Raw genomic sequence first — 57,671 nt, 5'->3', positions numbered from 1 at the left:
AGAAGCCGTCGAAGCAGCCCAGAAGCTCGGCGGCCCCGTGTGGGTCGTGAAGGCCCAGATCCACGCCGGTGGCCGTGGCAAGGGCGGCGGCGTGAAGGTTGCCAAGACCATTGACGACGTGAAGGCACGCGCCAGCGAAATCCTGGGCATGCAGCTGGTCACGCACCAGACCGGCCCAGAAGGCCAGAAGGTCCGCCGCCTGTACATCGAAGACGGCGCCGACATCAAGAACGAGCTGTATGTGTCGCTGGTCACCGACCGCGCCACGCAGAAGGTCGCCCTGATCGCTTCGAGCGAAGGCGGCATGGACATCGAGGAAGTGGCCCACTCCACGCCCGAGAAGATCGTTACCGAAATGATCGATCCACTGGTCGGCATCACCGAAGCGCAAAGCCGCAAGGTGGCGGCAGCCATCGGCCTGACCGGCGCTTCCATCGACCAGGCCGTAGACATCTTCGCCAAGATCTACAAGTGCTACATGGATACCGACGCGTCGCTGGTGGAAATCAACCCGCTGAACTGCGACTCCAAGGGCAACCTGATGGCCCTGGACGCGAAGTTCAACTTTGACGCCAACGCCCTGTTCCGCCACCCCGAAATCGTCGCCTTCCGCGATCTGGACGAAGAAGATCCCGCCGAAGTGGAAGCTTCCAAGTTCGACCTGGCTTACATCAGCCTGGACGGCAACATCGGCTGCCTGGTGAACGGCGCTGGCCTGGCCATGGCCACCATGGACACCATCAAGCTGTTCGGCGGCGAGCCCGCCAACTTCCTGGACGTGGGCGGCGGCGCCACCCCCGAGAAGGTGACCGAAGCCTTCAAGATCATGCTCAAGAACCCCAAGGTCAAGGGCATTCTGGTCAACATCTTCGGCGGCATCATGAAGTGCGACACCATCGCCACCGGCGTGATCACCGCCTGCAAGGCCGTGAACCTGAACGTGCCGCTGGTCGTGCGCATGAAGGGCACGAACGAAGAGCTGGGCAAGAAGATGCTGGCCGAGTCCGGCCTGCCCATCATCGCTGCAGACACCATGGCCGAAGCTGCGACCAAGATCGTTGCTGCCGTCAAGTAAGCCCGGAGAACACACATGTCGATCTACATCAACAAAGACACCAAGGTCATCACCCAGGGCATCACGGGCAAGACGGGCCAGTTCCACACCGAGAAGTGCCAGGAATACGCGAACGGCAAGAATGCCTTCGTGGCAGGCGTGAACCCCAAGAAGGCTGGCGAGTCCATCTTCAACATCCCGATCTATGCCTCCGTCAAGGAAGCTGCCCAGCAGACCGGCGCTACCGTGTCAGTGATCTATGTGCCTCCAGCAGGTGCTGCGGACGCCATCTGGGAAGCCGTGGAAGCCGACCTGGACTTGGCCATCTGCATCACTGAAGGCATTCCGGTCAAGGACATGCTGATGGTGCGCAACAAGATGAAGGCCAAGGAAGCTGCTGGCGGCAAGAAGACCCTGCTGCTGGGCCCCAACTGCCCCGGCCTGATCACGCCTGACGAAATCAAGATCGGCATCATGCCCGGCCACATCCACCGCAAGGGCCGCATCGGTGTGGTGTCCCGTTCGGGCACGCTGACGTACGAAGCCGTGGCCATGCTGACCGAAGTCGGCCTGGGCCAGTCGAGCGCCGTGGGCATTGGTGGCGACCCCATCAACGGCCTCAAGCACATCGACGTGATGAAGGCCTTCAATGACGATCCAGACACCGATGCCGTGATCATGATTGGCGAAATCGGTGGCCCAGACGAAGCCGAAGCCGCCCAATGGTGCAAGGCCAACATGAAGAAGCCCGTGGTGGGCTTCATCGCTGGCGTGACCGCTCCTCCCGGCAAGCGCATGGGCCACGCAGGCGCCCTGATTTCTGGCGGCGCCGACACGGCCGACGCCAAGCTGGCCATCATGGAAGAGTCCGGTTTCGTGATCACACGGAACCCATCGGAACTGGGCAAGCTGCTGAAGGCCCAGCTGAAGTAAGTCACGCTTCGCCCACGGCAACGGCCATGCGCTCTGCATGGCCGCCGCCAAAGGGGCGAATGCGCAGTGGCTCCAGGCGCCCGGAACCTCGGTTTCGGGCGCTTTTTTTTGCCCTTTTGCGCCCAAGCCAACGTGGCGGCAGGTTCTCCCACGCCGGGAGCAAGCATCATTCAATGTGACAAAAATGGCATCTCCGCCAAACATCAAGCCACAGACGCGACAAGAACGGCACAGGCAGCATTCCCACAGCGTTGTTCGTTACAAAAATTCGCAAAATTTCAGCCCCAAGACCTGGGCGCAGTTATTGCTTAAATGACGGCTCAATACCTGAGTGGAACAAGAGCAAGTGGGCAGAAAATCCTCGGCACGGCGACTGAATGTGTGGCGTACCGATGGCTTCTGGAGCGCATTGGCGGGGCTGGCGGCAGTAGCCCTGTGCGTGGTCACGGGCCTTGCCCAGCGGCTCGATCTTGCGCTGTATGACGCGGCCATCCGCACCACCACCCCCGCGCCCCTCCCTGAGATCGCCATTGTCAACATTGACGACACGAGCCTGGCCGCGCTGGGCCCCTGGCCCTGGTCCCGTGACATCCATGCGCGACTGATCGATCAGCTCGCAGCCAGCGGCGCCAAGACCATCGTCCACACCGCCTACTTCACAGAGCCCCAGAGTGAGCGGGCCCTGGGCCATGTGCGCAAGATCCGTGAATTGCTCGCCGCTTCCGGCGACACCGGCCCATTGGCCACTGAACTCAGCCGCATTGCTGCCGACGCCGATCAGGTGCTCGACACGGATGCCCGCTTGGCCAGCGCCATCCAGCGTGCAGGCAATGTGCTGTTGGCATCGCGCTATGCCTCCGCGGGCACGCCCACAGCACTTCCGTCCCAGGTGCGCCGCAGCACGCTGCCGGACCCCGGCACCTTCGCCAAGCCTGTCCAGTCAGCGCAGCACCCCGTTGGAAGCCTGGGGACCTCTGCCGCTGCCGTAGGCCACCTGTATCCAGAGGCAGACGAGGATGGAAAAATCCGCCGGGTACCCCTGCTTTTGCGCTACGACAACGCCGGGATTCCTGCGCTCGCGCTGCTGGCGGCCCAGCACAGCCTTCATCTGGGTGCGAGTGATCTGCACATCCAGGATACCCCCCCCGGGTTGCGCCTGGGAGGGCTGCACATTGCAACAGATGCCGCCGCCGTGATGCACCCCCGTGTGCAAACGGTGCCGGGAGACAGCCCGGCATTCCCCACGCACTCCTTCAGCAGCGTGCTCGACGGCAAAACGCCTGCGAGCACCTTCAAGGGCAAGATTGTGCTGGTGGGCAGCACCAGCGAGTCACTGGCGCCGCAGGGGGGGCAGGGCACGCTGTACCCCGTTGAGACGCTGGCGCGCACCGTGTCGTCCATCCGGCTGGGCCTCGGCGTGCAGGAACCCGCCTGGGGCCCCTGGGCATCGGGACTGGCAGCGGCAGGCGCGCTGTTGTACGTGGCATTGCTGGCCCACCGGGTGCGGGCGGCTGTGGCGCTGGGTGCTGGTGCGGCGCTGGTGCTGGCACTCGCAGCCGCCGGGTGGGGACTGCTGCACTACGCGGGCCTGTGGGTTGCGCTGGCGCTGCCTGCCACCGGGCTCGCGGCGGGGATCGTCGCGAGCCTGCTGCTCGGATGGAAAAACGGCCGGGGCCGCGCACCGTCGGCGGAAGCCGCAGAAGCAGACCGGATGATGGGGTTGGCCCTGCACGGGCAAGGTCAGCTGGACATGGCGTTCGAGCGCCTGCGCAAAGTGCCCGCCAGCGACGCCTTGCTGGACAACCTGTACCACCTGGCCGAAGACTTTGAACGCAAACGCAACTTTGCCAAGGCCAAGGCGGTGTACGAGCACATCCTGCGGCACAACCGGCAGTACAAAGACACGCGCAGCCGCTACAAGCGGGCACGCGCCAAGGCCGACAGCGGCGGCCCCAACAGCCAGCCTGCGTCCGTTCCCCCACAGGGCACCACTGCCAGCCCACGGCTCCCCGGCGACGCCACGCTGGGCGTGCCCATGCTGGGGCGCTACCAGATCGACCGGGAAATTGGCAAAGGGGCCATGGGCGTCGTCTACCTGGGGCGCGACCCCAAGATCGGGCGTGTCGTCGCCATCAAGACCCTGGCCCTGGGCCAGGAGTTCGAGGGCGATGCGCTGATCGATGCGCGGGCCAGGTTCTTCCGCGAAGCCGAGACGGCCGGGCGCCTGCAGCACCCCCACATCGTGACCATCTTCGATGCGGGCGAAGAGCATGACCTGGCCTATATCGCGATGGAGTTCCTCAAAGGCCGGGACTTGGCACATGCCTGCGCAAAGGACCATTTGCTGCCCGTGCCCACCGTGCTGTCCATTGCCGCGTGTGTGGCCGATGCGCTGGACTACGCCCATGCCCACAACGTGGTACACCGCGACATCAAGCCTGCCAACATCATGTTTGACAGCGCCACCCACGCGGTGAAGGTGACGGACTTTGGCATTGCGCGCATTACCGACTCCAGCAAGACCCGCACGGGGCTGGTGCTGGGCACCCCCAGTTTCATGTCGCCGGAGCAGCTCGCCGGGAAGAAGGTGGACGGACGGTCGGACCTGTATTCGCTGGGCATCTCACTGTTCCAGTTGCTGACTGGCACCCTTCCGCTGCGGGGCGCCTCCATGACCGAGCTGATGCACAAGATCGCCAGTGTGGACGCACCAGATATCCGCGAGTTGCGCCCCGACCTCTCTCCCACCGTCGCCCGGGTGGTGGCACTGGCCCTGCAAAAAAGCCCGGAGGCCCGCTACCAGACAGGCCGCCAGTTTGCCGCCGATCTGCGGCAGGCTGCCGCTGGAGCAGCCGGCGCCGAGAGCCCGCCCGCGCCCGAAACAGTGGTCTATGATGCGGACCGCGATGCAACAGGGCATGAGATGACGGATTTTCAGGAAACCGTGATGGATCCCCCCGCCGTGCGGGGAGCGTCAGCCCCGCCCGTTTCAGGCGCCCAATGACGCTCGCCCACACACCCATGACCTACGAATTTTTCGCGCGGACCGACAAGGGCCGGGTGCGCACCAACAACGAAGATGCGGTGGCGGTCGATCGCGAAGCGCAAGTCGCCATACTCGCAGACGGCATGGGTGGCTACAACGCCGGGGAGGTCGCCAGCGGCATGGCCACCACCTTCATACGCACCGAAATGGCCCGCTGGCTGGCCCAGGCGGGCACCACGCCCCAATCCACCGATGTGCGGCGTGCGCTCGAAATCTGCGTGGAGAATGCCAACCACGCCATCCTGGGTGCATCGCTGTCGAACCCCCAATATGCCGGCATGGGAACCACGCTGGTCGTCGCCGTGTTCCATGGCAGCCGCCTCATCCTTGGGCACATTGGCGATTCGCGCTGCTACCGGCTGAGAGATGGCGCATTGCAGCAAATCACGCGGGACCACTCGTGGTTGCAGGAGCAGATCGATGCCGGCCTGCTGACGGCCCAGCAGGCGGCGCTGTCGTCCAACCGCAATTTGGTGACCCGTGCCCTGGGCGTGGAGCCCAACGTCATGATGGAAGTCAACGAGTTCCAGGTGGCTGCGAATGATCTCTTTCTGCTGTGCTCGGATGGCCTCACGGACATGGTGCCCGACCCCGACCTGGCGGAGATGGTGCGCGCGCCACTCCCACTGGAAGAAAAAGCCACATTGCTCATCGACACCGCCAACGCGAACGGCGGGCGTGATAACGTGAGCGTGCTGCTGGTGCAGGCCGCTGCGGGAGGCAAGAAGCGCGGCCTTATGTCCCGATTGCTAGGGGCCGTCTGAATGGCCCAAACCACAACAATTCATCACATCAGGAGTGGATCATGCCGAGAATGATCGTTTCAATCGACGGGGTCGTCATCAAGGAAGTGCAACTGACCAAGGAGCGGACCACGCTCGGCCGACGCCCGTACAACGACATCGTGATCGACAACCTCGCCGTGAGCGGGGAACACGCCGTGATCCACATGGCAGAACACGAGGTCGAGATCGAAGACCTGGGCAGCACCAACGGCACCTATGTGAATGCCAAAGCCGTCAAGCGCCAGGATTTGCGCAATGGCGACACGATTGAAGTGGGCAAGTACAAGATTCGTTTTTTGCAGGAAGCCGAAGGCCAGAACTTCGAAAAGACCATGATCTTCAAGCCGGGCATGGTGCCCCCTGTGGGCGCGGCGGCACGGCCTGCCCCGGCAGCGCCCGCTCCGGCGCCCATCGCCGCCTTGATCCGCGTCATGTCAGGTGCAGCAGCAGGGCGTGAAGTGTCTCTGCAAAAGGTCGTCACAACCATTGGCAAACCCGGCGTGGCCGTTGCGTCTATTACCAAGCGCCATCATGGCTTTGTGCTGGCCCATGTGGAGGGCCCAGAAATGCCGCTGCTCAACGGCGCCTCCATCGGCACGTCTCCTGTGCCGCTCAAGCATGGAGACCGGCTGGAACTGGCCGGCACCGAGATGCAGTTCGAACAAGGTTGACGGTCTGCGCATGGTGCGGCGCCCTGTCGGCGGTTGCACCAGCGCCGCCATCTCCCATTGACACCCCCATGCGGCCAGGTCCATGCGACAGCAGCTCTCGCACCTGTTTCTGCGCCGCTGGCGGCGCATCGCCGTCACCCTGATACCGCTGGTTTTTGCGCTGCTGCACATTTCGGATGTACTTCACCTCCAGGTGTTGGAGCGGCTGGACAACATCATCTATGACACACGCTTGCGGGTCACCATGCCCCGCACGCTGGACGAGCGCATCGTCATCATCGACATCGATGAAAAAAGCCTGGGCCAGGTTGGACACTGGCCGTGGAGGCGCGACAAACTGGCAGCCTTGGCACGCGAACTGTTCGAGCGGCAGCAGGTATCCGTGCTGGGGTTCGATGTCGTGTTCGCCGAGGCGGACGAAAGCTCGGGCCTGTCCACATTGCGTGGGCTGGCCCAGGGGCCGTTGCGCAATCAACCCGGGCTTCAGGAGCAGCTGGAACGCCTCGCCCCCTCGCTGAACTACGACGCACTGTTTGCACAATCACTGCAAGGCCGTCCAGTGGTTCTGGGTTACTACCTATCCGGCGATGACCGCGACGGCATTACCAAGGGGGCCCTCCCCGCACCCGCGCTGCCGCTGGACCGCCTGCGTGGCCTGCCGCTGATCGCAACATCGTGGAAAGGCTACAGCAGCAACATCGAAAGTCTGGCCGCCGCCGCACCCACCGCCGGGTTCTTCAATTCGATCACCGATGAAGATGGCGTGGTGCGCTCCCTCCCGCTGCTGGCCGAGTACCAGGGGCAGTATTACGAATCCCTGGCCCTGGCCATGTTCCGCGCCGTCGTTGGTTCGCCAGACATCCACCCGGGCTTCGCCAACCCGGTCCCCAATGGTTCGCATGACGCCCTGCAGAGTATTGTGCTGCGCGCCGATGGGCGTTCTTTGGCCCTGCCGGTGGACGATCAACTGGCCACCCTCATCCCCTACCGGGGCCCAGGCGACGCCCGGGGCGGCTCCTTCCGGTACATCTCGGCTTCGGATGTTCTGGAAGGCAAGCTTGCCCCCGGCCAGCTCAAAGACCAGCTGGTGCTGGTGGGCTCCACCGCCCCGGGCCTGCTGGACCTGCGGGTGACCCCGGTCGGCAGAACCTATCCGGGCGTCGAGGCGCACGCCAATGTGCTCTCGGCCTTTCTGGACGGCAAGAACATCGTGCGACCCGACTACGCCGTCGGATTCGATGCCTTGCAACTGCTGTGTGCGGGATTGCTGCTGGCCGTGGCATTGCCCCTGCTGTCAGCCTCCGCAGCGGTGCTGCTCAGCGGCGGCGTCGTGGCATCACTGGTGGGCCTCAACCTCTGGCTCTATCTCGCCCACGGGCTGGCTTTGCCACTCGCCACTGCCGTGGTGATGGCGCTGCTGGCGTTTGCACTCAACATGGCTTACGGCTACTTTGTGGAAAGCCGCTCCAAACGCGAATTGGCCACACTGTTCAGCGCCTATGTGCCGCCCGAGCTGGTGGCCGAGATGGTCAAGCAGCCAGAGCACTACAGCATGCAGGCCACGAGCCGCGAGCTGACAGTGATGTTCTGCGACATGCGCGGCTTCACCGCCATGTCGGAGCGCATGGAACCGCTGCAGTTGCAGGCGCTGCTCAATGAGGTGTTCAGCAAACTCACCCACATCATCCGCAGCCATCGGGGCACGATCGACAAGTACATGGGCGATTGCGTCATGGCCTTCTGGGGCGCACCCGTTGCTACTCCGGACCACGCACACCTGGCCGTATCGGCCGCGATGGAGATGGCCCAGGCCATAGGGCAGATCAATGCCGACCACCGGCAGCGTGGCTTGCCCGAAATCGGGGTAGGCATCGGGCTCAACACCGGTGTCATGTGCGTGGGCGACATGGGCTCGGACATCCGGCGCGCCTACACCGTCATCGGCGACGCCGTGAACCTGGGCTCACGGCTGGAAGGCCTGTCCAAACATTACGGCACCGCCATTGTGGTGAGTGAAAGCGCCAAATCACTCGCCCCCCAATTCGCCTGGCAACAGATGGACCGTGTCCGCGTCAAAGGCAAGGCCCAGGCGGTGCCCATCTACCAGCCGTTGGCAAAACTGGGCCAGCTAGCACCTCGACAAGCCGAAGAGCTCGAACTATGGGGCCAATTTCTGGCCGCCTACGCCGCACAGGAATGGGCACAATGTGATGCACTGCTGGCACGCTTGAAAGAATTCAAACTCCATTCCGTGCTGCACGCGCTGTACGCCGAGCGCGTGGCCAGTCTTCGGTTGTTGCCTTACAACCCAGACTGGGACAGCGCCACCAACTTCGATACCAAGTAGACGAGCGAGCAAAAGCGGGAAGGCTTCACATGCAGATTCGTGTGCTGGGCTGCTCCGGCGCCATCGCCAAGGACTGTCGCACGACATCGTTCTTGGTTGGAGACCGCATCCTGATCGATGCGGGCACCGGCGTGGGCGACCTGACCCTCGAGGAAATGGGCCGTATCGACCATGTGCTTCTCACCCATTCGCACCTCGACCACATTGCGGCCCTGCCGCTGATGCTGGACGCCGTCTCGTCCCTGCGCCGCAGCCCTGTGCAGGTTCATGCGCTGCCCGCCACCATCGAGGCGCTTCAGGCACATGTGTTCAACAACATCATCTGGCCAGACTTCAGCGCCATTCCATCGCAAGCATCGCCATTTCTGCAGTACCAAACGTTCTCGACTGGCGAGTTGCTGGCGATAGACGGGTTCGAAATCGAAGTTCTTCCCGCACGCCACACCGTTCCCGCCGTCGGCTTCGCCGTGAAAGGACACACGGGCTGGTGGGTCTTCAGCGGTGACACCGAACGCAACCAGTCGTTCTGGCAGCGGGTCAACGCGATGCAAGTGAGCTACCTCGTCATAGAAACTGCCTTCAGCAACCGCGAACGCGATCTTGCCCGCCGCAGCCTGCACCTGTCACCCGCCACCCTGGCCCAGGAGTTGGCGCATATCGATCCAGCGAACCGCTATCCCATCTACATCACCCATACCAAGCCATCGGAGACCGAGCTCATCATGGAAGAAATCCGGCAGTTGGATGGCACTACGGGCTCCCTGGCCCCGCATGACATCCGGTGGTTGGATGCGGGGCAAGTGCTGGAAGTATGAAGTACGAGCTTGACAATACTGGCTGACAAAAATGTAAAGCAAAAGAGTTTGAAGGGGCTTTTTTGACGCGTAGCAGATAGCTCAAGCACCGACCTCCTGGGATGCTTGTGAACAATGTTGAAGAACACGCTTCTTTGCCGAGATTTGTTCGTCAAAAGCTTGACCTTGCCGATTCGCCCCCTCTTACAAGGGCGCAAGTTGCCCGTTGCGAGGCTGGGCGCCGCAATCCAACAGCTGCCCGATGCAAGCGGGCACGCGGATTGCATATCAAGTGCGCATTTGCAATTTTTCCTAGGAGTTTTTATGAAGCGCTTTATGCAAAAGGGTTTTACCCTGATCGAATTGATGATCGTTGTAGCGATCATCGGTATCTTGGCTGCTGTGGCGTTGCCTGCCTACCAAGACTACACTGTACGTGCCCGTGTATCTGAAGGGCTGGTTGCAGCATCTGCGGCAAAGGTGAATGTGCAAGACGTGCTGGCCGGTGGCAATCCTTCGGCAATCGCCTCTGGCTATGCAACCGGTTACACTGCGCCGAATGCAACTCGCAACATTACCAGTCTTGCCATTACCCCTGCCACCGGCGTGATCACGGTGACGACTACGGCTGCGGCTGGCGGCGGCATTCTGACGCTGACTCCCAATGCTCCAGTTGGCACCATTCTACCCGTTGGTACGGCTGCGTTCACCCCCCCTTCGCAGCCTGTGGCTTGGCGTTGCCAAGCTGTGGGTGCAGCTGCGGCATCGTTTGCAGGCACTCCAGCCACGCAGACTTTGGCAGCGCGCTACGCACCGTCTGAGTGCAAGTAATTTTCAACAGCTGTTGAAAAAGGGAGCGCATTGCGCTCCCTTTTCATTTGTCAGGAAAAATATATCACTGAATCCATGCCGAAAGAAAAGCCGAAATATACATCGCTAATGGCTGCATGCATCCATCTGGGGGTGAGCATGTTGATTGCAGCCGTGGTGGCATGGCTTGTGTTCTATCGTTGGTTTCCTGCACCCTATCACGAGATAACAAAAGGAACTGCGGTATTTTTTCTGCTGATTGGTGTCGATGTCGTTTGTGGCCCTTTTCTCACATGGATTCTCTATCGTCCGGAAAAACCAAGCTACCAGTGGCGCATTGACTTGGCCATCATTGTTTTCATCCAATGTGGAGCGCTGGCCTACGGATTGCACCAGTTGAGTACCGTTCGCCCCGTCTGGATTGCCTTCGAGATCGACAGAATTCGTGTTGTCCAGTGGCTTGATATCGGTCCTCCATTTGAAAAGAGACCTTCTGCTATTTCTTTGAATGCACCTCAATGGATTGGTGTTAAACAATTTGAACCCGATGACCCACGCTTTCTTCAAAGCGTAAAAATGTCTCTGGCAGGCAACCACCCCGCTTTTCAGCCAGAGCGATGGGTTGACTACAATTCGCAGAAGGATCTTATTCGTGGTGCCTTGCGACCAATTGAGAATATATACACAAAAAACAAAACTTACCAGTCATTGATTGATGCCGTTTTGCGAAAAAATGAACTCAAAGTCAATCAAATCGGATATATGCCACTTGTCTGTGATTCTGTGACTGATTGGATTGTTCTTATTCGAAAGGACACCTTGGAGCCAATGAAAGCACTGCATATTGACGGATGGTGAAAACATGAAAGTACCAAAGGCACCAGCTCCATGACCATCGGCACATTTTGGCTACCCGATGAAAGACCGCGTTGGAACGAAAATGTGGCGATTGCTCTGGGGGCACTCATCTGGCTGTGGCCTGTAACGCATGGGCCGTTGCCCCAGTTCTGGCCTAATTGGGTGGCCTGGGTTTGCGCAGTCGCAATAGTCTTCGTATTGAAGGAAAGTCCATGTCGAACCCCAAGCGTGATTGCCGGATGGCTGGTGGCAGCGGCCGTCAGCGCCGTGCTAGCGGTGCTCCAGTATCTTGATCTGGGCCACTGGCTGTCTTCGGTGATGGCAGCGGCTGATCCCGGTCACGGTTATGCCAATACCCGGCAGTCCAATCACCTCGCCAGTCTTCTAGCTGTAGGCATGGCAGTTTTGGTGTGGTGCCGCCAGACCGGGCGACTGGTGCCCCATTCTTGGTGGCTGGGTTTATTGCTTGCAACAGGCTTGGCCACCACTGCTTCACGGGGGGGCGCCTTGCAAATGCTTGTGGTTTGCGGCTTGGGCTTGTACTGGAGCCGCAATGCTCCGCGAAAGATTGTCGGCTGGCTTGCTAGCTTGGTAGTTACCTACATCGCCGCTACGTCAGCCTTGCCATGGTTGCTGCAAACATTTCATGGCCTGGAGGGAGAGCGCAATTTTCTTGATCGATGGGCCGTCGAAAACACCTGCAGTAGCAGGAAAATCTTGTGGAGCAACGTTCTGGATATCATCCAACGCAAGCCTTGGACAGGGTGGGGATGGGGTAATCTTGGATTCGCAAGCTACGATACGTTGCACGATGGCATGCGTTTCTGCACCTATTTTACGAATGCACACAATCTCCCACTGCATCTGGCGGCTGAGTTTGGTATACCGATCGCTATTTTATTCTCTGTTTCACTGTGCACGTACGCCCTCTACCTACGCCCGTGGAACTTGACAGAACCAACTCCACAACTCGCAACCGGTATTCTGATGGTTCTGGGATTGCATAGCCTTCTTGAGTTTCCTCTCTGGTTTGGCAACTTCCAGAGTATGCTTGGGTTTTTAATATGGATATGCTGGAGTGGTCGACATGCCATCAAAAATTTGCCTCCAGGCCCCATCAGTCTTTCAACTCGGAATCGCAATATCATTGGATTTTTTCTATCACTCTATCTTATAGTCTTGGCCTGGGATTACACCAGAATATCCCAGCTTTATCTTCCATATGCCGAGCGACTGGGAGCTTATAAAAATGACACTGTGGAAAAAGTCAAATCCTCCATTTTCCACAAAGATCAGGTTATTTTCGCCTTGGTCGTTGCTACCGATCCAGATAGCTCGAACGCGGAAGTACTTCTAAATGGCGCGTTGCAAGCATTGCATATATCTCCCGAACCAAGAATCATTGAACGCGTGATAGTGAGTGCGAGTATTTTGGGGCGCCAGGATCTGGTTGATTACCACACTCTACGCTATCAGGCAAACTGGCCAACGGAGTACAGAAAATGGCTTTCCAGTCAGAAAGGGGAGTGGTAATCGGATTTACCCCCTGATTTCTTCAAGAGCCGTATCGCATGGAAAATCATGCCACGATCCACGGCCTTGCACATATCATAAATTGTGAGAAGTGCGATTTGCACGGCGGTAAGCGCTTCCATCTCCACGCCCGTGACCCCCACAGTTTCTACGGTCGCCGTGCATCGCACCATAGAGTTTTCTGGGAGCAAATCAAACTCCACCGATATTCGGGTAAGTGCCAGCGGATGGCACAGCGGAATCAAATCGCTGGTTTTTTTCGCAGCCATAATGCCTGCGATGCGGGCAATGCCCAGCACGTCCCCCTTCTTGGCCGTGCCGCTTTCGATGATGGCCAGGGTTGCTGGTTGCATCTCGATGCGGCCAGTTGCTACAGCGATACGGTGGGTGGCGGGTTTAGCGCCTACGTCCACCATGTGGGCTTGGCCTTGGGCGTCGAAGTGGGTGAGGGAAGACATGGCAGTGGGTCGGCAAATGGTTGTTGTTACGAAACAATCGGTGGCTCAGGGCATCATACGGGCATGCGGAATCGCTTTTGGCCCCGAGGGCTCGCCGCCCCGTTGCGGCCCCATCCCCTCGCTATTCTTAGCAAAAAATCGCCTTTCTGGCGCGCTAGTCAAGCCTTTATTGCTATCAATATTGCAGCAATTTGCTTAACTTTCCCAGCTCATGCCCAGTCGCAGCTGCCCACCCTCGGCGAAAGCGGCGACCTCACCACCAGCGCCGAGCGCCGCCTGGGCGACCGCATCATTCGCGAACTGTACCGGGATCCCGACTACATCGACGACCCGGTCATCGCGGACTATGTGCAGGGCATCTGGCAGCCGCTGATGGAGGCCGCCCGTGCGCGCGGAGAACTTTCTGCCGAGCTGGACGAGCGCTTCGCCTGGGAGATTCTGCTGGGACGGGACCGTACGGTGAACGCGTTTGCCTTGCCCGGTGGCTACCTGGGCGTGCACCTGGGCCTGGTGGGGGTGGTGGCAACGCGTGACGAACTCGCATCGGTGCTGGCGCACGAACTTAGCCATGTGACCCAGCGCCACATCTCGCGCCTGATCACGCAGCAGAGCAAGCAGACCCCGCTGCTGCTAGGGGCGCTGGTGCTGGGCGCCCTGGCGGCGAGCAAGAACCCCGGCGCCACGCAGGCCCTGGTGGTGGGCGGCCAGGCCCTTGCCATGCAGAACCAGCTGAATTTCTCGCGCGACATGGAGCGGGAGGCGGACCGCATCGGCTACGGATTGATGGCACCCGCCGGGTTCTCACCTCTGGGTTTTGTGAGCATGTTTGACAAGCTGCAGCAGGCCAATCGGCTCAATGACAATGGCTCGTGGCCCTATCTGCGCAGCCATCCGCTGACCAGCGAGCGCATGGCGGACATGCAATCGCGCCACCCCCCCGGCGCCAACCTTGGCCAGGCCGTGACCACCTCGCTGGAGCACGCCATGGTGGCGGCCCGCGCCCGGGTGCTCTCCAACCCCGGGGTGGACACCTTGCGCCAATGGGTTCAGGAGCCCCAAGGCATCGGGTTCGCGGCACAGCCGCCGCAACGGCGTGCGGCGGCACTGTATGCCGCCGCCCTGGGGGCGCAGCAGCTGCGGGACATGGCGGGCGCACGGTCGGCAGTGCAAAAGCTCGAAGCGCTGGCGCAGGCGGACGCTGCCGCGCTGCGGCTTGTGCGCCTGCTGCGTGCGGAGATCGAACTGGCCGCCGGTGATGTCTTGGCAGCGCAGACGGCACTGCCAGAAGCAAAAGTCATCGGCACCAGCACACGCAGACCGGAGCTGTTGCTGCGCACCCGGATCCTGCTCCAGGCGGGCCAGGCCAGTGCGGCGGCGAGTTCATTGCAAACCTGGGTGGCCAACCACCCCAAGGATGCCAGCGCATGGCAGCTGCTGGCGGCCGTGTGGCAGGCTCAGGGCCAGGGGCTGCGCGCCGTCCGCGCGGAGGCCGAGGCCCATGCCGCGCGGTATGACTATGCGGCGGCGGTGGACCGGTTCAAAGCGGGTCAGGATCTGGCCCGCCGAGGTGGCGCCGCAGCGGACCACATCGAGGCGTCGATCATCGACACCCGGCTGCGTGCCACGGAGTCACTTCTTCGCGAACAGGCCGCCGAGCGCTGACTCAATCACCACGCCCAGCACCGAATAAATCAGCGAGCCCAGCAGGGCTGCGCCAAAACCCGCGACATGGAAGCCATCGAGCACGCTGGCGGCGGCCCAGAACATGAGCGCGTTGATCACAAACAGGAACAGCCCCACCGTGACGATAGTGACTGGCAGCGTCAGCACCACCAGCACCGGCCGCAGCACCACATTGAACAGCCCGATCACAAAGGCCGCGATCAATGCCGAGGGAAAGCTTTTCACCTCGACACCGCTGTAGATGTACGCCACGAACAACAGCGCGGCTGCGCTGAGCAGCCATTTGAGAAGAAGTTTCATGGCCAAAGAATAGCACCGGCCAGTGATCCGCAAAAAAGGGCCTTGCAGGCCCTTTTTGTCACAGCACCTGCTCCGATCAGCGGACAGGCCCTTTGGCGTCTTTCGACGCGCCCCAGTCACTCCAGCGCCAGAACCCACAGGGTGCCAAAACCCGTGAGCAGGCTGCCCATGAGGGTGCCAGGCCGGGGCGTTGGCCAGCGGCGGCCCGCCTTCTGGCCTTTCTCCGCATCCTCCGGGGCATCGGATTTGGGGCGGCGGGCATCCACCACCTGGGCCGCAGAGGGCTGGGCCGCCTGCAGCTGCTCCGTCAGCTCTACCAACGGACCCTTGGCCACCACCGTGGTCACGCTGTTGGCGGGGGCCCGCAGGCCGGGGAGTATCTGGGCAAACAGTTTGTCCGCCCACTTGGTACGCCAGTTCTCGCGGGCGCTGTGGCTCACCCATTTGCTGATGCGGTGGGTCATCCGCGGGGCGCAGGCCACCAGCACCCACTGGGTCGGTGCCGCTGCCTCACGGGCAAACAGGGGCGCAAGCACCTGCTGGGCATACGCTGCGTCGTCCACGTACACGATGACTCTATCCATACCGCCTCCTGTGAAAGCCCCAAGGCCCCGGGGCGTGAAGCACTCCCCCGGGCCACCGATCAGATCAATGCTGTTGTTCGGCAGGCGCTGCAGCGGCGCGGCGCGCGAGAATGATTTTCCCGGCCAGCAGCACCAACAGTGCACCCGCCACGCTGGCACCGTACTTGACCGTGTCGAGCACGTCGCCCGAAGCGTCCAGAGGCATCTTCAGCATCCACTGCCACTTGTCGGGGTTGGCCAGTGCGGGGTCGGTGACCAGCATGCCACCTGCGATCCAGCCCAGCAGCATGCCGCCCAGCGTGATGATCATCGGGAAGCGCTCCATGAGCTTGATGACCAGCTGGCTGCCCCAGACGATGATCGGGATGGAGATCAACAGGCCCAGCACGACCAGCAGGAACTGGTGTTCGCCGGCGTTCTGTGCTGCACCAGCAATGGCGATCACGTTGTCCACGCTCATCACCAGGTCGGCCACGATGATGGTCTTGATGGCGGCCAGCAGCTTGTCGCTGCCCTGCACGTCGCCATGGCCTTCTTCATCGGGGGCCAGCAGCTTGACACCAATCCACACCAGCAGGATGGCACCCACGAACTTGAGGAACGGCAAGGCCAGCAGGGTCATCGCAAAGGCGATCAGGATCACCCGCAGGACGATGGCGCCCGCAGTGCCCCAGATGATGCCCTTGGTGCGCTGTGCAGGGGGCAACTTGCGGCAAGCCAGCGCAATGACCACAGCGTTGTCGCCACCCAGCAGGATGTCGATGATGATGATCTGGCCCAGTGCGAGCCAGAATTCGGGCGATGCCAAAAAGTCCATAAATTCCTCAGTATCAAGAGCGCGAAGGGAGGACCGCGCCGCCACTGTAGCGCCGAGTCCTTCCCAGGGATAGAGGGCCTGCGGTCGGAGGATCAGGGACTTGCCACCGCGCTGCGGGGGCGCGGCACGCGAAGAGGCAGCCTTGATCAGCCCACAGTGGGCCCATCAAAGGTCTTGCTCGGCTCTGCACATGGAGCATGTGCGTGGAGCCCGGAACGCCGGAAGCGATGCTTCGTATTGACGACGAATCCGATGCCTTGCACTGCGACCATCAGGGCCGGGCCCCGCTGCAATACAAGTCGGGAGCTACTCCCCTTCGAGCCCTCGATTGGAACATCGCCAGCGCGGCCGCGCAAGGGTCGGCATGTTGTGGTTACTGCGTATGAACGTTCCTGCGCGATAAGCCTTTTGTGGATAACACCACCGCCAGCATCCCCCGGGCGGGCGGCTATGATCCAGCCCCCTTGTGTCTCGCCCATCCATGGCCGCCATCCACATCACCGACATCGAAGCCGCCATCAACCACTGGCGCCACCGCGCGCCCTCGCCGGATGGCGTGGCGCTGGCGCCCGAGATCGAGGCCCTGGGAGAGGCCTATGCGCTGATGGTGTACCACCGCCAGACCACCATCGGCGAAGGCGACCTGCCTGCACGCGCGCTGGCCGCATGGCATGCCTGGTACGACACGACCCCCGACACCCCCTGCATCGCCATCTGCTCCACCAGCCAAGGGGACGACCTTTGCAAAGGCTGCGGGCGCACCTTCGATGAAGTGCAGCACTGGCCGGCCATGAGCCCTGTGGAAAAGCGTGTGGTGTGGCGCCGCATCACCCTGGAGCACTCTGCGTGGCGCTTCAACCGCTACGCCGAACGTGCGGCCGAGGGTGCCTCGACACCCCCATCACCCGCGCCCTGAGGCCGACAAAGGCAGGGGCTGTACGCCAACCCCGGCAGCGGCTATGGTGGAGCCATGCTGCGCCTGACCCAAGCCCCGAACATCGCCATCGCCACGCTGTGGGCCGACCTCCTGTGCGAGGCGGGCATGACGGCGTCGGTGCAGCGCCAGTACCTGGGTGCCGCCGCCGGGCACCTGCCGCCCGACCAATGCCTGCCCGAGATCTGGCTGGACCACGAGGAACACGCGACCCGCGCTCGCACGCTGCTGCAAGAGTTGCAGGCCCTGCCGCAGCGCCACTGGGCCTGCCGCTGCGGCGAAATTGTGGAGGGTGGCTTCGAGCAGTGCTGGCAATGTGGTGCACTCATGCCACGGGACTGAAACTGAAACGCCTGTCCACGCATGCAGGCAACTGGGCATGCAGACATGCCACCAATGCTATTAATTCAGTAGCTAAAAGGGTATGACTATTGCGCGGAGAAGGCCTTTTCGGCCTGAACAATCTACTTCCAGCGCACGGGCTCCACGTGCACGCTGCCCAAGGTGCTGCTCAGGGTGATGGCCCCTTCCTGCACCGTGGCCTGCAGCTGCATGCTGCGCTCGGCCAACTGTGCCAGTGCCTGCGATGCATCGGTGGGAATGCGCCAGACCTGCAGCTTGTCCAGCCGCGACAGCTTGCTTTCGATGCCCTTCCACCAGATTTCCGAGGCGTGGTTGAAGCAGTAGACGATCACGGAATCGGCCTTGCTGCAGGCCTTGGTCAGCGGCTTGTCCTCGGGCTGACCCACTTCGATCCACACGCGCTTGCGGCCCGTGAAGTCGGTGAGGGACGCGTCCGGATCATCCGGGTCCGACAGGCCCGCGCCAAACGCCAGGGTGGCGTCGCCATTGCACAGGTCGTTGAGCTGGTGCGCCTGGATGGCCAGGGCGGCCAGACGGACCATCATGCGCTCGTCGGTCTCGCTCGGGTGGCGGGCCAGGGTCAGGGCGTGGTCGGCGTAGTAGCCGTGGTCGATATCGGCGATCTGGACGTTCGCCTTGAAGATGGTGGATTTGATGGCCATGCAGCCTCACTACTAAATAGATAGCTGCCAGCGCTTAATGGAAAAGCGCTGGAGGCCAAAATGGCTTGGAATGACCGCTGTCAGGCTCGGCGTGCGAGTTCGGCCGCCTTGCCGACGTAGCTGCCAGGCGTCATGGCCAGCAGGCGGTCTTTTTCGGCCTGCGGGATTTCCAGCGAGTTGATCAGGCCGTGCAGCGCTTCGGCCGTCACGGTCTTGCCGCGGGTCACTTCCTTGAGCTTTTCGTAGGCGCCTTGCACACCAAAGCGGCGCATCACCGTCTGGATGGGTTCGGCCAGCACTTCCCAGGCGGCGTCCAGGTCTTCGGCCAGGGCCTCTTCGTTGATTTCCAGCTTGTTCAGGCCCGTAAGCAGCGAGGCATAGGCCAGCGTGGCGTAACCCAGGGCCACGCCCATGTTGCGCAGCACGGTGCTGTCGGTCAGGTCGCGCTGCCAGCGGCTGATAGGCAGCTTTTCGGACAGGTGCTTGAGCAGCGCGTTGGCCAGGCCCAGGTTGCCTTCGGCGTTCTCGAAGTCGATGGGGTTGACCTTGTGCGGCATGGTGCTGGAACCAATCTCGCCCGCCTTCAGGCGCTGCTTGAAGTAGCCCAGGCTCACATAGCCCCAGATGTCGCGCGAGAGGTCGATCAGGATGGTGTTGGCGCGCGCCACGGCGTCGAAAAGCTCGGCCATGTAGTCGTGCGGTTCGATCTGGATGCTGTAGGGCTGGAAGGTCAGGCCCAGGCCCAGGGGCTCGGGCGTTTCGATGACCTTCTTGCTGAAGGCTTCCCAGTCAAACTCGGGCCAGGCGGACAGGTGGGCGTTGTAGTTGCCCACGGCGCCGTTCATCTTGCCCATGATCTTGACGGCAGCGATCTTCTCGCAGGCCGTCTGCAGGCGCATCACCACGTTGGCCATTTCCTTGCCCACGGTGGTGGGGCTGGCGGTCTGGCCGTGGGTGCGGCTGAGCATGGGCACGTCGGCAAAGGCGTGGGCCATTTCGCGCAGCTTGAGCACGATGCGGTCCAGGCCCGGCAGGATGACCTGGTCGCGGCCCGAGCGCAGCTGCAGCGCATGGCTGGTGTTGTTGATGTCTTCGCTGGTGCAGGCAAAGTGCACAAATTCAGAGGCCTTTTCCAGCTCGGGACGGGCTTCGAACTTGCTCTTGATCCAGTATTCGACCGCCTTGACGTCGTGGTTGGTGGTCTTTTCGATCTCCTTGATGGCGGCCGCGTCGGCCTCGGAGAAGTTCTTGACCAAGCCCAGCAAGTAAGCACGCGCTCCGGTGGTGAGCGGCTTGAATTCAGCGAAACCTGCATCCGACAGCGCGATGAACCAGGCCACTTCCACCTGCACGCGACGGTGCATGTAGCCGTGCTCGCTCATGATCGGGCGCAGGGCGGCAAGTTTGGTGGCGTAACGGCCGTCAAGCGGCGACAGGGCGGTGATGGTGGACAGGCTCATGGCGCGCAATTGTAGGCGGGGTGTGTAGGCGCCACGCATCAGTCAGGCTCACGCCGGGTCGCTGTCGATAGAATCAAACCCGAATTGTTCAGCATCCCCGCGCACTGGAAGACACACCATGAAATTGATCGGAGCCACCGCCAGCCCCTACGTGCGCAAGGTACGTATCGTGATGGCTGAGAAAAAGCTCGACTACCAGTTCGTGCAGGAAAACGTCTGGGCTGACGACACCCACATCGCCACATCCAACCCTCTGGGCAAGGTGCCCTGCCTGGTGATGGAAGGCGGCGAAGCGGTGTTTGACTCCCGTGTGATCGTCGAGTATCTGGATACCCTGTCGCCCGTGGGCAAGCTGATCCCGTCGCAGGGCCGCGAGCGTGCCGAAGTCAAGACCTGGGAGGCCCTGGCCGACGGCGTGATGGACGCCGCCATCCTGGCCCGCCTGGAAGCCACCTGGGCCCACCGCAAGGACAGCGAACGCAGCCAGGCCTGGATCGACCGCCAGCTGATCAAGGTCAACGACGGCCTCAAGTCCATGAGCCAGGGTCTGGGCGACAAGCCGTATTGCAGCGGCATTCACCTCAGTCTGTCTGACATCGCCGTGGGCTGCGCCCTGGGCTGGCTGGAGTTCCGCTTCCCCGACATCGCCTGGCGCAACGAGTACCCCAACCTGGGCAAGCTGCTTGACAAGCTGATGCTGCGCCCGAGCTTTGCAGACACCAAGCCGTCCTGAGCGGCGGGCGCAGGCAGCCCGGGTTTGGTAAAGACCCCGCGCCGGGCTTGCCGTATGCTTGGGCGCTTATGAACGAAATGGTTCAAAAACCTTCGAAACCCGGCGATGAACGCGCCACCCGCCAGCGCGCGGCGCGCGAGGCCGCCACCACGCCCGGGGCGGACCGGGTCCGCGTCAACGACCCCGACCGCACGATGGCCAACATCCTGCAGGTGGCCACGGCAGAGTTTGCGGACAAGGGCCTGGCTGGTGCGCGCATTGACGAGATCGCGGCGCTGACCAGCACCAGCAAGCGCATGATCTACTACTACTTCGGTAGCAAGGAAGGTCTGTACGTCGCGGTGCTGGAGGAGGCCTACCGGCGCATCCGGCGCATCGAATCGGAGTTGCACCTGGAAGACCTGGCACCCGAGCAGGCCCTGCGCACGCTGGTGGGGTTCACGGTGGACTACCAGCTTGCCAACCCCGACTTCATCCGCCTGGTGATGAACGAGAACATGCACCGGGGCGAGTTCATCAGCAAGTCGGCCACGATCCAGGAACTGAACATCCCCGTCATCCATGCCGTGCGCGATGTCTACCAGCGTGGCGTGGCGGCGGGCGCGTTCCGCCCCGATGTAGACCCGGTGGACCTGCACATGTCCATCTCGGCGCTGTGCTTCTTCAACGAGGCCAACCGCCACACCTTTGGCGCGATCTTCAAGCGCTCGCTCGACACCCCTGCCGCCACGGCGCAACGCCGTGAATCGATCATCGAGATGATCGTGCGCTTTCTGCGGCCCTGACCCTCCCGGCCCGGGCGCACCCCGGTCCCGCGCCAAAAAGCTCCTCATTGGCACCCTGGGCGCGCGCCGTGCATGGCTGCGTCCTGCCATGACAAACCATGCAGGGTTTGCACCTAGATCAAATACTAACCAGTTCGTACAAAATTCTTTCAGCGTTTCAATACAACGACTGGAGACACCATGTTTGCACTGGCCGACCGCGTGCTGCGGGGATACACCCGCGTGCTGGATGTACTGTCCGGCCTGTGTCTGGCGGTAATGGTGGTGCTGGTGTTTGGCAATGTGGTGCTGCGCTACACCCTGAACTCCGGCATCACGGTGTCGGAAGAACTCTCGCGCTGGCTGTTTGTGTGGCTGACCTTCATGGGCGCCGTGGTGGCGCTGCGCGAACACGGCCACCTGGGCACGGATGCGCTGGTGTCGCGCCTGCCCGCCGTGGGCAAGAAGGCCTGCCTGGTGCTGGCGCAGATCGCCATGCTGTATGTGTCGTGGTTGCTGCTGAGCGGCAGCTGGGCCCAGATGCTCATCAACTGGGAAACCGAAGCGCCCGTGACCGGCGCCTCGGTGGGCATCTTCTACGCCAGCGGCGTGCTGATGGGCGGGTCGGGCATGGCCATTCTGCTGCACGACCTGCTGCGCACCCTGTTCGTTCCGCTGGCGGAGCATGAGCTGGTCATGGTGCAGGAAAGCGAAGAACTGTCGGCCCTGGCGCACCGCCCCGCGGGCGCCGAAACATCCCACGAAGCGCCCAACAGCCGCCGCCCCTGACCCCTCCGCACAGGCACTCCACCATGACCGTCACCATCTTCCTCGGCTCCTTGCTGCTCGCCATGGCGATCGGCATTCCCATCGCGTTTGCGCTGCTCATCAGCGGCGTGGCGCTGATGTGGCATCTGGACCTGTTCGACGCGCAGATCCTGGCGCAGAACGTGATCAACGGCGCCGACAGCTTTCCGCTGCTGGCCGTGCCCTTCTTCATGCTGGCGGGCGAGATCATGAATGTGGGCGGCCTGTCCAAGCGCATCGTGAAGCTGGCGCTCACGCTGGTCGGCCATGTGCCCGGCGGCCTCGGCTATGTGGCCATCATGGCGGCGGTGATCCTGGCCGCCGTGTCGGGCTCGGCCGTGGCCGATGCGGCAGCGCTGGCCTCTTTGTTGCTGCCCATGATGGTGGCTGCGGGCCACAACAAGGAACGCTCGGCCGGGCTCATTGCGTCGGCCGGCATCATTGCCCCGGTGATTCCACCGTCCATCGGTTTCGTGATCTTTGGCGTGGCGGCCAACGTGTCCATCAGCAAGCTGTTTCTGGCGGGCATCGTGCCCGGCATCCTGCTGGGGGTTGCGCTGGCGGCCACCTGGTGGTGGCTGGTGCGGCGCGAAGATGTGGCGCCCCCCAAGCGGGCCACCCGTGCCGAACTGGCCGTGGCCCTGCGCGAGGCCGTGTGGGCGCTGGGCCTGCCCATCATCATCCTGGTGGGGCTGCGCATGGGTGTCTTCACCCCCACCGAAGCCGCCGTGGTGGCCGCCGTGTATGCGCTGTTCGTGTCCATGGTGGTCTACCGCGAGCTGAGCTGGCACCAACTGGCCGACATCTTCCGCGCCTCGGCCCGCACCAGCGCGGTGGTGATGTTCCTGGTGGCTGCCGCCATGGTGTCCGCCTGGCTGATCACCGTGGCCGACCTGCCCTCCAAGGTCATCGGCATGCTGGAGCCCTTCATGGGCAACCCAACGCTGCTGCTGATCGCCATCATGCTGCTGGTCATGGTGGTGGGCACGGCCATGGACATGACGCCCACCATCCTCATCCTCACGCCCGTGCTGATGCCGGTGGTCAAGGCCGCAGGCATCGACCCGGTGTACTTCGGCGTGCTCTTCATCATCAACAACGCCATCGGGCTCATCACCCCGCCCGTGGGCACGGTGCTCAACGTGGTGGCGGGTGTCGGCCGCATCTCGATGTCGCAGGTCACCCGCGGTGTCATGCCCTTCATGCTGGCCCAGCTGGCCGTGATGTTCCTGCTGGTGCTGTTCCCTTCCATCGTCACCGTGCCGCTGCGCTGGCTGGGTGGCTGAACCGCACCCAAGGTTTCTCGCCCCTTTTTTTGTCCGCCCCAAAAACCCAAGGAGACATTTCCATGAAGCTGCTCAAAACCTTGCTCGCCACGGCCCTGGTGGCCGCGTCACTGCTGCCCGCTGCACACGCCCAGGAACGCACCATCAAGTTCGCCTTCCAGAACCAGAAAGACCACCCGCAGGCCCAGGGTGCACAGAAGTTCGCCGACCTGGTGGCGGCCAAGACCAACGGCCGCATTGCCGTCAAGCTCTTCCCCGGCGGCACGCTGGGCGGCGACCTGCAGACCGTGTCGGCCCTGCAGGGCGGCACCGTGGAGATGACCGTGCTGAACGCGGGGATCCTGGCCGCGCAGTCCAAAGAGTTCGGCATCTACGACTTCCCGTTCCTGTTCGCCACGCCGCAAGAGGCCGACGCCGTGACCGACGGCCCCTTCGGCAAGAAGCTGCTCGACAAGCTGCAGGCCAAGAACCTCGTGGGCCTGGGCTACTGGGAGCTGGGTTTTCGCAACCTCACCAACAGCAAGAAACCCATCACCAAGGCCGAGGACATTGCGGGCCTGAAGATCCGCGTGATCCAGTCGCCGATCTACATCGACCTGTTCAACGCGCTGGGCGCCAATGCCGTGCCCATGCCGTTCCCCGAGCTGTACACCGCCATGGAGCAAAAGGCCGTGGACGGCCAGGAGAACCCTTTCTCCACCATCCTGTCGTCCAAGTTTGCCGAGGTGCAGAAGTACCTCACTGTGACGCGCCACATGTACAACCCCCAGGCCGTCATCGTGAGCAAGAAGTTCTGGGACAGCCTCAAACCCGCCGACCAGAAGGCGTTGAACGACGCCATGGCCGAGGCCACCACCTTCCAGCGTGGTGTGTCGCGCGTGCAGGCCAACGTGGCGCTGGAAGACCTCAAGAAGGCAGGCATGCAGGTGTCCGAGTTCTCGCCCGCCGAGCTGGACAAGCTGCGCGCCAAGGTCAAGCCCGTGGTTGAAAAACACAGCGACAAGGTCGGCGCCGAGACCGTGCAAGAGGTCTATTCCACGCTGGCCAAACTGCGCGGCGGCAAGTAAGCCACCGCCGCCACCCCTGTGCTGCCGTGCGGTGAAGACACCACCAGCCCGGCAGCGCGCCCACCCTGCATTCCGCCCGCCCCATGAGCCTCCAGCTCCTCGATCCCCCGGTCATCCCCACCACCTCCACCATGTCTTCCACTAGCCCCCGCAAGGTGCTGATCGGGCTGATCGGTGCCGGCATCCAGAAGTCGCTGTCGCCTGCCCTGCACGAAGAAGAAGCACGCCACCACGGCATGCGCCTGCACTACCAGCTCATCGACCTGGACCGCTCTGCTTCGTCGGCAGAGCATCTGCCCACGCTGCTGTCGGCGGCGCGCATCATGGGCTATGCAGGTTGCAATGTGACCTACCCCTGCAAGCAGGCGGTGATCCCGCACCTCGACAGCCTGTCGGAAGAAGCGCGCGCCATGGGCGCCGTGAACACCGTGGTCATCCAGGGCGGAAAACTGGTAGGTCACAACACCGACGGATCGGGCTGGGCCTGGGGCTTCACCCGCGCGCTGCCCGGTGCCGACCTCAGCCGCGTGGTGCTGCTGGGCGCGGGCGGTGCAGGCGCCGCCATTGCGCATGCCGTGCTGCGCCTGGGGGCACAGCACCTGAGCATCGTGGATGCACAACCCGAACGCGCCGCACAACTGGCGGCCGACGTGAATGCGCTTTATGGCGCGCGCGCCGAGGCCGGTGAAATCCGCTCGGCCATGGCCCACGCCACCGGCCTGATCCACGCCACGCCCACGGGCATGGACAAGCTGCCCGGCCTGCCGCTGGATGTGGGCCTGCTGCGGCCCGCGATGTGGGTGTCCGAAGTCGTGTATTTCCCGCTCGACACCGCCCTGGTCCAGGCCGCGCGCGCGCTGGGCTGCCGGGTGTCGGACGGCGGTGGCATGGCCGTGGGCCAGGCCGTGGGCGCGTTTGAGCTGTTCACCGGCGAAGCCCCTGACGCCGCCCGCATGGACGCGCATTTTCGCCGCCTGGTCAGCAGCGCCCGCTGACCCCTTCCGTGCACGACAACACAAGGAGCTGAACCCATGAGCACCCCGATGGTGGCCACCCGCGAAGCACTGGGCGACATGCCCAACCCCCTGGGCCTGCAGGGCATCGAGTTCATCGAATACGCCACCAGCCGCCCGCAGGCGCTGGGCCAGGCGCTGGAGCGCATGGGCTTTCAGCCCGTGGCGCGCCACCGCTCGCGCGAGGTGCTGCTGTACCGCCAGGGTGACATGAACATCATCGTCAACGCGCATCAGGACACCGAACGCACCGGCGTACATGCGCCGCCCGCACTCACCGAAACACCGGTGCTGGCCGCCATCGCCTTCCGCGTGGGCAATGCGGCCGCAGCATTTCGCCGCGTGCTGGAATTGGGCGCGTGGGCCGTGCACACCGAGGTCGAGGTGATGGAGCTGAACATCCCCGCCATCCACGGCGTGGGCGCGAGCCGCATCTATTTTGTGGACCGCTGGAAGGAGTTTTCCATCTACGACGTGGACTTTGTGCCCATCCCCACCGTCAACCCCCGCCCGCCCGCGCTGCAGGGCCTGCACCTGTTTGGCGTGGTGCAGTACATCGGCCTGGGCCGCGCAGCGGACTGGATCCATTTCTACAGCGAGCTGTTCGGCTTTGCCGAGCTGGCGCCCGACCAGTCGTTTGGCGTGCTCACGCATGGCCGCATCCTGGCCAGCCCCTGTGGCACGCTGCACTGGCAGCTGATCGAGCCGCTGGTCGATGCGCTGGATGCCGACCCCGAGGAGCTGCTGCAGCGCGTGGCCTTTGGCACACCCGATGTGCTGGCAACGGTGCAGGCGCTGCGTGCGCGCGGTGTGGAGTTTGTCGAATCGCCCACGGGCGTACACACCGGCACGCGCGGCGCGTTGACGCGTGCCGATGCGGCCTCGCCCAGCTTCGAGCTGGTGCGCAGCGCCCGCTGAGCCAGGAGACCGCCCATGCGCCAATCCACCATGCAACGCAACGTCGCCGATTTCGGCATGGACACCATCAGCCTGGCGGGCCCACTGGAGGCCAAGCTGGCCGCCGTGAAAGCCGCCGGCTTCGGCCAGATCATGCTGGCCGCGCGCGACATCGTGGGCCACCCTGAGGGCATCGAAGCCGCTGTGCACGCGGTGCGCAACAGTGGCCTGCGCGTCACGGGCTTTCAGGTGCTGCGCGATTTTGAAGGCCTGTCGGGCCACCTGCACAGCTACAAGGTGGACATTGCCAAGCAGATGATCCTGATGGCGCGCGACCTGGGCGCGCCCGTGCTGCTGGCCTGCAGCTCCACGTCATCGCACGCCACGGCCGATGCCGAGGCGATTGCGCGCGACCTGCGCAAGCTGGCCCTGCTGGCGCTGCCCCATGGCATCCGTGTGGCGTTTGAAGGCCTCTCGTGGGGCCGCCACATCAACGAGGTGCACCAGGCCTGGGCCGCCGTAGAGCAGGCCGATTGCCCCAACCTCGGTCTGGCGATCGACTCGTACCACCAGTTCGCCACCAGCACGCCGCTCTCGGCCCTGGAAGATGTAGACCCCGAGAAGATCTACCTCGTGCAGCTGTCAGACTTCATGTGGCAGGAGACCCGCACGGTGCAGGAGCGCATCGAGACCGCGCGGCACTTTCGCGTGTTCCCCGGTGAGGGCGTGCACAGCCAGGCGCTGGCCGAGCTGGTGCGCACGCTGGACGGCATGGGCTACCAGGGCGACTACAGCTTTGAGGTCTTCAACGACGACTACCAGCAGCTGCCCCTGCCCTACGTGGCGCAGCGGGCCTGGAACAGTGCGCTATGGCTGGCCGAAGGGGTGCTGCAGCGCGCGGTGCCACTGCCGGGGCATCCGCGCATCAAAGCCCTGGCGTGATCCACCATCCGCCAACGATCAACTGTTGGCGCGTTTCTTGAGCCAGCGCATCAGCGCCCCCACCACGGGCAGCTTTTCATACAACTCTTCGGCCGCATCCCAGTAGTCGCGGTGCAAGGTCACGAGGCCCTGGGCATCCAGCACCAGGTGCGAGGCGCCGCGCACGGTCTGCGTCACGCCCTTGTGGAAGTCCTTGAAGGCGAACAGGAAGTCCCAGGTCAAAAAGCACTGCTGCCCCTGCACCACGCGGCCCGTGACCACAAAACGCGGCTGCTCCAGTGCCTCGAACATGTGGGCAAAGATGCCCTGGATGGCGGGCACGCCCACCACCTCGTTGAACGGGTCCTTGAAGCGCGCCTGGGGCGCGTAGAACCGGCCGATGGTCGCCACGTCGGCGGGCGACAGGTTTTCAAAGAACGCAATGATGCGTGTGACGGTGTCTTCGGTGGAGGGTGCGGTATCGGGGGTCTGCATGGCAAAAGTCAGAGGCCGGTGAAGCGGCGAACCGCCGGAAAGTACCACCGATACGGCAGCAGCCGCAGCAGCTTCATCACGCGCGTGAAGCGCTTGGGGAAGTGGATGTCGAACTGCCCCTGCGCCCAGCCCTGCAGGATGGCGTCGGCTGCCGCTTCGGGGGAGATGAGCGCAGGCATGGTGAAGTCGTTGCCCGCCGTGAGCGGCGTGGCCACAAAGCCGGGGTTGATCACGCTCACGCCCATGCCCAGGTCGTGCAGGTCCAGGTACAGCGCCTCGGCCAGGTTGATGAGCGCAGCCTTGGTGGGGCCGTAGGCCAAGCTCTTGGGCAGACCCCGGAACCCCGCCACGCTGCTGATCAGGCTCACATGGCCCGGGCGCCCCGCCTGGGCGGCAGTGAGCATGGCGGGCAACACACCAGCCAGCACATGCAGTACGCCGTTGTAGTTGATCTGCTCATGCCTCAGCATCACGGCCAGATCGAAGTCGGTGGCGCGCATGTCGCGGTAGTAGCCCGCGCAATAGCACACCATGTCGGGCACACCACCCGCCAGCACCTGCGCGGCGGCGGCTTGCACCTGGGCCGGTTCGGCGGTGTCAAAAGCCAGCGCCGTGCTGCCGGGGTGCTGCACAACAAAGGCGTTCAGTGCATCGCTGCTCCGGGCCGAGACGACGACCTGCGCGCCGCGCGCATGCAGCGCTGCCGCCGTGGCACGGCCAATGCCGCTGCTGGCCCCGATGAGCCAGGCCCGGCGGCCCTGCCAGTCGCGCAAGGGAGGGTTGAGTTTCATGGTGCGCGCTTGGTGAAGGACAGGGTGATCTCGCCCAGCCGCACGCCGAACTTGCTCATGGTCGCGCGGTTGAGCATCACGCGGTCGTCGATGAGGTACATCCAGTCGTCCAGGTCCACGTGGTAGACCTTGCCGTCCACGGGCAGGGCCAGCGTGTAGTTCCAGCGGAAGGCGTTGCCGCGCGTCTGGCCGCCCGCAGTGCCCACCACATCGTCGGCGGTGCCGGTGTAGCGGCCGTCGGCATGTTTCGTCAGGCGCCAGATGCGGCGCTGTGTGGTGCCGTCGGAATAGGTGAAGGCTTCGTCCAGCACGCCCTCGTTGCCCTTCCAGCTGCAGTCCATCACCACGGTGAAGCGTTTGACGATCTGGCCGCTGCGGTCCTGGAAGATGCCGTAGGCGTCGATCTTGCCGTTGAAATACTGGGCCAGGTCCAGCACCGGTTTTTCGCTGGCGTAGCCGTCAATGCTCTGGCTGGCGCAGCCAGACAGAGCCACGGGTGTGGCCACGGCGGCGGAGAGAAGAAGGCGTCTTTGCATGTTGGGCATCCCTTGAAAAATCAGGCGCTGGCCAGGCCGCGTGCAGGCCGGAGCACCAGCCCATACAGCGCCCCTGCTGCCAGCAGCTTGAGCACGCAGGGCAGCACGGCATAGGCCCAGTTCAGGGTCTGCAGGCCTTCTTCGCTGCGTGTGCCGGGGGTGTAGCCCCACCAGCCCAGCAGGGGCAGCGCGAGGCCTGCGGCCAAAGCCAGGTTGAGCTTGGTGGCAAAGTTCCACCAGCCAAAGTAGGCGCCTTCGTGCTGGCCGCTGTCGCCCTCGGCGGCGATCACGCCCGCCAGCAGGGCGCTGGGCAGGGCCAGGTCGGTGCCCAGGGCCACGCCCGACAGCGTGCAGACGACAAGGAACGGCACCACATCACCCGCGCCCAGAAACGCGGTCCACACAAACACGGCAATCGCCAGCAGCATGCCCGCCAGCCAGGTGCGCGCCAGGCCCCAGCGCGCCACGGCGCGCAGCCACAGCGGAATGGACAGCGCAGCGCACACGAAATAGGCCGCGAGGAGCATCGGCTCCTGCGCGGGCGGGGCCTGCAGCCGGTCCTGGATGAAGAACAGCACCAGCGTGGCCGGGATGGCGCTGGCAATGCCGTTGAGCACGAACACGGCCAGCAGGCGGCGAAAGGCCGGACGCCCCCAGGGCCGCCACAGGCTGGTGCGTTGCGGCGGCCGGTACACACCGGCTTCCTGCAGCACCGGGCGCGGAGCCAACGCCCAGCACCACCAGCCCAGCAGCAGGGCGACAGCAAACACACTGAGCATCACCGGCAGGCCCAGCAACGCAGGCAGCACCGAGGCCAGCACCACGCCCACCAGTGCGGCACCTTCGCGCCAGGCCACGATGCGGCCGCGCTGCAATTCATCGCCTCCCAGGCGCGCACCCCAGGACTGGTGCGCAATGCTGAGCTGGCTATAGGCGACGTAGGTGATGAGCAGCGCCACCAGCGCCCAGGCAAAGAGCGCATCGGCACCGCGCACCAGCGGAAAGAACAGGCTGGTCAGCCCCAGTGCCAGCACCGCCGCCGACACCGCGCCCACCGCCAGCACGGCGCGCACCGAGCGGCCAAACAGGTGGTCGGCCAGGCGGCCCAGCAGCGGGTCGGTGAACGCATCGAACAGCCGCGCGGCCAGCAGCACAGCGCCCAGCGTGGCCAGCGGCATGCCAAATTCGCGCGCGTAGTGGTTGGGCAGCAGCACATACAGCGGCAGCGCCACAAACGCCAGCGGCAGGCCCAGCAGCCCATAGGCCAGACCGTGGCCGGCGCGCATGGGCGTGGTGGTGGTCATGGCTGCCCTTGGCCTGCGGTGCGGGTGGCCGCAATCAGCTCTTGCCGCAGCCCGGGCTCGGAGGTCTGGGGCGACAGCCAGATGCCAAAGAACAGGCGCGAGAACTCGGCGTCGGGCACCTCGCCCACCACGCGGCCGCCCATCTTGAAGACGGCGCCGGCGCCGGGCTGGTACAGGCCCAGCAGGCGGTCCCCGGGTTTCACATCCGGCAAGGCCGCCTGCAGCGCCTGCTGCCAACGGGTGGCCTGCTGCGGCGTGAAGCTGCCCACGCGGCGCATCTCTTCGATGGAGCGTTTGGCAATCGCATCGGCCGTGAAGTTGCGCTGGTAGGTCAGCTCCAGCGCCAGCGGGTGGGCGCTGTACTGGTCGGCATCAAAACCGGGCTGGGCCCATAGGCGCGCGCGGTACACCTCGAACCCCAGGAAGCGCATGGTGCCCTGGCCCACCAGGCGCGCGCCCGCCAGCGGTGTGCTGGCGGCTGGCGACGCGCTCACCGCCCCTTCTGCCCCTTGCGCCATAGCAAAATTTGAGCAAAAAACGGCCCCTGCGCCCACTAGCAGAGCGCTGATAGCTATCTTTTTTATAGCATTCATGCTTTCACCAGCGTGTACTGCACCAAGTCGATGTTGCGCATCGCAAACGCGGCCTCGCAGTAGGCGAGGTAGAACTCCCAGATGTGCATGAAACGCTCGTCAAACCCCAGCTGCAGGATCTGCGCGCGCTGCGCCAGAAAACGCTCGCGCCAGCGTTTGAGGGTTTCGGCGTAGTCCTGGCCAAACGCAAATTCATCCACCACGCGCAGGCCCGCCGCTTCGGCCTCGCGGCGGAACTCGCGCGGGCAGGGCAGGCATCCGCCGGGGAAGATGTATTGCTGGATGAAGTCGGTAGAGCTGATGTAGCGCTCGAACAGGCTGTCGTCGATGACGATGCTCTGGATGCAGGCCTTGCCACCGGGCTTGAGCAGGCGGTTCACCGACTGGAAGTAGGTGGGCCAGTATTCGCGGCCCACGGCCTCGACCATCTCGATGGAGCAGATGGCGTCGTACGGGCCGTCCTGGATGTCGCGGTAGTCCTGCAGGCGCAGGTCGGCATGCTCGGCCACCCCCTGCTGTGCCATGCGCTTTTGCGCGAATGCGAGCTGCTCGGTGGAGAGCGTCACCCCCGTCAGATTCGCGCCAAATTCGACCGTCGCCATCTCGGCCAGCGCACCCCAGCCGCAGCCGATCTCCAGCACCCGCGAGCCTGGTTCCACCCCCGCCATGCGCAGCGCGCGGCGCACCTTGGCGTGCTGCGCGGCGCGCATGTCACCGCCCGCATTGCCCTCGAACCAAGCGGACGAATAGTTCATCGTGTCGTCCAGCCAGAGTTCATAGAACGCGTTGCCCAGGTCGTAGTGGGCGTGGATGTTTTTCTGGCTGTTGGCGCGGGTGTTGCGGTTGAGCAAGTGCTTGATGCGGTACAGCAGCCGGCCCGCCCAAGTGCCATAGATCACGCCTTCCACCTGCTGGCGGTTGGCGATGAAGAGCTTGAGCAAGTCGGTAAGGTGCGGCGTGGTCCAGTCGCCTGCGATGTAGCTCTCAGCAAAGCCGATGTCGCCGGACTTGAGCGCGGCGCTGCACACGTTCCAGTTCTTGAGCGTGATCGCGGCCGAGGGGCCCTCACCATGGCCGAAATGCTGCAAGGTGCCGTCGGGCAGCTGTACCGTGAGGTGGCCGTGCTGCAGGCGCTGCAGCAGCTTGAGCGCCGTGCGGGCGGCAGCCGGTGTGCCTGCAGGCAAGGCCAGAGCGGTACGGGGGGCGGTGGTGGAGTTCATGGCGGCGTTCTCGTTCGTCATGGAATTCAGCGGGTCACGATGGATGCAGGCGCCTCGGGCTTGCGGTGGAAACGCACGCGCTTGAGCCACAGCTGCAGCGCGTGCCAGTGGATGCGGGCAATGATGGCGAGCGTCATCGCGGGGTAGCCCCAGAGTGCCTGGCGCAGGGTCTGGGGCGTGATGGCCTGCAGGGCGCCGCTCACGCTGGTCTGGATGAGTGGGCCGGTGTCGTCGTCGTGGTCGATGCGCACCACGGTGCGGCCCGCGTCCTGTGCCCCCGCCTCGGTGCGCATGAAGCGGAACCGGTAGCCCCCGTTCACCGCACAGAACGGCGAGACGTGGAACACCTTGCGCGCCTGCTGCTCCACGCCGTACTGCGGCGCATCGAGCAGGTAGCAGTGGCGCTCGCCGAAGGTGTTGTTCACCTCGACCACGATTGCGCGCAGGTGGCCGTCGGCGTGGTGGCAGTACCAGAAGCTCACGGGCTTGAAGGTGTAGCCCAGCACACGCGGATAGCAGTGCAGCCAGACCTCGCCCGTGGCGTCGGTGATGCCTTCGGTGCGCAGCAGCTCGTCCAGCCAGGCCAGCGCACCACCCTGCGCGGCGCTGCGGCCGTCACCGTGGTCCACGTCATGGAAGCTGATGGCGCCGCTGCGGTTCACCGCCAGCGACGTGTGTGTGCTGGTGTGTGTGCCGCTCAGGCTGCGCATGGGCAGCATCAGAAAAAACGTGGGATAGGCAAATGCATGCCGCCGGGGCCGCAGCCGCGTATGGCGCACCTGGCCGAAGCCGATGAGGGGCGCTGCGGTGGGGGCCGGGGCGTGGCTCACGCGGCCTCCGCCAGGGGAGCGGGCAGGGCCGCCCGCAATTGCTCGGCCACCGCCAACCCGGATTTCAGGCCATCCTCATGGAAGCCGTAGCCCGTCCAGGCGCCGCAGAACCAGGTGTGCTGCTGCCCTTGCAGCTTGCCCACCTGCTGCTGGGCACGGATGGCGGCCATGTCGAACACCGGGTGGGCGTATTCGTAGCTGCCGATCACGTGTTCGGGCGCAATGTCGCGCACCGGGTTCAGCGACACCACCACAGGCTGCGCAAACGGCACGGGCTGCAACTGGTTGATGAGGTAGTGCAGGCACACGCGGGCCGACTCGCGGCTGCGCTGCGGGGCACGTTCGTAGTTCCACGCGGCCCAGGCGGCGCGGCGCTCGGGCAGTACGGACGTGTCGGTGTGCAGCACGGCGCGGTTGGCCTGGTAGCGAATAGAACCCAGCACCGCGCGCTCGTGCGGCGTGGGCTGGGCCAGCAGGGCGAGCGACTGGTCCGAATGGGTGGCCAGCACCACCTTGTCAAAGTGCTCGGTGTGGCCGGTCGTCACCACGCGCACACCGGCGGCATCACGCTCGATGCGGCGCACGGGGGTGTTCAGGCGCTTGTCGGCGATGCCCGCCACGATCTTGTCCACGTAGTGGCGAGCACCGCCAGACACCGTCCACCACTGCGGGCGGTTGCTCACCTGGATGAGGCCGTGGTTGTGGCAGAACCGGATCATGGTGGCCACGGGGAATTTCAGCATCTGGTCGGTGGGACAGCTCCAGATGCAACCCAGCATGGGCAAGAAGTACCAGTCGCGGAACGCGTCGCCAAAGCGGTGCTCGCGCAGGAAGTCTCCCAGGGGCTGCATGAGCGCGGCCTCGGCCTGCTTTTCGGCAATGTGCGTGCAGAGCTTGTTGAAGCGCAGCAGGTCACGCAGCATGCCCAGAAAGCGCGGGTTGACCAGGTTGGAGCGCTGGGCAAACACGGTGCTGAGGTTGGTGCCACTCCACTCCAGCGCGCGGCCATCGCCGAGGGCTGCAGGCACCTGCACCGAAAACGACATGTCGGATTTGGCCGTCTCCACGCCCAGCTCGGCCAGCAGGCGGATGAGATGAGGGTAGGTGCGCTCGTTGAACACAAGAAACCCGGTGTCCACGCCGTGGGTGACGGGGGTGCCCGAGGCATCCGGCAGCGTTACATCCACCGTGTGGGTGTGGCCGCCGAAGTAGTCGCCCGCCTCAAAGAGTGTGATGTCCGCCTGGCCGCGCAACTGGTGCGCGACCGACAGCCCGGAGATGCCGGAGCCGATGATGGCGATTTTCATGGCCGGCCCCCTCTGGCCGGCGCCTGGAATAAAAAGGTTGCGAAGCGTCCCGAAACGAATAAGAGAGGGAGGGAGGAGAAGCGCTCCAGGAGGTCAGTCGGAACCCAGGGGCCCGAAAGGCTTCGCAACGTTAAAACTGTACGCCGCGCAATCGTCTTGCGCAATGGATAGAGTGGTGCCATTTCCGCGAAGTTCCAGGGCCCGCCCGGATTTTTTTTAAAGAAACGTAAAGAAACCACGGCGCTCACCGGGGGACGGGCCGGGCCAGTTGTTGTTCGATGGCCCGCACCAGGCCCTTGTTGTCGGGGCTGGTCAAGCTGGAATAGTTGTCCACCACTTGGCCGTCACGCCCCAGCAGGTACTTGTGAAAGTTCCAGCGTGGCGCGGTGCCCGACAGCTGCGCCAGCTGCTGGAACAGCGGCGAAGCCTCGGGGCCCTTCACGCTGCTCTTGGCGAACATGGGGAACTTCACCCCGAAGGTGTTTTCGCAGAAGTCCGCGATTTCCTTGTTGCTGCCTTTTTCCTGGGCAAAGTCGTTGGATGGGAAGCCCAGCACCACCAGGCCCTTGTCCTTGTAGCGCGCATACAGCTCCTCCAGCCCCTTGTACTGGCCGGTAAAGCCACAGAAGCTGGCCGTGTTGACCACCAGCACCACTTTTCCGCTGTACTGGCACAGCGACTGGGGCTTTTCGTCCTGCAGGCGCGGAAAGCTGTGCTGCAGCGTGGCCGGGCAGTTGGCGGGCGCATCGGCCGCCTGGGCGGCGGGCAACAGCAACAGCCCCGCCGCCATCAGGGCGGCCAGAGGGAAACAGCGAGACAGTGTGTTCATGGTGTGTGCGGCGGCAAGCGGGCGATGGAGGCAATTTAACCGCTTCATTATTTTTTGTCCACATGAGTTTTTATTTGTACTGAACGGTATACGCAATATCCCAGCGTTTGGATTCAGATTTCCGACATGGCGGCATGGGCGGGCCTACCCGCCGAGCTGCCCGCAGCCAGGCAGGCACACGCAGGCCATGCCCGCAGGGCGCACAGGGCCGGCAGGCAGGGCAGAGAAAAAAGGGGAAGGAGGGGAGAAACGGCTGGCCACACCCGGCACACCCGGGGCATGGCCAGGGGTCAGACCATCTGCAGCAGGCGGTCCAGCGACAGCTTGACGCGCACATCCTTGAAAGCCACCACGCCGGTGACCTTCCAGGGCGGCATGCCCGTGTCGCGCGGGATGGGCTCGCCGGTGGGCATGCCGTCGCGGTTGGTCACCACGGCCACCTTGGGCGTGGTGGCGGTGGTGCCCCGGCGGATGACCACGCCCACCTCGCGGCTCGCCAGCCGCACAAAGGCGCCCGGCGGGTACACCCCCAGGGTCTTGACCAGTGCTGCACCGGCTTCGTCGGCCTGCTGCTCTTCGTCGTAGTAGCTGGCCTGCATGGCCGCCGTGACGGGCATGGGCCAGCGGGCAGCGCGGGGCGCCAGGCGGGCGCCGAAGATGTCGGCACGCTGCACCAGGCGCGCCATCTGCTGGGCCTCGGTTTTCTTGTCCAGCGGGCCGGGCGTGCGGTGGTGGTGGCAGCGCACGGCCTCCAGCCACACAGGGTCGGCCACGCCCAGGTGGCGCAGCAGCGCCTCGGAGCGCGCGGCATGGTCTTCCACTGCCGCAATCTGGGCGGCGGTCAGCGGGTGGGTTTGCTGGGCCAGCTGGTCCTGCAGCTCGGTCATGGCGATGTTCATGCTGAGGGCCGCATGCCCCACCTGCTGCACCCGGCCTGCGGGCCAGCGCAGCATCTCACGCGCCACCACCATGCACACGCAGCTCACCAGCATCGAATGCGTGGCGCTGTACATGCGGGTTTCCTGCGCCGACAGGTAGATCAGCGCCAGCAGAGTGGCATCGGGTGTCTGCTCGCAGTGGCGCACCAGTTCGTCGTGCAGCGCCTGGAAACGCCCGCCAAAGTCGCTGGGCGAGGGCGAGCGCAGCAGCTGCGTGGCGCGCAGTTGCAGTTCGGGCCAGTCCGCCTGGGCCCGGGCTGCCGCGGCGCGGGCCCGGCTCGCGGTCTCCTCGGCGGCCTTCATCTTCATCGATGCGATCTCGCCCAGGTTGGTGTCGGCGATCAGCATGCGCTGCAGCTGGGCCAGGTAAGCGCGGTGGCTTTCGCCCGACTCGTCGGTGTCCACACACAGCTGGCGCCCCCGGGCCACCATCTTGGCCAGTTCCTCGCGGGTGCGGATCACGTAGCCTTTTTGGGCCAGCAGGACACCGTCGGAGCCCCGCAGCACAAAAGGCAGCGGGTGGCCGAGCTGGATGGATTCGATGTTGAGGCTGACGAGGTTCATGGTGCTCGTTACATTATCTAACGCCCTGCCCCCGCCAAACCCTTTGCCTGCCGGGTGATTTCCCGGCTTTTCAGCCGACGAAACCCCCAGCTCGCCGCCAGGCCCTCACGGCCTGGCAGGTGGTCAATGCGCTGCAGGTGGCGTGGACGGCAGGGCTTCGGCTGGCGCACGCACCGGGTGCAGCCCCCGCAACCGGCGCAGCATGCGCCCGAACCACTGGCCCAGGTCGTCCACGCTGGTGAATACCGGCGGAATCACCAGCAGGCTCAGCAGCGTGGAGGTGATGAGCCCCCCGATCACCGCCACCGCCATGGGCGAGCGGAAGCTCGCATCCGCCGCGCCAAAACCGATGGCGATGGGCAGCATGCCCGCGCCCATGGCCAGCGTGGTCATGATGATGGGTCGCGCGCGCTTGTGGCAGGCGTCGATGAGCGCCTCGAAGCGCGTCATGCCGTGCTCGCGCCGCGCCAGGATGGCGTACTCCACCAGCAGGATGGAGTTCTTGGTGGCAATGCCCATGAGCATGATGAGCCCGATGAGCGAGGGCATCGAGAAGCTCTTTTGCGCCACCAGCAGGCCCACAAACGCGCCCCCCAGCGACAGCGGCAGCGCCGCCAGGATGGTGACCGGGTGCAGGAAGTCCTTGAACAGCAGCACCAGCACGATGTAGATGCAGAGCACGCCGGTGAGCATGGCCAGGCCGAAGCTCGCAAACAGCTCGCCCATCATCTCCGCATCGCCAATCGTGATCTGGCGCACGCCCGGCGGCAGGTTCTGGATGGAGGGCAGGGCCGCGACGGCCTTGGTCACATCGCCCAGGGGCTGGCCCGAGAGTTCGATCTCGAAGTTCACGTTGCGCGCACGGTCGTAGCGGTCCACCACGGCCGGGCCGCCGCTGAACTCCAGCGTGGCCACCTGGCCCAGCATGACCGGGCCCTTGCTGCCCTGCACCGGCAGGCGCTCCAGCAGCGCGAGGTCCTTGCGCGCGTCGTCCCGCAGCTTGACCACGATGGGCACCTGGCGCGAGGCGAGGTTGAGCTTGGGCAGCGACACGTCGTAGTCACCCACGGTGGCGATGCGCAGCGTCTCGGCAATCGCGCTGCTGGTCACGCCCAGGTCGGCGGCGCGCGCGAAGTCGGGGCGCACGGCGATCTCGGAGCGCACCAGGCTGGCGGTGGACGACACGCTGCCCAGGCCGGGAATGGTGCGCAGGTCCTTCTCGACCGCGAGCGCGGCCGTGGTCAGCGCCTGCGGGTCGTCGCCGGTGAGCACCAGCACGTACTTCTCGCCCGAGCCGCCCAGGCCCACCTTGCTGCGCACACCGGGCAAGGTTTCCAGCGCAGCGCGGATCTGGTTCTCGATGCCCTGCTTGCGCGGGCGGTCGCCGCGCTCGGCCAGCAGGATGGTGAGCGTGGCCTTGCGCGTCTCGGCGTTGGCACTGCCCATGAACGGGTCGCCCCCGGCCGTGCCACCGCCAATGGTGGTGTAGACGCTCTTCACGTGGTCCACCTTGGCGATGCGCTCACGCGCATCCTCGGCCGCAGCGCGGGTCTGCGCCAGCGTGGCGCCGGGTGGCAGCTCCAGGTACACCTGGGTCTGCGAGTTGTCGTCCGGCGGGATGAAGCCCGTGGGCAGCAGCGGGATCAGCGCCAGCGAGCCGATGAAGAACGCCGCCGTGCCCAGGAAGGTGATCCAGCGGTGCTTGATGCACCAGGCCGCCCAGCGCAGATAGGTCGTCATCCAGCGCGGGTCCTTGTGGTCGCCCACGATGGGCTTGAGGATGTAGGCCGCCATCATGGGCGTGAGCAGGCGCGCCACCACCAGGCTGGCAAACACCGCGAGCGACGCCGTCCAGCCAAACTGCTTGAAGAACTTGCCCGCAATGCCGCTCATGAACGCGGTGGGCAAAAACACCGCAATCAGCGTGAAGGTGGTGGCCACCACGGCCAGGCCAATTTCGTCGGCGGCTTCCATGGCCGCCTGGTAGGGCGTCTTGCCCATGCGCAGGTGGCGCACGATGTTCTCGACCTCCACGATGGCGTCGTCCACCAGGATGCCCACCACCAGCGACATCGCCAGCAGCGTGATCACGTTGATGGAAAAACCCAGCAGGTGCATGCCAATGAACGCCGGTATCACCGACAGCGGCAGCGCCACGGCCGAGACAAAGGTCGCGCGCCAGTCGCGCAGAAAGAGCCACACCACCAGCACGGCCAGCAGCGCGCCTTCGTACAGCAGGTGCATGGAGCCGTCGTATTCCTCCTGCACCGGCAACACGAAGTTGAAGGCCTCGGTGATCTCCAGATCGGGGTGCTGCGCGCGCATCTCCTGCAGCGCCACCTGCACGGCGGCGCCCACCTCGACCTCGCTCGCGCCCTTGCTGCGCGCCACCTCAAAGCCCACCACCGGCTTGCCGTTGAGCAGCGCCAGCGCACGCGGCTCGGCAATGGTGTCGGACACCGTGGCGACCTGGTCCAGACGGATATGCCGCCCGTCGGACAAGGCCAGCGTGAGGCCCGCCAATTCTTGCGCCGACTGCACGGTGGCCAGCGTGCGCACGGGCTGCTCGCTGCCGCCCAGGTCGGTGCGGCCGCCAGCGCTTTCGGTCTGCACCTGGCGCAGCTGGCGCGACACATCAGCGGCCGTGGCGCCCAGGGCCTGCAGCTTGACCGGGTCGAGCGCCACATGCACCTCGCGCTGCACACCGCCCACGCGGTTGACCGCGCCCACGCCGCGCACCGTGAGCAACTTCTTGGCCACGGCATCGTCCACAAACCAGGACAGCGCCTCGTCGTCCATGCGCGTCGAGGCGATGGTGAACGCCAGCACGGGCTGCGCGGCCAGATCCATCTTGGTCACGATGGGGTCGCGCACATCGCCGGGCAGCTCGCCACGCACACGCGCCACGGCCGAGCGCACATCGTCCAGCGCCTCCTGCGTGGGCTTCTCCAGGCGGAACTCGGCGGTGATGGTGGCCCCGCCATCCTGCACCTTGGTGTAGATGTGCTTGAGGCCCTGCAGCGTGGCGATGCTGTTCTCGATCTTGCGCGCCACGTCGTTTTCGAGCTGCGCGGGCGATGCGCCGGGCAGCGCCACGGTCACCGAGATCGTGGGCAGGTCGATGTCCGGGAAGTTCTGCACCTTCATGGCATTGAAGGACAGCAGGCCGCCGAAGGTCAGCAGCACAAACAGCATCAGCGCCGGTATCGGGTTCTTGATGGACCAGGTGGATAGATTCATCCTGATACTCCTCAATTGATAGCATTCAGCGCTTTACCATCGCGCGGTGAAGGCTGTTTTTGCTTTAAATCTCCCACGGCGGACGCCTGCAGGGGCGCACCGGGGGTTGCAGGGGCTGCGGCCACGCGCACCAGATCGCCGTCGTTGAGGAAACCCGCCCCGCGCACGGCCACTGAGGCATTGGCGTCCAGGCCCGTGAGCACTTCCACGCGGTCGGCCACGCGGCGGCCTGCCTGCACCTTGCGCTGCTGCACGCGCTGTTCGGGGCCCACCACAAACACGTACGAGAAGCCATCGCGCACGACCAGCGCCTCTTGCGGCACGGTGAGGGCATCGCTGTTGCCCAGCGCAAATTCGCCGCGCGCAAACATGCCCGCACGGAAGTCGGCGTTGGCGGGCAGATCGACGTAGACCAAGGCGTTGCGCGTCTGCGGGTCCACCGTGGGCGCGACCATGCGCACCGTGCCTTCGGCCGTTGCGCCGCTGGCCGCCGTCACGCTGACCTTGGCACCGGGCGCAATGCGGCGCAGCTCGGTGGAGGTGACTTCGGCGCGCCACTCCAGGCGGCCCTTGCGCACCATGCGGAACAGCTCGGTGCCCGCCCCCACCACCGCGCCCACCGTGGCCGTGCGCGCCGAGATCACGCCGCTGTCGGGCGCCACGACCTGGGTGTACTTCAGCCGCAGCTGCTGTGCGTTGAGGGTGGCCTGGGCCGCCTCCACCCGCGCCTGGGCCGTCTTCTCGGCCGTGGTGAACTGCTGGATCTGCTGCTGGCTCAATGCGCCCGTGGCCTGCAGCGCGCGGGCCCGGTCGGCGTTGGCGGCAGCCTCGGCTGCGTTGGCCTGGGCTTCGAGCAGGCTGGCGCGCACCTGCGCCACATCGGCCTGCACCGTCTCGGCCGAGAAGGTGGCCAGCACCTGGCCGGCCTTGACCACGTCGCCCACGTTCACACGCACATCGGTCAGGCGCAGGCCATTGCTCTCGGCGCCGATGCTGGCCTCCTGCCACGCGGCCACATTGCCGTTGGCGGCCAGACGCACGGGCACGGCGGTGCGCTGCGGCTGGGCCGTGCTCACAGTCAGCGCGGGGCGGGGCTGGCCCGCCTTGGGTTCGTCGGCTGCGCGCGATGCGCCGGAGTACACCAGGGCGCCCCCCGTGGCCAGCACACAGGCGGTGATCACGGCGAAGGTGGTGGGAGAGAACTTGAAGGCAGAGAAATTTTGCATTTTCTTTCGTCCTGAAGGATTCATTTCAGCTTTCCATGGCGCTACGTACCACCCGCGGGGGATGAAACTGGCGCGGCCCAGGCCAGCGCCCCCGTGCAAGGGCCGCCCCGCCGCACTGGGGGCGTCCCCCTCCCGGCTCGCGCAGCGAGTCGAGAGAGGGGGAAGGCGCGAAGCGACTCAGGGGGTGTTTCACACTTTCCAGCCTCCGCCCGCAGCGCGGTACAGCGCAATCCAGGCGGCCTGGCGCTCGTGCTGCAAAGCAACCAGGGCATTCTCGGCAGCGAGCGCAGTGCGCCGCGCGTCCTCCAGCTCCACCAGGCTGGCCAGCCCACCGCGCCAGCGCGCCTCGGTCGCGTCGAACGAGGCGCGGTAGCCCTCGGCCGCCGTGCGCGCGCTCGCGTTGCGCTCGGCCGTGCTCTGCAGCCGCACCAGTGCCTGCTCCACCTCGCTCACGGCCTGGCGCACCTTGGCGCGGTACAGCGTGGCGGCCTCGTCGTAGCGGGCCTGCGCGGCATCGGTCAGCGCGGCACGGCGGCCGCCGTCAAACAGGGGCACGCTCAGCGCCAGCGGGCCGATGGTCCAGGTGTTCAGGTCGGTCGTCACGCCGTTGGCGCGCACCCAGGCACTGCCTACCGAGCCACTCAGCGACAGGCGTGGGTAGCGCTGCGCCTGCGCGCTGCCCACCTCGGCACTGGCGGCGGCCACTTCGCGCTCGGCGTTGTACACGTCGGGGCGCTGGGCCAGCACCTGGGCGGGCAATGCGGCAATCGCAAACAGCGTGTCGGGCGCTGCCGCCACGGGCGCGGCCAGGCGGGTGCGCAGGGTGGGTTCCTCCCAGCCCGTGAGCGCCACCAGGGTCTTCACGTCCACATCGCACAGCATGCGCTGCTGCGACGCGCGGGCCTGGGCCTCGGCCGCACTGGCGCGGGCCAGGGCCGCCGTGGCAGGCGCTGTGAAACCCGCACGCTCGCTCAGATCGGAGAGGCGCGCGGTCTCGCCGCGCGACTGCGCATCGCGCTCGGCCACCTGCAGCTGCGCCAGGCAGGTGCGCAGGCTGCTGGTCTGCAGCGCCACCTCGGCCGCCACGCTCACGCGGGCTTCGTGCCACAGCGCCTGCGCGCCCGCCAGCCGCTCCTCGGCGGCGGTCCTGGTGGCCCGGTTCGCTCCAAACAGATCGATCTCCCAGCTCGCCTGCAGCCCGACCTGCGCCGTGGTGGCTACGCGTGCCAGTTGCTCATTCAAGCCCCGGCTCGCGCTCGCCTGCGCATCCAGCGACGGCAGCAGCGCGGCGCGGCTGCTGACCTGCGTGGCGCGGGCCTGCGCCAGGCGTGCCTGGGCCTGGGCGATGCCGGGGCTCACGGCCTGGGCGGCGTCGATCAGCTCGACCAGCAGCGGGTCGCCCAGCTGGGTCCACCACCGGGCCATGTCGCCCAGCGAGCCCTGGTGTGGCAGCGGGGCCTGCCAGCCCGCCGGAGGTGCTGCAGGCACCTGGGCAGGCGGCGCGGTGGTTGCGCAGGCGCCCAGGGCCAGGGGCAGCCAGACGGCCCAGGCCGCCCACGCCCATTGGCGGGTGCGCAAGGTCGTGCTCAATGTCATGCGTTGGATTCCTTTTTGTGCGAAGTCCTGGAAGCGTGGCGCGCAGGCCCTTGTGTGGCCTTCCGCCGCGTGATTTCCCCGTGCACCATGCTCAATGCGTAGCCGGTGAGCCGCTCCACCCACTGGTCCACCGCCGCCGCTGTCGCCAGCTGGGGGGCAATGGCCTGCAAGGGGTCGCGCTGTGTCCACAGCTGCATGATCAGACCCGCCAGAGAGAAGGCGAGGCGGTGCATATCGTCGTCCACCACCGAGACACCCATGTGTCGGCACAGGACCTGGATGAGTGCCATGTGGGGGGCACGGCACTCGCGTTCGATGAGTTCGGGCCAGACATGGGTGGGGTCCAGCAACTCGCGCACATGCAGGCGCAGCGACTGGGTCACCAGGTCATCGTGCTTGAGCGGCTCCAAAAAGCCTGCGAAGTACTGGCGCAGCGCACCCGCCAGATCCAGCGCCGGGTCGGCAAACACCGGGATCAGGTCACTGCCGCTGCCAAAGGGCTCGTAGAACGTGGCGGTGTAGAGCTGCGCCTTGTCGCCAAAGTGGTAGGCAATGGCCGCCACATTGGTGCCCGCCGCCTGGGCGATGGCACGCACGGAAGTCTGGGCAAACCCCTTTTCAGAAAAGAGCTGCAGCGCAGCCTGCAGCAGGCGCGCGCGCGTGTCTTCGCCGTCACTGCGGGCCGTGCGCTGGGAGGCAGGAATGATGGAAGGGAGGGCACCGGAACTCATGGCCCCGGATTAAACCACCAGAATTCAAACAGTTGTTTGAATTAATGAATTTTTCATGAAGCGGTGCCGCACCAAGATGCAACCATTTGTCACCGTCGCCCCCGAAGGCCCTACGCCTCCGCGCCAAACACCGCCCGCCATAGCGCCAGCACCGCATCGCGCTCGGCCTGCAAGGCGGGAGGGGTCACCTGGGTCGGGGCTTCGTCCAGACGCGCCACGTGCTGCACGCGGCGCAGCTCGCGGTAGGCATCGGCGGCCGCCACGCCCACACCGGAGGGCAGCAGGCCCACCTGCTCGGCGCGCTGCAGCAGCGCAATGTTGCCCAGGTTGCCGCGCAGCTCGGGGTGCGCCGCTGACTGCGACAGCACCAGGTACTGCACGGCGAATTCGGCATCCACCATGCCGCCTGGGCTGTGCTTCACATCGAAGCGCCCGGCGGGCGTGGGGTGGGCCGAGCGCACCCGCTCGCGCATGGTCACGATCTCGTCTTTCAACGCCAGCGGGTCGCGGGCGGAGGTGATCACGGCCTCGCGCACGGCGTCGAAGCGCTCGCGCAAGGCCTCGCTGCCCATCACAAACCGCGCACGTGTCATGGCCTGGTGTTCCCAGGTCCAGGCGGTGTTGCTGCCACGCTGCTGCTGGTAGTTGGCATAGGCCTCGAAGCTGGTCACCAGCAGGCCGGAGTTGCCGTTGGGCCGCAGTGCGGTGTCGATCTCGTACAGGTCGCCTTCGCCGGTCTTGACGGTGAGCCAGTTGATGAGCTTGCGCACAAAGGCCGCATAGACCTCGGGCGCGCGGTCATCATCGTCGTCGAACACAAACACGATGTCGAGGTCGCTGCCATAGCCCAGCTCCTTGCCGCCCAGCTTGCCATAGCCAATGATGGCGAACTGGGGTTCGTCGCGGTGGCGGTTCTTGAGGCGGCTCCAGCACCACTGGCTGGTGATGCGCAGCACGCTGTCGGCCAGGGCGCTGAGGTCGTCGGCCACCTGTTCGACGGTGATGCGGCGTTCCACATCGCGCGCCAGGGTGCGGAAGGTTTCGGCGTGCTGCGCGCGGCGCAGCAGGTTGAGCAGGGTTTCGTCGTCGTCCTCGCCGGTGGACCGCAGCGAGGCCAGGCGCATGCCCAGCTCGCGCTCGAAGTCGGCCACCACAAAACGCTCGGACAGCAGGTGGTCACCCACCAGTTCGTCGATCACGCCCGGGTGTTGCAGCAAATAGCGCGCGGGCCATTTGGCGGCGCCCAGCAGGTGCAACAGCTGTTCGTGCACCGAGGGGCGCTCCAGCAGCAACGCCAGGTAGCTCTCGCGGCGCAGCAGGGGCTCCAGCCAGTTGGCCAGGCGCACAGCGGCCTCTTCGGTCACGCGGCCTTCTTTCAGCCACTGCGCGGTGCGCTGCACCAGGCGGAACAGCCGCGCGCGCGCCTCGTCGCGCAAACCCTCCACGCGCGGGTGGCTGCGCCATTCGGCCACGCGTTCGCGGAAGCCACCGGGCAGTTGCTCCAGCAGGGCCTCCAGCTCGGGCGGTGGGGGCGCGGCGGCGCGGGGGCCACCACAGCCGCCACCGTTGCACTGTTTTTTGCCCGCCCCACCCAGCAGGGTGTCGAACTCTTGCGCCACCAGCTCGCGGTGGGCGTCCAGCTCATGCAAGAACGCGCAGCAGTCCTTGAAGCCCAGGGTCTGGGCGATCCAGGCCAGGTCGTCGTCGCGGGTGGGCAGCACATGGGTCTGCTGATCGTCCAGGTACTGGATGCGGTGCTCCACCCGGCGCAAAAACACATAGGCCTGGGCCAGCGCGTCGGCCGTTGCCTGCGGCATGAGGCCTGCGTGGGCGAGCCGCTGCAGGGCGTCGAGCGTGGGGCGGCGGCGCAGCTCGGGGAACTGCCCGCCACGCACCACCTGCAGCAGCTGCACGGTGAACTCGATCTCGCGGATGCCGCCGCGCGAGAGCTTCACGTCGTTGGCGCGCTCGGGGTGCCCGGCGCTGCGTTTGGACGCATGGTCGCGGATCTGGCTGTGCAGGGAGCGCAGCGCATCGAACACGCTGTAGTCCAGGTAGCGGCGGAACACAAAGGGCAGCACCACCCCGCGCAGCGCCTGCACCTCGGGGCGGCCAATGCAGTCGCGCGGGGCCACCACCCGGCTCTTGAGCCAGGCAAACCGCTCCCACTCCCGACCCTGGATCTGCAGGTATTCCTCCAGCGCGGCCAGCGAGACCGAGGCCGGGCCCGAATTGCCGTTGGGCCGCAGCGCCAGGTCCACACGGAACACAAACCCGTGCTCGGTCGTGTCGCCCACCAGGCTGTAGATGGCCTTGACGGCGCGCGCAAAGTATTCGTGGTTGGAGATGCGGCCCCGGCCACCCTCCACGCCCGCCGTTTCGCCGTCGTGCTCGTACACGTAGATCAGATCGATGTCGCTGGACACGTTCAGCTCGCGGGCGCCCAGCTTGCCCATGCCGATGATCCAGAGCTGCACGGGCTGGCCCTGCGGCCCGCAGGGCGCGCCATGGCGTTCGTCGAGTTCGCGGCGCGCCTGGGCGCAGGCGCGGTCCAGGGCCAGCTCGGCCAGTTCGGTCACGGCACGGGTGATGTCGGCCAGCGGGGCCTGTGCCTCGCAATCGAGCCGGATGAGCCGTTCCATGACCAGCTGGCGCAACATGCGCAGGGCGGTGCCGGTGTCGCAGCCCCGGGCGCACAGCGCATCGTAGGCCTGCTCCATGGTGGCCAACACCGGAAAACCGGGCGGCAGCAAAGTCAGGTCGTTCGCGTAGCGGCGGTGCAGGCGCTGGTAGAAGCGCGAGTGTTCAGCCAGCGGCCCCTCGGGGAAGGGCTGGTTGCAGCGGGGGTCAGAGGACGGTGCGGTCATGGTGGACAAGGCGCGGGAAGCCCGAGGCTGCGTACTGAGTTTGTAGTGAACCCACGCGAGGCACGCGGGTCATAATTCCTGCCACATTCAATCCCACCATGATCGATCCCACCACGCACCCCTCACGCCTGCTCAAAATCGTGGCAGGTTTTGCGCGGTGGTCACTGGGGTTGCTGCTGGCCTTCTGGCTGCTGCTGGCCATCGCGTGGGGGGCCCTTCATGGCTGGATTGTGCCGCGAATCGGGGACTTCCGCCCACAGCTGGAGGCGCATGCCGCACGGGCTCTGGGGGTTCCCGTCCAGATCGGCGCCATCGCGGCCCGCACCGAGGGGCTGGTGCCGTCGATTGAACTGACAGATGTGGCGCTGCTGGACGCATCGGGCCGCGCCGCCCTGCAACTGCCCCGGGTGGTGGTGGCGCTGTCGCCCCGCTCGCTGCTCAAGGGCGGGTTCGAGCAGCTCTATGTGCAGGGGCCCGAGCTGGACGTGCGCCGCGCCACCGACGGCCGCATCTACGTGGCGGGGCTGGAGTTTGCCCAGAACCAGGGAGACAACAACGACGCGGCCGACTGGCTTTTTTCGCAGGGCGAAGTGTTCATCCAGGACGGCACCGTGCGCTGGACCGACGAGCAGCGCGGCGCCCCCGCGCTGGCGCTGGAGAAGGTCAACCTGGTGCTGCGCAACGGCAACTGGCACCACCACATGCGCCTGGATGCCACCCCGCCGCCGGCCTGGGGCGACCGCTTCACGGTGGTGGGCCTGTTCCGCGCGCCGCTGCTGCGCGCTGGCGACGGCAACTGGAAACACTGGAACGGCCAGGTTTTTGCCGATTTCGCACGGGTCGATGTCTCGCAACTGCGCCACCACGCCGACCTGGGCATTCAAGTAGCACAGGGCCGAGGCGCGCTGCGTGCCTGGGCCGATGTACGGGGCGGGCAGATTGTGGGTGGCACCGCCGACCTGGCGCTGGCCGATGTGAACACCACCCTCAGCCCCGACCTGCAGGCGCTGGTGCTGCCCTCCGTCCAGGGGCGCCTGGGAGGGCGGCGGCTGAGCGGCGGGTTCGAGTTCTCCACCCAGGGCCTGCAGTTCCAGACCGACGACGGCCTGACCTGGCCCGGCGGCAACCTGCGACTCATTCACACGGCGGCCACGGGCAAGGCCCCGGAGCAGGGCGAGTTCCGTGCCGACCGCCTGGACCTGGCCGCGCTGGCACAGATCGCCAGCCGCCTGCCCCTGGGGCCCACGGCGCACGATGCCGTGCGCACCTACACCCCCGAGGGCCTGGTCGATGAAATCCAGGCCACCTGGAAGGGCCCGCTCGATGCTCTGCAGCAGTACCAGGTCAAGGGCCGCATCCGGGGCCTGGCCCTGGCCGGAGCCCCCACAGGGACGGCACCCACCCACCTGGGCCTGCGCGGCGCCACGGTGGACATCGACATGACCCAGGCGGGCGGTAAGGCCGCGCTCACGATGGCCTCGGGGGCGCTGGTGCTGCCGGGCGTGTTCGAAGACCCGCTGCTGCCGCTGGACCGGCTCAGCGCCGACCTGCGCTGGCAGATCGAAGGCAGCCGCATCGCCGTGCAGGCCAACGACGTGCAGTTTGCCAACGCCGATGCGCAGGGCGAGGCCCGCGCCACCTGGCACACCAGCGATGCCAGCAAGGCGCCCCACAAATCGCGCTTCCCCGGGGTGCTGGACCTCACCGGCACGCTCAACCGTGCCGACGGCACGCGCGTGCACCGCTACCTGCCTCTGTCCATCCCTGCCGAGTCGCGCCACTATGTGCGCGATGCGGTGGTGGCAGGCAGCGCCAGCAACGTGCAGTTCCGCGTCAAGGGCGATCTGCACGACCTGCCCTTCAACGACCCCAAGCTGGGCGAATTCCGCATCGCCGCGCGGGTCAAGGATGTGACCTACGCCTATGTGCCCTCTTCGCTCCAGCCAGCGGGCACCCTGCCCTGGCCCGCGCTCACGGAACTGGGCGGCGAGCTGATCTTTGAGCGCTCCTCGATGATGGTGCGCGGCGCCAGCGGCAGCTTTGCGGGCAGCAAGGGCCTGCGGCTGTCCAAGGTGGACGCCAAGATCCCCGACCTGGAACACACCGTGGTGGCCGTGAACGCCGACGCGCGTGGCCCGCTGGCCGAGCTGCTCGCGCTCATGACCACCTCGCCCCTGGGGGGCATGACCGGCCACGCGCTCGACCAGGCCAGCGGTACCGGCAATGCCGACTTCCAGCTGCGCTTCGCCCTGCCCATCAGCGACATCAACAAATCCAAGGTGCAGGGTACCGTCACGCTGGCGGGCAACGAGCTGCGCATCACCCCCGACACGCCCGCGCTGAGCCGGGTGCGGGGTGCCGTGCAGTTCAGCGAAACCGGGTTCTCGCTGACCAACGTGCAGGCCCAGGCGCTGGGCGGCAACGTGCGGCTGGAAGGCGGCATGCGGGCGCTGGCGCCCAATGCGCCCGCCACCGAATCGGCCGTGCAGCTGCGCGCCCAGGGCACGGCCACCGCCGAAGGCCTGCAGCAGACGCCGCAGCTGGGCACGCTGGCGCAGCTGGCGCGCCGCGCCACCGGCAGCACGCCCTACACCCTGGCCCTGGCGTTCCGCCGGGGTGTGCCCGAACTGCAGGTAAGCACCACGCTGCAGGGCCTGGCGCTGGCGCTGCCGCCGCCGCTGGGCAAACCCGCCGACAGCATCCTGCCCCTGCGCTTCGAGACCCAGGTGGCGCGCGAATCCCTCACCGGCCTGGCCGCCAACGGCAATGGCAATGGCAACAACGCGCCCCCACTGCGCGACCAGATCACCCTGGACCTGGGCGCCCTGGGCTCGGCCACCTACCTGCGTGACCTGAGCGGCCCCCAGCCCCGCGTGCTGCGCGGCGCCATTGGTCTGGGGCTGAGCGGCGGTGAATCTGCGCCAGTGCCTGTGCAGGGCGTGGCCGCCAACATCAGCCAGGGCAAGGTGGATGTGGACGCCTGGGAGGACGTGTTGACGCAGGCCACCACGGCCGAGCCGCCCGCCCGCACGGCCCCAGCCGCTAGCGCCACGCCCGGCCCCTCCGGCCCGGCCATGGCGCAGGACTACCTGCCCACCACCCTGGCACTGCGCGCGCGCGAGCTGACGCTGCAGGGCCGCACCCTGCACAACGTGGTGGCGGGGGCCCTGCGCGACGGTACGACCTGGCGCGCCAACCTGGACGCCACCGAACTCAATGGCTATCTGGAGTACCGCCAGCCGGGCAGCGCCGACCATCCGAACGGGCGCCTGTTTGCACGGCTCTCGCGCGTGAACATGCCACAAAGCGACGTGACCCAGGTCGAGGCGCTGCTGGACGAACAGCCCGGCACCTTGCCCGCGCTCGACATCGTGGTGGACGACTTCGAGCTGCGCGGCAAACGCCTGGGCCGGGTCGAGATGGAGGCCCAGAACCGGGGCGGCGAGGGCGCCCAGCGCGAGTGGCGCCTCGCCAAGTTCAACATCACCGCACCCGAAGCCAGCCTCACGGCCAACGGCAACTGGGCCGTGCTCAATGCGGCAGGGGCCACCCCGCGCGCGGCAGAGCGGCGCACGGTGCTGAACTTCAAGCTTGATATCCGCGACTCGGGCGACCTGCTGGGCCGCATGGGCATGGCCAATGTGGTGCGGCGCGGCAAGGGCCGCATGGAGGGGCAGGTGGCCTGGATCGGCGCGCCTTTCAGCCCCGACTACCGCAGCATGACCGGGCAGATCAACCTCAACATCGAGTCCGGCCAGTTCCTCAAGGCCGACCCGGGCCTGGCCAAGCTGCTGGGCGTGCTGAGCCTGCAGTCGCTGCCACGCCGCCTCACGCTCGACTTCCGCGACGTGTTCAGCGAAGGTTTTGCGTTCGACTTCGTGCGCGGCGACCTGCGCATCGAGCAGGGCGTAGCCACCACCAACAACCTGCAGATGAAGGGCGTGAACGCCGCCGTGCTGATGGAAGGCCACGCCAACATCGACCAGGAAACCCAGGACCTGCGCGTGGTGGTGGTGCCCGAGATCAATGCCATGACGGCCTCGCTGGTGGCCACGGCCATCAACCCTGTGATCGGGCTGGGCAGCTTCCTGGCCCAGGTGTTCCTGCGCGGCCCGCTCATCGAGGCCGCCACGCAGGAGTTCCGCGTGGACGGCACCTGGGCCGACCCGCGCGTGGTGCGCGTGGCGCGCCGGGGCCGCGAAGCCAACCCCACCACCGACGCCCCGCCCCGCAGCAGCCCCCCCAAGACCGGAGAGCCCTCATGAAAGTAGCCGCCATCCAGATGGTGTCCGGCACCCTGCGCGACGACAACCTGCGCGCGGCGCGTGCACTGCTGGAAGAAGCCGCGCAGGGCGGCGCCGAGCTGGCAGTGCTGCCCGAATACTTCTGCGTGATGGGCCACAAGGACACCGACAAGCTCGCGCTGCGCGAGGCCAACGGTGACGGGGTGATCCAGCGCTTTCTGGCCGACACGGCGCGTGCGCTGCAGATGTGGATCGTGGGCGGCACCCTGCCGCTGCAGACCACCGCCCCGGATCGCGTGCGCAACACCACGCTGGTCTTCAACCCCACCGGCGCCTGCGTGGCGCGCTACGACAAGATCCACCTGTTCCACTTCAACAACGGGCGCGAGCTGTACGACGAAGGCCGCGTGATCGAGGCGGGCAACACCCCGGTGCAGTTTGACCTGCAGGCACGCAACGGCCAGCGCTGGCGCGTGGGCCTGTCGGTGTGCTACGACCTGCGCTTTCCCGAGCTGTACCGCGCCCATGCCCGCGCGGGGGCCGACCTGCTGCTGGTGCCCAGCGCCTTCACGCACACCACGGGGCAGGCCCACTGGGAGGTGCTGCTGCGCGCCCGCGCCATCGAAAACCTGGCCTATGTGCTGGCCCCCGCCCAGGGCGGCGTGCACGAGAACGGACGCCACACCTGGGGCCACAGCATGCTGGTGGACCCCTGGGGCACCGTGCTGGCGCAGCAGGACCAGGGCCCCGGCACCGTGGCCGGCGTGCTCGACGCCGAGCGGCTGCGCGCTGTGCGCGCCCAGCTGCCCGCGCTCACGCACCGCGTGCTGCCGTGACCGACCCGCGCGCCCCACGTCCCCCCCGCACCCTGCTGCAGCGCTGGCGCGGCGCCTGGCGCCGCTGGTCGCTGTGGACGGCGCTGGTGCTGCTCGTGGTGTCGATGCTGGCCACCATGGTGTGGCTGGCAGGGCGCTACGAGGCCAGCCAGGTGCAGACGCGCCTGGAGCGCGACGCGGCCGATGCGGTGTCCGACATCCGCACCGCCCTCACGCACAACCTGCAGAGCCTGCAGGCCCTGCCCGCCGATGCGCCGGGGCAGCTTGCCTGGGAGGTCGAAGCCTCGGAGCTGCTGCGCATCCGCCGCGAACTGGTGCGCATCGAGTGGCGCGACGCCCACCTGAAGCTGCGCACCCATGTGCAATCCCCCTACCGCCCCGTGGCCTGGGACATGCGGCTGCGCGACAGCAGCCAGTCCGACCTGACCATCGCCTGCACCAACGCCCGGCGCCTGGGCAGCCCCGCCTATTCCACCAGCTACTTCCAGCCGCACGGTGACGGCCTGGGCTCCGAGATGATGGAGCTGTGCGTGCCCCTGACCGCTGGCGGGCGCACCACCGGCTTCCTGGTGGCCACCTACGGGCTGCAGGACATCCTGCTGAACCTGGTGGCGCACAACCTCACGCGCAGCCAGGAGGCCTCGTTCACCGAACCCGACGGCACACGCCTGGCCGTGATGGGCGCGGCCCGCCGGGGCTCGCGCATGTTCACCGCCCAGCACCTGCTGGACCTGCCCGGCGCCACCCTGGTGCTGCGCATGGACGGCTGGCACACCGCGCCCAGCGTGTTCCCCAACGTGCTCACGGCACTGGTCACGGCCATGTCGATTGCGCTGGTGACGGTGATGGTGGTGCTGGTGCGCGACAACCGCCGCCGCCTGCGCGCCGAACGTGACCTGGCCGACGCGCTGGCGTTTCGCAAGGCCATGGAGGACTCGCTCGTCACCGGCCTGCGCGCACGCGACCTGCAGGGCCGCATCACCTATGTGAACCCGGCCTTTTGCGAGATGGTGGGCTTCAGCCCGCAGGAACTGCTGGGCCTGAGCATGTCGGCGCCGTACTGGCCGCCCGAACGCGTGGAGGAGTACCAGCAGCGCCAGGCCATCCGTTTTGCGGGCTATATGCCGCCGCGCGAGGGCTTCGAGTCTGAATTTATGCGCAAGGACGGCACGCGCTTCCCGGTGCTCATCATCGAGGCGCCGCTGATCAACGCCCAGGGCCAGCACACCGGCTGGATGAGCGCCTTCCTGGACATCAGCGAGCAGCGCCGCGTCGAGGAACTCTCGCGCGCCTCACAGGAGCGGCTGCAGGCCACGGCCCGGCTGGCCACAGTGGGCGAGATGGCATCGCTGCTCAGCCACGAACTGAACCAGCCGCTGGCCGCCATCTCCAGCTACGCCAACGGCTCGCTGAACCTGCTGGAGCAGCAGGCCACGCCCGCCCTGGCATCTGCGTCTGCCTCCTCGGGGACCGCCGCCGCGCCCACCCCCGATGCGCTCGATGACGTGCGCATGGCCATGCGGCAGATTGCGCGCCAGGCCGAACGCGCGGGCCGCGTGATCAAGAGCGTGCACGACTTTGTGCGCCGCCGCGACCAGGCGCGCGAGGCGGTGCACGCGCAGCAGCTGCTCGACGCCATCCTGCCGCTGGTGAGCCTGCAGGCGCGCAAGCTGGGCGTGCGCGTGCACACCACCGTGGAGCCCGGCCTGCCCCCCACGCTGTGCGACCGCACCATGGTCGAGCAGGTGCTGCTGAACCTGGCGCGCAACGCCATGCAGGCCATGGACGACCCGGCCGTGCGCACCCGCGTGCTCGACATCCGGGTGCGGCACGCGGCCTCCAGCAAATCCAGCGGCTGGATCGAATTCACTGTGACCGACCAGGGCACCGGTATCCCGCCCGAGGTGGCCGCCAAGCTCTTCACCCCCTTCTTCACCACCCGCCCCGAGGGCATGGGCCTGGGCCTGAGCATGTGCCGCACGGTGATCGAACAGCACGGCGGTTTTCTCGGGTTCGCACCGAATGAGCCCCGTGGTACGGTGTTCACCTTCACGTTACCAGCGGCAACCCCCTGAGCGACTGCATCGCGTCCCCCTTCTCTCGCGCTGTGCGCGGGAAAAGGAGACGCCGCCAGCGCGGCTGGGCGGCCCTTGCGCGGCGGCCCCCGCCCAGGCCGCGCCAGTTCCCACGACCGCGCGTAACCGACAATTCAGTAGACAACCGAGTTGAACTATGGAGCCCATTACCAACGCCACCGTGTACATCGTGGACGACGATGCCAGCGTGCGCGAAGCCCTGGCCTGGCTGCTGCGCTCGCGCAGGCTGCCCAGCGAGTCCTACGACAGCGCCGAAGCCTTTGACGCCATGCTGCAAAGCCGCCCGGCCCAGCGCCAGCCCTGCTGCCTGTTGCTGGACGTACGCATGCCCGGCATGAGTGGGCTGGCGCTGTTCGACCTGCTGGCCGCGCGCGGCGACCTGGCCACCATGCCGGTGATTTTTCTCACCGGCCATGCCGACGTGCCCACTGCGGTGGACACCGTCAAGCGCGGCGCGTTCGACTTCTGCGAAAAGCCCTTCTCCGACAACGCGCTGGTGGACCGCATCGAGCAGGCGCTGGCCCAGTCCACCGAACGCCTCAACCAGTTGCGTGCGCGCAGTGGTCTGCAGGTGCGCCTGGGCGAGCTGACCGACCGCGAACGCGATGTGATGGACCTGGTGGTGGCGGGCCTGCCCAACAAGCTGATCGCCGACCAGCTCGACATCAGCGTGCGCACGGTGGAGGTGCACCGCTCGCGCGTGTTCGACAAGATGCAGGTGAAGTCGGCCGTGGAGCTGGCCAACCTGCTGCGGGGGGCGGGCTGACCGTCATCGGCCCTGGACTGCGGGCTCAGAGCTTTTCAGGCCGTTTGCGCCCATCCAATGGCGCTTTGTAGCTATAAATAAATGAGTTACTTGGGTGGCTGATCGGCATCGTCGCTTGGCAGCTCACCCTTCTTGCGGCCCGAAAACATGGTCCACCAGACGATGGCCACCAGCAGCACCAGCGCCAGCAGCGCTTCAAGCAAAATCAGCCCCATGACCTTGAACCCCCTGCGCCTTGTTGTGACGGCGCTGATTGTAGGAACGCTGGCCGCCTGCTCCACGCCGCCCGCCCCAAGCCCCTCCCGCCCCGGGGCCATCCCGCCCCCGCCGCCCGCCAGCTCCGTGGTGCTGCCCGGCGACACCGGCCCACTGCCGCCGCCGCTGGCACAGCCCAAAAGCCGCTGGGTGCCCGTGCGCTGGGCCGAGCTGCCCGGTTTTGGCGAGGACGCCTTGCACGAGGCCTGGAACGCCTGGATCAAGAGCTGCGAGCGGCCCGTGCCGCCCTTCACCGCGCTGTGCAGCGACGTGCGCCAGCTGAGCATTGCCACCGCCGACGAGCAACGCGCCTGGCTCGTCGCGCGCCTGCAGCCCTACCGCGTCGAGGCCACCGACGGCAATGCCGAGGGCCTGCTCACCGCCTATTACGAACCCATGATGGACGCCGCGCGCCAACCCGGCAACGGCTTCACCGTGCCTGTTTACCGCCTGCCCGCCGGTTTTGGTGCACGCAAGCCCTGGTACACGCGCCAGCAGATCGAGACCCTGCCCGAGGCCCAGGCCGCACTCGCGGGCCGCGCCATCGCCTGGCTGCGCGACCCGGTGGAATCCATGGTGCTGCACATCCAGGGCTCGGGCCGCCTGCGCATCACCGAGGCCGATGGCAGCACCACCACCGTGCGCGTGGCCTACGCGGGCACCAACGACCAGCCCTACCAGAGCATCGGCCGCTGGCTGCTGGACCAGGGCTACACCCGCGACGCCACCTGGCCCGGCATCCGCGCCTGGCTGGCGGCCAACCCCCAGCGCACCAACGAGCTGATGTGGACCAACCCGCGCTACGTGTTCTTCAAAGAGGAACCCTTGGTGGGCATGGATGCCAGCTTTGGCCCCAAGGGCGCACAGGGCGTGCCGCTCACCCCCGGCCGCTCCATCGCGGTGGACCGCCAGAGCATCCCCTATGGCACGCCGGTGTGGCTGGCCTCCAGCGGCCCGCAGGTGCAGCTCAGCCGCATGGTGCTGGCGCAGGACACGGGCAGCGCCATCCTGGGCGCGGTGCGGGCCGACTACTTCACCGGCTGGGGCCCCGAGGCGGGCGACATTGCCGGGCGCCTCAAGCAGAACCTGCGGCTGTGGGCGCTGTGGCCAAAGTAAGGTTCAAAATGCCCTTCTGCGCTCGTCCACCATGCGTTGATAGCTATTGAATCAGGAGCATTCATGCGCGTGACCGAGCCCCAGCTTCGCACCCTGCTGCTGGCCCAGGCCATCGAGCAGGCCGACACCCGGCACACCCTGGTCAGCGCGGTGGAGCTGCAGGACGCCACGCGCAGCGCCGTGGCTGCTGCCCGGGCGCGCGGGCTGCCCCGCGTGGGGGTGGCCGAGGTGATGCTGGAACGCGCCACCACCATCGCCGACCACGCCAGCGGCCGCGACAGCACCGTGGCCGCGCTGCACGCCCAACACATCCAGCGGCCCGGCACAGGCGGGCTGGGGCCCTGGGTGGCGCGTGGTCTGCCGCTGGCAGCGCTGCTGCTGGGCCTGGCCATCGACCGCATCAGCAACGCGCACCGGGTGGACCTGCTCTCGCCCCCGCTGCTCACCGTGCTGGCCTGGAACCTCGCCGTCTACCTGCTGATCGCCTGGCGCGCCATGCGCCCGCCCCAGGCGCACGGCGCATGGCTGCAGCAGGCGCTGCGCCCCCTCCACCATCCCTTCGGCCGTGCCGAGCGGGGGCGCGGGCTGGCCGCGCGCATTGCGGCCGACTTTCACCAGCGCTGGTGGGCCCATGCGGCCGGCCTGCTGCAGCAGCGTGCCGCGCGGGTGCTGCACCTGTGCGCCGCCGCCTGGGGCGCGGGCATTGCGCTGTCGCTGCTGCTGCGCGGGCTGGTGGTGCGCTACCAGTTTGGCTGGGAGAGCACCTTTCTCGACGCCACGCAGGTGCACGCCATCGTCTCGGTGCTGTTTGCGCCGCTGACCCTGCTGCTGGGCCTGGCGCCCTTCACGCTGCAGGAGATCGCGGCCACGCAGAACTTTGCGGGCGAAAGTGGCGTAGCGGGTGCGGGCGGTGCAGCAGGCAGCCGCTGGGTCGGCATGTACGTGGGCCTGCTGCTGGCCGTGGTGCTGCCGCGCCTGGCCCTGGCCGCCGGGGCACGCTGGCGCGAACACCGGTGGCAGGGCCACATCGACCCGCAAGGCCCCGCCTTCGACACGCTGCGCGCCAGCCTGCCGGGCGACCTGGTGATCGGCCTGCACGGCCCGCAGGCACAAGCCCAGGTGCTGCTGGGCGCCAGCCTGCAGACCCCGGAAGGCGACCACCTGCGGTTCACCGACCACACGGGCCAGCCCGTGGACGCCGTGCTGGCCTGGGCCACCGACCCCATCCCGCCCGCCTGGCAGGCCGCCCCCCACGTGGCGCTGCGCTGGGAAGACTTTGGCGCCAGCTGGGTGCAGGAGCCCACGCTGTTCGACAGGCTCAGCCCTGCCTTGCCCGCCCAGCACAATGCCCTGGCCCGCCTGCGCGCCGCCTGGGTGGAACGCAATGAACTGCGTTTTGGCCAGGCCCTGCAGGCGCTGGCGCAGCACCTGCGCGCCTGCGCCGCACTCACCCGCCTGCCGCCAGATGCCGCCGCTGCGCAGTACGCAGACCAGGTGCGCGCGCTGGACGCCACGCTGCGCGCCCTGCATGGCGAGCCCGCCGCGCCTGCCATGCCGTCGGCGCAGTTGGCCCCACCGCTGCCCGCGCCGCGCCGCATCGACGGCACAGCCCTGGCCCTGGGCACCTCAGCCGGGGCCGCAGCGGGCGCTGCCGCCGGGGCCAAGGCGGGCGCACTGATCGACCTGGGCACGGGCGGCCTGACCCTGGGCG

49 protein-coding genes (1 of these 49 running past the window's edge) are annotated in these 57,671 nt (G+C 66.1%); 27 read left to right on the top strand and 22 right to left on the bottom strand.

The features are described from left to right. The 10 genes from sucC to AC07Z7_RS14610 form a co-directional block, all read left to right on the top strand. Positions 1-1,075 carry the 3' portion of an ADP-forming succinate--CoA ligase subunit beta gene (gene sucC, locus AC07Z7_RS14655; protein WP_209816811.1) on the top strand. It extends 86 nt beyond the left edge of the window, so 1,075 of the gene's 1,161 nt are visible here — the last part of the coding sequence; the start codon falls outside the window, past its left edge; its stop codon occupies positions 1,073-1,075. A 15-nt stretch (positions 1,076-1,090) separates the two neighbouring features. Then, the gene (sucD, locus tag AC07Z7_RS14650; protein WP_015016294.1) at positions 1,091-1,987 is read left to right on the top strand and encodes a succinate--CoA ligase subunit alpha; all 897 of its coding nucleotides are present in this window, start codon (positions 1,091-1,093) and stop codon (positions 1,985-1,987) included. A gap of 379 nt (positions 1,988-2,366) precedes the next feature. Beyond that, positions 2,367-4,991: a CHASE2 domain-containing serine/threonine-protein kinase gene (locus AC07Z7_RS14645; RefSeq protein WP_494766678.1), complete on the top strand. Its 2,625-nt coding sequence runs from the start codon at positions 2,367-2,369 to the stop codon at positions 4,989-4,991. A gap of 17 nt (positions 4,992-5,008) precedes the next feature. After that, the gene (locus tag AC07Z7_RS14640) at positions 5,009-5,797 is read left to right on the top strand and encodes a Stp1/IreP family PP2C-type Ser/Thr phosphatase (RefSeq protein ID WP_094289547.1); all 789 of its coding nucleotides are present in this window, start codon (positions 5,009-5,011) and stop codon (positions 5,795-5,797) included. A gap of 41 nt (positions 5,798-5,838) precedes the next feature. After that, complete coding sequence (locus tag AC07Z7_RS14635) at positions 5,839-6,489, top strand: FHA domain-containing protein (protein ID WP_494766677.1); 651 nt, start codon at positions 5,839-5,841, stop codon at positions 6,487-6,489. An 82-nt stretch (positions 6,490-6,571) separates the two neighbouring features. Further along, the gene (locus AC07Z7_RS14630) at positions 6,572-8,836 is read left to right on the top strand and encodes a CHASE2 domain-containing protein (protein WP_494766676.1); all 2,265 of its coding nucleotides are present in this window, start codon (positions 6,572-6,574) and stop codon (positions 8,834-8,836) included. Positions 8,837-8,865: 29 nt separating this feature from the next. Further along, positions 8,866-9,651 carry a 3',5'-cyclic-nucleotide phosphodiesterase gene (locus AC07Z7_RS14625; RefSeq protein ID WP_494766675.1) on the top strand — a complete coding sequence of 262 codons (786 nt, stop codon included), beginning with the start codon at positions 8,866-8,868 and terminating at the stop codon, positions 9,649-9,651. A gap of 114 nt (positions 9,652-9,765) precedes the next feature. Then, entirely contained in the window at positions 9,766-10,461 is a 696-nt protein-coding gene (locus tag AC07Z7_RS14620) for a pilin (RefSeq protein ID WP_494766674.1), read from the top strand. 75 nt (positions 10,462-10,536) lie between these two features. After that, positions 10,537-11,298: a hypothetical protein gene (locus AC07Z7_RS14615; protein WP_494766673.1), complete on the top strand. Its 762-nt coding sequence runs from the start codon at positions 10,537-10,539 to the stop codon at positions 11,296-11,298. A 30-nt stretch (positions 11,299-11,328) separates the two neighbouring features. Then, positions 11,329-12,831 carry a PglL family O-oligosaccharyltransferase gene (locus AC07Z7_RS14610; protein WP_494766672.1) on the top strand — a complete coding sequence of 501 codons (1,503 nt, stop codon included), beginning with the start codon at positions 11,329-11,331 and terminating at the stop codon, positions 12,829-12,831. On the opposite strand, the gene moaC is transcribed toward AC07Z7_RS14610, so the two are convergent. Then, the gene (gene moaC / locus AC07Z7_RS14605) at positions 12,813-13,289 is read right to left on the bottom strand and encodes a cyclic pyranopterin monophosphate synthase MoaC (RefSeq protein ID WP_494766671.1); all 477 of its coding nucleotides are present in this window, start codon (positions 13,287-13,289) and stop codon (positions 12,813-12,815) included. The two genes, AC07Z7_RS14610 and moaC, sit on opposite strands and share 19 nt — an antisense overlap. A gap of 63 nt (positions 13,290-13,352) precedes the next feature. Here moaC and AC07Z7_RS14600 point away from each other — a divergent pair, with 63 nt between their 5' ends. Further along, positions 13,353-14,951 (top strand): M48 family metalloprotease, encoded by a 1,599-nt coding sequence (locus AC07Z7_RS14600; protein ID WP_494766670.1) that lies wholly within the window; start codon positions 13,353-13,355, stop codon positions 14,949-14,951. Here the strand turns inward: AC07Z7_RS14600 and AC07Z7_RS14595 are convergent. The 3 genes from AC07Z7_RS14595 to AC07Z7_RS14585 form a co-directional block, all read right to left on the bottom strand. Beyond that, on the bottom strand, positions 14,919-15,272 hold the full coding sequence (locus tag AC07Z7_RS14595) for a phage holin family protein (RefSeq protein WP_063459689.1): 354 nt from the start codon (positions 15,270-15,272) through the stop codon (positions 14,919-14,921). The genes AC07Z7_RS14600 and AC07Z7_RS14595 overlap by 33 nt on opposite strands. A gap of 116 nt (positions 15,273-15,388) precedes the next feature. Next, a complete protein-coding gene (locus AC07Z7_RS14590; RefSeq protein WP_094289529.1) occupies positions 15,389-15,856 on the bottom strand; it encodes a hypothetical protein in 468 nt (155 codons plus the stop codon). 64 nt (positions 15,857-15,920) lie between these two features. Beyond that, positions 15,921-16,673, bottom strand: coding sequence for a TerC family protein (locus AC07Z7_RS14585; RefSeq protein WP_094289527.1), 753 nt, complete (start codon positions 16,671-16,673; stop codon positions 15,921-15,923). Between the two features lie 481 nt (positions 16,674-17,154). Here AC07Z7_RS14585 and AC07Z7_RS14580 point away from each other — a divergent pair, with 481 nt between their 5' ends. Both AC07Z7_RS14580 and AC07Z7_RS14575 read left to right on the top strand, forming a co-directional pair. Beyond that, positions 17,155-17,589: a DUF3717 domain-containing protein gene (locus tag AC07Z7_RS14580; protein WP_494766669.1), complete on the top strand. Its 435-nt coding sequence runs from the start codon at positions 17,155-17,157 to the stop codon at positions 17,587-17,589. Between the two features lie 54 nt (positions 17,590-17,643). Next, on the top strand, positions 17,644-17,949 hold the full coding sequence (locus AC07Z7_RS14575) for a putative signal transducing protein (RefSeq protein WP_094289523.1): 306 nt from the start codon (positions 17,644-17,646) through the stop codon (positions 17,947-17,949). A gap of 122 nt (positions 17,950-18,071) precedes the next feature. On the opposite strand, the gene AC07Z7_RS14570 is transcribed toward AC07Z7_RS14575, so the two are convergent. Together AC07Z7_RS14570 and purB are read right to left on the bottom strand one after the other, a co-directional pair. Next, a complete protein-coding gene (locus tag AC07Z7_RS14570; RefSeq protein ID WP_494766668.1) occupies positions 18,072-18,632 on the bottom strand; it encodes a YaeQ family protein in 561 nt (186 codons plus the stop codon). A gap of 80 nt (positions 18,633-18,712) precedes the next feature. Continuing rightward, positions 18,713-20,092 carry an adenylosuccinate lyase gene (purB, locus tag AC07Z7_RS14565; RefSeq protein ID WP_094289519.1) on the bottom strand — a complete coding sequence of 460 codons (1,380 nt, stop codon included), beginning with the start codon at positions 20,090-20,092 and terminating at the stop codon, positions 18,713-18,715. Between the two features lie 118 nt (positions 20,093-20,210). On the opposite strand from purB, the gene AC07Z7_RS14560 reads away from it, so the two are divergent. From AC07Z7_RS14560 to AC07Z7_RS14525, 8 genes are all read left to right on the top strand, one after another. Next, a complete protein-coding gene (locus AC07Z7_RS14560) occupies positions 20,211-20,825 on the top strand; it encodes a glutathione S-transferase N-terminal domain-containing protein (protein WP_494766667.1) in 615 nt (204 codons plus the stop codon). Between the two features lie 68 nt (positions 20,826-20,893). Further along, on the top strand, positions 20,894-21,610 hold the full coding sequence (locus tag AC07Z7_RS14555) for a TetR/AcrR family transcriptional regulator (protein ID WP_094289515.1): 717 nt from the start codon (positions 20,894-20,896) through the stop codon (positions 21,608-21,610). A 180-nt stretch (positions 21,611-21,790) separates the two neighbouring features. Continuing rightward, entirely contained in the window at positions 21,791-22,378 is a 588-nt protein-coding gene (locus tag AC07Z7_RS14550; protein WP_494766666.1) for a TRAP transporter small permease, read from the top strand. Between the two features lie 23 nt (positions 22,379-22,401). Next, positions 22,402-23,682, top strand: coding sequence for a TRAP transporter large permease (locus AC07Z7_RS14545; RefSeq protein WP_494766665.1), 1,281 nt, complete (start codon positions 22,402-22,404; stop codon positions 23,680-23,682). A gap of 62 nt (positions 23,683-23,744) precedes the next feature. Further along, entirely contained in the window at positions 23,745-24,749 is a 1,005-nt protein-coding gene (locus tag AC07Z7_RS14540) for a TRAP transporter substrate-binding protein (protein WP_494766664.1), read from the top strand. An 83-nt stretch (positions 24,750-24,832) separates the two neighbouring features. Continuing rightward, positions 24,833-25,744, top strand: coding sequence for a shikimate dehydrogenase (locus AC07Z7_RS14535; RefSeq protein WP_494766663.1), 912 nt, complete (start codon positions 24,833-24,835; stop codon positions 25,742-25,744). Between the two features lie 36 nt (positions 25,745-25,780). Further along, complete coding sequence (locus AC07Z7_RS14530; protein ID WP_252658041.1) at positions 25,781-26,680, top strand: VOC family protein; 900 nt, start codon at positions 25,781-25,783, stop codon at positions 26,678-26,680. 15 nt (positions 26,681-26,695) lie between these two features. Beyond that, positions 26,696-27,601, top strand: coding sequence for a sugar phosphate isomerase/epimerase family protein (locus tag AC07Z7_RS14525; protein WP_494766662.1), 906 nt, complete (start codon positions 26,696-26,698; stop codon positions 27,599-27,601). Between the two features lie 18 nt (positions 27,602-27,619). Here the strand turns inward: AC07Z7_RS14525 and AC07Z7_RS14520 are convergent, their stop codons facing one another. The 15 genes from AC07Z7_RS14520 to glnE form a co-directional block, all read right to left on the bottom strand. Then, complete coding sequence (locus AC07Z7_RS14520) at positions 27,620-28,075, bottom strand: nuclear transport factor 2 family protein (protein ID WP_494766661.1); 456 nt, start codon at positions 28,073-28,075, stop codon at positions 27,620-27,622. 8 nt (positions 28,076-28,083) lie between these two features. Then, positions 28,084-28,866, bottom strand: coding sequence for an SDR family NAD(P)-dependent oxidoreductase (locus AC07Z7_RS14515; RefSeq protein WP_494766660.1), 783 nt, complete (start codon positions 28,864-28,866; stop codon positions 28,084-28,086). Beyond that, positions 28,863-29,402, bottom strand: a complete 540-nt coding sequence (locus tag AC07Z7_RS14510; RefSeq protein WP_094289497.1) for a DUF3833 domain-containing protein — start codon at positions 29,400-29,402, stop codon at positions 28,863-28,865. Before AC07Z7_RS14510 ends, AC07Z7_RS14515 begins: the two co-directional genes overlap by 4 nt. 20 nt (positions 29,403-29,422) lie before the next feature. Next, positions 29,423-30,706, bottom strand: coding sequence for an MFS transporter (locus AC07Z7_RS14505; protein WP_494766659.1), 1,284 nt, complete (start codon positions 30,704-30,706; stop codon positions 29,423-29,425). Further along, positions 30,703-31,224: a chalcone isomerase family protein gene (locus AC07Z7_RS14500; protein WP_494766658.1), complete on the bottom strand. Its 522-nt coding sequence runs from the start codon at positions 31,222-31,224 to the stop codon at positions 30,703-30,705. Before AC07Z7_RS14500 ends, AC07Z7_RS14505 begins: the two co-directional genes overlap by 4 nt. 71 nt (positions 31,225-31,295) lie before the next feature. Continuing rightward, positions 31,296-32,519: a class I SAM-dependent methyltransferase gene (locus tag AC07Z7_RS14495; RefSeq protein ID WP_494766686.1), complete on the bottom strand. Its 1,224-nt coding sequence runs from the start codon at positions 32,517-32,519 to the stop codon at positions 31,296-31,298. Positions 32,520-32,545: 26 nt separating this feature from the next. Further along, positions 32,546-33,349, bottom strand: a complete 804-nt coding sequence (locus AC07Z7_RS14490; RefSeq protein ID WP_494766657.1) for a DUF1365 domain-containing protein — start codon at positions 33,347-33,349, stop codon at positions 32,546-32,548. Then, a complete protein-coding gene (locus tag AC07Z7_RS14485) occupies positions 33,346-34,656 on the bottom strand; it encodes an NAD(P)/FAD-dependent oxidoreductase (protein WP_494766656.1) in 1,311 nt (436 codons plus the stop codon). The genes AC07Z7_RS14490 and AC07Z7_RS14485 overlap by 4 nt, the downstream gene beginning before the upstream one ends. Positions 34,657-34,900: 244 nt before the next feature. Beyond that, positions 34,901-35,485, bottom strand: a complete 585-nt coding sequence (locus tag AC07Z7_RS14480) for a glutathione peroxidase (RefSeq protein WP_494766655.1) — start codon at positions 35,483-35,485, stop codon at positions 34,901-34,903. 290 nt (positions 35,486-35,775) lie between these two features. After that, a complete protein-coding gene (locus AC07Z7_RS14475) occupies positions 35,776-36,987 on the bottom strand; it encodes an HD-GYP domain-containing protein (RefSeq protein ID WP_094289485.1) in 1,212 nt (403 codons plus the stop codon). 123 nt (positions 36,988-37,110) lie between these two features. Then, positions 37,111-40,227 carry an efflux RND transporter permease subunit gene (locus AC07Z7_RS14470; protein ID WP_494766654.1) on the bottom strand — a complete coding sequence of 1,039 codons (3,117 nt, stop codon included), beginning with the start codon at positions 40,225-40,227 and terminating at the stop codon, positions 37,111-37,113. Between the two features lie 11 nt (positions 40,228-40,238). Next, positions 40,239-41,453 (bottom strand): efflux RND transporter periplasmic adaptor subunit, encoded by a 1,215-nt coding sequence (locus AC07Z7_RS14465; protein WP_494766653.1) that lies wholly within the window; start codon positions 41,451-41,453, stop codon positions 40,239-40,241. Positions 41,454-41,642: 189 nt separating this feature from the next. After that, positions 41,643-43,049 carry an efflux transporter outer membrane subunit gene (locus AC07Z7_RS14460; RefSeq protein WP_494766652.1) on the bottom strand — a complete coding sequence of 469 codons (1,407 nt, stop codon included), beginning with the start codon at positions 43,047-43,049 and terminating at the stop codon, positions 41,643-41,645. After that, positions 43,046-43,780 (bottom strand): TetR/AcrR family transcriptional regulator, encoded by a 735-nt coding sequence (locus AC07Z7_RS14455; RefSeq protein ID WP_252658030.1) that lies wholly within the window; start codon positions 43,778-43,780, stop codon positions 43,046-43,048. The genes AC07Z7_RS14460 and AC07Z7_RS14455 overlap by 4 nt, the downstream gene beginning before the upstream one ends. 110 nt (positions 43,781-43,890) lie before the next feature. Beyond that, complete coding sequence (gene glnE, locus AC07Z7_RS14450; protein ID WP_494766651.1) at positions 43,891-46,647, bottom strand: bifunctional [glutamate--ammonia ligase]-adenylyl-L-tyrosine phosphorylase/[glutamate--ammonia-ligase] adenylyltransferase; 2,757 nt, start codon at positions 46,645-46,647, stop codon at positions 43,891-43,893. Between the two features lie 98 nt (positions 46,648-46,745). On the opposite strand from glnE, the gene AC07Z7_RS14445 reads away from it, so the two are divergent. The 4 genes from AC07Z7_RS14445 (at position 46,746) to AC07Z7_RS14430 (ending at position 54,589) form a co-directional block, all read left to right on the top strand. Then, positions 46,746-50,912, top strand: a complete 4,167-nt coding sequence (locus tag AC07Z7_RS14445) for a YhdP family protein (RefSeq protein ID WP_494766650.1) — start codon at positions 46,746-46,748, stop codon at positions 50,910-50,912. Further along, positions 50,909-51,727, top strand: a complete 819-nt coding sequence (locus AC07Z7_RS14440; RefSeq protein ID WP_494766649.1) for a carbon-nitrogen hydrolase family protein — start codon at positions 50,909-50,911, stop codon at positions 51,725-51,727. The genes AC07Z7_RS14445 and AC07Z7_RS14440 overlap by 4 nt, the downstream gene beginning before the upstream one ends. Then, positions 51,724-53,802, top strand: a complete 2,079-nt coding sequence (locus AC07Z7_RS14435; RefSeq protein WP_494766648.1) for a two-component system sensor histidine kinase NtrB — start codon at positions 51,724-51,726, stop codon at positions 53,800-53,802. Before AC07Z7_RS14440 ends, AC07Z7_RS14435 begins: the two co-directional genes overlap by 4 nt. Positions 53,803-53,959: 157 nt before the next feature. After that, on the top strand, positions 53,960-54,589 hold the full coding sequence (locus tag AC07Z7_RS14430; RefSeq protein ID WP_094289469.1) for a response regulator transcription factor: 630 nt from the start codon (positions 53,960-53,962) through the stop codon (positions 54,587-54,589). Between the two features lie 86 nt (positions 54,590-54,675). Here AC07Z7_RS14430 and AC07Z7_RS14425 read toward each other — a convergent pair whose 3' ends face one another. After that, on the bottom strand, positions 54,676-54,804 hold the full coding sequence (locus tag AC07Z7_RS14425; protein WP_420807449.1) for a hypothetical protein: 129 nt from the start codon (positions 54,802-54,804) through the stop codon (positions 54,676-54,678). Here AC07Z7_RS14425 and mltA point away from each other — a divergent pair. Continuing rightward, positions 54,803-55,960, top strand: a complete 1,158-nt coding sequence (mltA, locus tag AC07Z7_RS14420; protein WP_494766647.1) for a murein transglycosylase A — start codon at positions 54,803-54,805, stop codon at positions 55,958-55,960. The genes AC07Z7_RS14425 and mltA overlap by 2 nt on opposite strands. 63 nt (positions 55,961-56,023) lie before the next feature. Then, positions 56,024-57,671 (top strand): DUF2868 domain-containing protein (locus AC07Z7_RS14415; protein WP_494766646.1); only part of this gene is annotated, 1,648 nt, incomplete at its 3' end.

Source organism: Acidovorax sp. GW101-11A03, assembly GCF_059424825.1.
This window is presented reverse-complemented; position numbering and strand designations above follow the sequence as displayed.

Bases quoted from the DNA above. Each gene is read 5' to 3' on its own strand.
- AC07Z7_RS14630 (WP_494766676.1), top strand. From the start codon at position 6,572: ATGCGACAGCAGCTCTCGCACCTGTTTCTGCGCCGCTGGCGGCGCATC.
- AC07Z7_RS14570 (WP_494766668.1), bottom strand. From the start codon at position 18,632: ATGGCCATCAAATCCACCATCTTCAAGGCGAACGTCCAGATCGCCGAT.
- AC07Z7_RS14595 (WP_063459689.1), bottom strand. From the start codon at position 15,272: ATGAAACTTCTTCTCAAATGGCTGCTCAGCGCAGCCGCGCTGTTGTTC.
- AC07Z7_RS14585 (WP_094289527.1), bottom strand. From the start codon at position 16,673: ATGGACTTTTTGGCATCGCCCGAATTCTGGCTCGCACTGGGCCAGATC.
- AC07Z7_RS14475 (WP_094289485.1), bottom strand. From the start codon at position 36,987: ATGAACCTCGTCAGCCTCAACATCGAATCCATCCAGCTCGGCCACCCG.
- AC07Z7_RS14425 (WP_420807449.1), bottom strand. From the start codon at position 54,804: ATGGGGCTGATTTTGCTTGAAGCGCTGCTGGCGCTGGTGCTGCTGGTG.
- AC07Z7_RS14560 (WP_494766667.1), top strand. From the start codon at position 20,211: ATGAAATTGATCGGAGCCACCGCCAGCCCCTACGTGCGCAAGGTACGT.
- AC07Z7_RS14515 (WP_494766660.1), bottom strand. From the start codon at position 28,866: ATGAAACTCAACCCTCCCTTGCGCGACTGGCAGGGCCGCCGGGCCTGG.
- AC07Z7_RS14460 (WP_494766652.1), bottom strand. From the start codon at position 43,049: ATGACATTGAGCACGACCTTGCGCACCCGCCAATGGGCGTGGGCGGCC.
- AC07Z7_RS14430 (WP_094289469.1), top strand. From the start codon at position 53,960: ATGGAGCCCATTACCAACGCCACCGTGTACATCGTGGACGACGATGCC.
- AC07Z7_RS14640 (WP_094289547.1), top strand. From the start codon at position 5,009: ATGACCTACGAATTTTTCGCGCGGACCGACAAGGGCCGGGTGCGCACC.
- AC07Z7_RS14455 (WP_252658030.1), bottom strand. From the start codon at position 43,780: ATGAGTTCCGGTGCCCTCCCTTCCATCATTCCTGCCTCCCAGCGCACG.
- AC07Z7_RS14610 (WP_494766672.1), top strand. From the start codon at position 11,329: ATGACCATCGGCACATTTTGGCTACCCGATGAAAGACCGCGTTGGAAC.
- AC07Z7_RS14530 (WP_252658041.1), top strand. From the start codon at position 25,781: ATGAGCACCCCGATGGTGGCCACCCGCGAAGCACTGGGCGACATGCCC.
- AC07Z7_RS14485 (WP_494766656.1), bottom strand. From the start codon at position 34,656: ATGAAAATCGCCATCATCGGCTCCGGCATCTCCGGGCTGTCGGTCGCG.
- AC07Z7_RS14525 (WP_494766662.1), top strand. From the start codon at position 26,696: ATGCGCCAATCCACCATGCAACGCAACGTCGCCGATTTCGGCATGGAC.
- AC07Z7_RS14615 (WP_494766673.1), top strand. From the start codon at position 10,537: ATGCCGAAAGAAAAGCCGAAATATACATCGCTAATGGCTGCATGCATC.
- AC07Z7_RS14470 (WP_494766654.1), bottom strand. From the start codon at position 40,227: ATGAATCTATCCACCTGGTCCATCAAGAACCCGATACCGGCGCTGATG.
- AC07Z7_RS14520 (WP_494766661.1), bottom strand. From the start codon at position 28,075: ATGCAGACCCCCGATACCGCACCCTCCACCGAAGACACCGTCACACGC.
- AC07Z7_RS14535 (WP_494766663.1), top strand. From the start codon at position 24,833: ATGAGCCTCCAGCTCCTCGATCCCCCGGTCATCCCCACCACCTCCACC.
- AC07Z7_RS14465 (WP_494766653.1), bottom strand. From the start codon at position 41,453: ATGCAAAATTTCTCTGCCTTCAAGTTCTCTCCCACCACCTTCGCCGTG.
- AC07Z7_RS14480 (WP_494766655.1), bottom strand. From the start codon at position 35,485: ATGAACACACTGTCTCGCTGTTTCCCTCTGGCCGCCCTGATGGCGGCG.
- moaC (WP_494766671.1), bottom strand. From the start codon at position 13,289: ATGTCTTCCCTCACCCACTTCGACGCCCAAGGCCAAGCCCACATGGTG.
- AC07Z7_RS14445 (WP_494766650.1), top strand. From the start codon at position 46,746: ATGATCGATCCCACCACGCACCCCTCACGCCTGCTCAAAATCGTGGCA.
- sucD (WP_015016294.1), top strand. From the start codon at position 1,091: ATGTCGATCTACATCAACAAAGACACCAAGGTCATCACCCAGGGCATC.
- AC07Z7_RS14540 (WP_494766664.1), top strand. From the start codon at position 23,745: ATGAAGCTGCTCAAAACCTTGCTCGCCACGGCCCTGGTGGCCGCGTCA.
- AC07Z7_RS14500 (WP_494766658.1), bottom strand. From the start codon at position 31,224: ATGGCGCAAGGGGCAGAAGGGGCGGTGAGCGCGTCGCCAGCCGCCAGC.
- mltA (WP_494766647.1), top strand. From the start codon at position 54,803: ATGACCTTGAACCCCCTGCGCCTTGTTGTGACGGCGCTGATTGTAGGA.
- AC07Z7_RS14575 (WP_094289523.1), top strand. From the start codon at position 17,644: ATGCTGCGCCTGACCCAAGCCCCGAACATCGCCATCGCCACGCTGTGG.
- AC07Z7_RS14495 (WP_494766686.1), bottom strand. From the start codon at position 32,519: ATGAACTCCACCACCGCCCCCCGTACCGCTCTGGCCTTGCCTGCAGGC.
- AC07Z7_RS14635 (WP_494766677.1), top strand. From the start codon at position 5,839: ATGCCGAGAATGATCGTTTCAATCGACGGGGTCGTCATCAAGGAAGTG.
- AC07Z7_RS14580 (WP_494766669.1), top strand. From the start codon at position 17,155: ATGGCCGCCATCCACATCACCGACATCGAAGCCGCCATCAACCACTGG.
- AC07Z7_RS14505 (WP_494766659.1), bottom strand. From the start codon at position 30,706: ATGACCACCACCACGCCCATGCGCGCCGGCCACGGTCTGGCCTATGGG.
- AC07Z7_RS14555 (WP_094289515.1), top strand. From the start codon at position 20,894: ATGAACGAAATGGTTCAAAAACCTTCGAAACCCGGCGATGAACGCGCC.
- purB (WP_094289519.1), bottom strand. From the start codon at position 20,092: ATGAGCCTGTCCACCATCACCGCCCTGTCGCCGCTTGACGGCCGTTAC.
- AC07Z7_RS14590 (WP_094289529.1), bottom strand. From the start codon at position 15,856: ATGGATAGAGTCATCGTGTACGTGGACGACGCAGCGTATGCCCAGCAG.
- AC07Z7_RS14545 (WP_494766665.1), top strand. From the start codon at position 22,402: ATGACCGTCACCATCTTCCTCGGCTCCTTGCTGCTCGCCATGGCGATC.
- AC07Z7_RS14600 (WP_494766670.1), top strand. From the start codon at position 13,353: ATGCGGAATCGCTTTTGGCCCCGAGGGCTCGCCGCCCCGTTGCGGCCC.
- AC07Z7_RS14510 (WP_094289497.1), bottom strand. From the start codon at position 29,402: ATGCAAAGACGCCTTCTTCTCTCCGCCGCCGTGGCCACACCCGTGGCT.
- AC07Z7_RS14625 (WP_494766675.1), top strand. From the start codon at position 8,866: ATGCAGATTCGTGTGCTGGGCTGCTCCGGCGCCATCGCCAAGGACTGT.
- glnE (WP_494766651.1), bottom strand. From the start codon at position 46,647: ATGACCGCACCGTCCTCTGACCCCCGCTGCAACCAGCCCTTCCCCGAG.
- AC07Z7_RS14440 (WP_494766649.1), top strand. From the start codon at position 50,909: ATGAAAGTAGCCGCCATCCAGATGGTGTCCGGCACCCTGCGCGACGAC.
- AC07Z7_RS14550 (WP_494766666.1), top strand. From the start codon at position 21,791: ATGTTTGCACTGGCCGACCGCGTGCTGCGGGGATACACCCGCGTGCTG.
- AC07Z7_RS14620 (WP_494766674.1), top strand. From the start codon at position 9,766: ATGTTGAAGAACACGCTTCTTTGCCGAGATTTGTTCGTCAAAAGCTTG.